At 62.8% G+C, this 55,490-nt stretch carries 54 protein-coding genes, 1 tRNA gene and 1 pseudogene (1 of these 56 running past the window's edge); 35 read left to right on the top strand and 21 right to left on the bottom strand.

What is annotated here, in order from left to right; all coding sequences use genetic code 11:
* Positions 1–830: the end of a sodium-translocating pyrophosphatase gene (locus R3D65_RS15185; RefSeq protein ID WP_371276106.1), read on the top strand. 1,309 nt of this gene lie to the left of the window's left edge; only the last 830 of its 2,139 coding nucleotides appear in the window; its start codon lies beyond the left edge, outside the window; it ends in the stop codon at positions 828–830.
* A gap of 112 nt (positions 831–942) precedes the next feature.
* On the opposite strand, the gene R3D65_RS15180 is transcribed toward R3D65_RS15185, so the two are convergent.
* On the bottom strand, positions 943–1,407 hold the full coding sequence (locus tag R3D65_RS15180) for an outer membrane protein assembly factor BamE (protein ID WP_371276469.1): 465 nt from the start codon (positions 1,405–1,407) through the stop codon (positions 943–945).
* A gap of 182 nt (positions 1,408–1,589) precedes the next feature.
* Between R3D65_RS15180 and R3D65_RS15175 the strand changes: the two genes are divergently transcribed.
* From R3D65_RS15175 to R3D65_RS15145, 7 genes are all read left to right on the top strand, one after another.
* Positions 1,590–2,144 (top strand): ubiquinol-cytochrome C chaperone family protein, encoded by a 555-nt coding sequence (locus tag R3D65_RS15175; protein WP_371276105.1) that lies wholly within the window; start codon positions 1,590–1,592, stop codon positions 2,142–2,144.
* Positions 2,141–2,695, top strand: coding sequence for a DUF177 domain-containing protein (locus R3D65_RS15170; RefSeq protein WP_371276104.1), 555 nt, complete (start codon positions 2,141–2,143; stop codon positions 2,693–2,695). The genes R3D65_RS15175 and R3D65_RS15170 overlap by 4 nt, the downstream gene beginning before the upstream one ends.
* Positions 2,696–2,813: 118 nt before the next feature.
* On the top strand, positions 2,814–3,875 hold the full coding sequence (gene plsX, locus R3D65_RS15165) for a phosphate acyltransferase PlsX (protein ID WP_371276103.1): 1,062 nt from the start codon (positions 2,814–2,816) through the stop codon (positions 3,873–3,875).
* Positions 3,872–4,843, top strand: a complete 972-nt coding sequence (locus R3D65_RS15160) for a beta-ketoacyl-ACP synthase III (RefSeq protein ID WP_371276102.1) — start codon at positions 3,872–3,874, stop codon at positions 4,841–4,843. The genes plsX and R3D65_RS15160 overlap by 4 nt, the downstream gene beginning before the upstream one ends.
* A gap of 120 nt (positions 4,844–4,963) precedes the next feature.
* Positions 4,964–5,281 (top strand): integration host factor subunit alpha, encoded by a 318-nt coding sequence (locus R3D65_RS15155; protein WP_371276101.1) that lies wholly within the window; start codon positions 4,964–4,966, stop codon positions 5,279–5,281.
* A 104-nt stretch (positions 5,282–5,385) separates the two neighbouring features.
* Positions 5,386–5,931, top strand: a complete 546-nt coding sequence (locus tag R3D65_RS15150; protein WP_371276100.1) for a MerR family transcriptional regulator — start codon at positions 5,386–5,388, stop codon at positions 5,929–5,931.
* Positions 5,932–5,978: 47 nt separating this feature from the next.
* Positions 5,979–6,272 carry a DUF1330 domain-containing protein gene (locus R3D65_RS15145; RefSeq protein ID WP_371276099.1) on the top strand — a complete coding sequence of 98 codons (294 nt, stop codon included), beginning with the start codon at positions 5,979–5,981 and terminating at the stop codon, positions 6,270–6,272.
* Positions 6,273–6,352: 80 nt separating this feature from the next.
* Here R3D65_RS15145 and R3D65_RS15140 read toward each other — a convergent pair.
* The 5 genes from R3D65_RS15140 to R3D65_RS15120 form a co-directional block, all read right to left on the bottom strand.
* Positions 6,353–6,429 (bottom strand) — tRNA-Pro (locus R3D65_RS15140).
* Between the two features lie 65 nt (positions 6,430–6,494).
* On the bottom strand, positions 6,495–7,763 hold the full coding sequence (locus R3D65_RS15135) for an O-antigen ligase family protein (protein WP_371276098.1): 1,269 nt from the start codon (positions 7,761–7,763) through the stop codon (positions 6,495–6,497).
* Positions 7,760–9,304, bottom strand: coding sequence for an undecaprenyl-phosphate glucose phosphotransferase (locus tag R3D65_RS15130; RefSeq protein ID WP_371276468.1), 1,545 nt, complete (start codon positions 9,302–9,304; stop codon positions 7,760–7,762). The genes R3D65_RS15135 and R3D65_RS15130 overlap by 4 nt, the downstream gene beginning before the upstream one ends.
* Positions 9,305–9,365: 61 nt before the next feature.
* On the bottom strand, positions 9,366–10,517 hold the full coding sequence (locus R3D65_RS15125) for a glycosyltransferase family 4 protein (protein ID WP_371276097.1): 1,152 nt from the start codon (positions 10,515–10,517) through the stop codon (positions 9,366–9,368).
* A gap of 21 nt (positions 10,518–10,538) precedes the next feature.
* Positions 10,539–11,105, bottom strand: a complete 567-nt coding sequence (locus R3D65_RS15120; RefSeq protein WP_371276096.1) for a polysaccharide biosynthesis/export family protein — start codon at positions 11,103–11,105, stop codon at positions 10,539–10,541.
* A 213-nt stretch (positions 11,106–11,318) separates the two neighbouring features.
* Between R3D65_RS15120 and R3D65_RS15115 the strand changes: the two genes are divergently transcribed.
* Positions 11,319–13,547 (top strand): exopolysaccharide transport family protein, encoded by a 2,229-nt coding sequence (locus R3D65_RS15115; protein WP_371276095.1) that lies wholly within the window; start codon positions 11,319–11,321, stop codon positions 13,545–13,547.
* 59 nt (positions 13,548–13,606) lie between these two features.
* Here R3D65_RS15115 and R3D65_RS15110 read toward each other — a convergent pair whose 3' ends face one another.
* A complete protein-coding gene (locus R3D65_RS15110) occupies positions 13,607–14,785 on the bottom strand; it encodes a GNAT family N-acetyltransferase (protein WP_371276094.1) in 1,179 nt (392 codons plus the stop codon).
* A gap of 80 nt (positions 14,786–14,865) precedes the next feature.
* On the opposite strand from R3D65_RS15110, the gene R3D65_RS15105 reads away from it, so the two are divergent.
* Positions 14,866–15,924 (top strand): polysaccharide deacetylase family protein, encoded by a 1,059-nt coding sequence (locus R3D65_RS15105; RefSeq protein WP_371276093.1) that lies wholly within the window; start codon positions 14,866–14,868, stop codon positions 15,922–15,924.
* A 4-nt stretch (positions 15,925–15,928) separates the two neighbouring features.
* On the opposite strand, the gene R3D65_RS15100 is transcribed toward R3D65_RS15105, so the two are convergent.
* Positions 15,929–16,141, bottom strand: coding sequence for a DUF2842 domain-containing protein (locus R3D65_RS15100; RefSeq protein WP_371276092.1), 213 nt, complete (start codon positions 16,139–16,141; stop codon positions 15,929–15,931).
* A 167-nt stretch (positions 16,142–16,308) separates the two neighbouring features.
* Between R3D65_RS15100 and R3D65_RS15095 the strand changes: the two genes are divergently transcribed.
* The gene (locus tag R3D65_RS15095) at positions 16,309–17,415 is read left to right on the top strand and encodes a COX15/CtaA family protein (RefSeq protein ID WP_371276091.1); all 1,107 of its coding nucleotides are present in this window, start codon (positions 16,309–16,311) and stop codon (positions 17,413–17,415) included.
* 72 nt (positions 17,416–17,487) lie between these two features.
* Here the strand turns inward: R3D65_RS15095 and argC are convergent, their stop codons facing one another.
* Together argC and speB are read right to left on the bottom strand one after the other, a co-directional pair.
* Complete coding sequence (gene argC, locus R3D65_RS15090; protein WP_371276090.1) at positions 17,488–18,417, bottom strand: N-acetyl-gamma-glutamyl-phosphate reductase; 930 nt, start codon at positions 18,415–18,417, stop codon at positions 17,488–17,490.
* A gap of 47 nt (positions 18,418–18,464) precedes the next feature.
* On the bottom strand, positions 18,465–19,415 hold the full coding sequence (gene speB / locus R3D65_RS15085; protein ID WP_371276089.1) for an agmatinase: 951 nt from the start codon (positions 19,413–19,415) through the stop codon (positions 18,465–18,467).
* Positions 19,416–19,584: 169 nt separating this feature from the next.
* Here speB and R3D65_RS15080 point away from each other — a divergent pair, with 169 nt between their 5' ends.
* Positions 19,585–20,718 (top strand): acyltransferase family protein, encoded by a 1,134-nt coding sequence (locus tag R3D65_RS15080; protein ID WP_371276088.1) that lies wholly within the window; start codon positions 19,585–19,587, stop codon positions 20,716–20,718.
* Positions 20,719–20,775: 57 nt separating this feature from the next.
* On the opposite strand, the gene rpsI is transcribed toward R3D65_RS15080, so the two are convergent.
* From rpsI to R3D65_RS15060, 4 genes are all read right to left on the bottom strand, one after another.
* Entirely contained in the window at positions 20,776–21,258 is a 483-nt protein-coding gene (gene rpsI / locus R3D65_RS15075) for a 30S ribosomal protein S9 (RefSeq protein ID WP_371276087.1), read from the bottom strand.
* A 5-nt stretch (positions 21,259–21,263) separates the two neighbouring features.
* Positions 21,264–21,725 carry a 50S ribosomal protein L13 gene (gene rplM / locus R3D65_RS15070; protein ID WP_371276086.1) on the bottom strand — a complete coding sequence of 154 codons (462 nt, stop codon included), beginning with the start codon at positions 21,723–21,725 and terminating at the stop codon, positions 21,264–21,266.
* A 217-nt stretch (positions 21,726–21,942) separates the two neighbouring features.
* Positions 21,943–22,398, bottom strand: coding sequence for a PaaI family thioesterase (locus tag R3D65_RS15065; protein WP_371276085.1), 456 nt, complete (start codon positions 22,396–22,398; stop codon positions 21,943–21,945).
* A gap of 56 nt (positions 22,399–22,454) precedes the next feature.
* Positions 22,455–23,321 carry a crotonase/enoyl-CoA hydratase family protein gene (locus tag R3D65_RS15060; protein ID WP_371276084.1) on the bottom strand — a complete coding sequence of 289 codons (867 nt, stop codon included), beginning with the start codon at positions 23,319–23,321 and terminating at the stop codon, positions 22,455–22,457.
* A gap of 150 nt (positions 23,322–23,471) precedes the next feature.
* Here R3D65_RS15060 and R3D65_RS15055 point away from each other — a divergent pair, with 150 nt between their 5' ends.
* The 9 genes from R3D65_RS15055 to R3D65_RS15015 all read left to right on the top strand — a co-directional run bounded on the left by R3D65_RS15055 (position 23,472) and on the right by R3D65_RS15015 (position 29,692).
* The gene (locus R3D65_RS15055; RefSeq protein WP_371276083.1) at positions 23,472–24,059 is read left to right on the top strand and encodes a hypothetical protein; all 588 of its coding nucleotides are present in this window, start codon (positions 23,472–23,474) and stop codon (positions 24,057–24,059) included.
* A gap of 28 nt (positions 24,060–24,087) precedes the next feature.
* A complete protein-coding gene (locus R3D65_RS15050) occupies positions 24,088–24,912 on the top strand; it encodes an enoyl-CoA hydratase (protein ID WP_371276082.1) in 825 nt (274 codons plus the stop codon).
* A complete protein-coding gene (locus tag R3D65_RS15045; RefSeq protein ID WP_371276081.1) occupies positions 24,909–25,142 on the top strand; it encodes a methionyl-tRNA formyltransferase in 234 nt (77 codons plus the stop codon). Before R3D65_RS15050 ends, R3D65_RS15045 begins: the two co-directional genes overlap by 4 nt.
* Positions 25,142–25,573, top strand: a complete 432-nt coding sequence (locus R3D65_RS15040) for a VOC family protein (protein ID WP_371276080.1) — start codon at positions 25,142–25,144, stop codon at positions 25,571–25,573. Before R3D65_RS15045 ends, R3D65_RS15040 begins: the two co-directional genes overlap by 1 nt.
* Positions 25,574–25,638: 65 nt before the next feature.
* Entirely contained in the window at positions 25,639–26,160 is a 522-nt protein-coding gene (locus tag R3D65_RS15035) for a CoA-binding protein (protein WP_371276079.1), read from the top strand.
* Positions 26,160–26,768, top strand: a complete 609-nt coding sequence (locus R3D65_RS15030; protein WP_371276078.1) for a LysE family translocator — start codon at positions 26,160–26,162, stop codon at positions 26,766–26,768. Before R3D65_RS15035 ends, R3D65_RS15030 begins: the two co-directional genes overlap by 1 nt.
* A gap of 529 nt (positions 26,769–27,297) precedes the next feature.
* A complete protein-coding gene (locus R3D65_RS15025; RefSeq protein ID WP_371276077.1) occupies positions 27,298–28,581 on the top strand; it encodes an O-acetylhomoserine aminocarboxypropyltransferase in 1,284 nt (427 codons plus the stop codon).
* Between the two features lie 30 nt (positions 28,582–28,611).
* The gene (locus R3D65_RS15020; RefSeq protein ID WP_371276076.1) at positions 28,612–29,316 is read left to right on the top strand and encodes an SDR family oxidoreductase; all 705 of its coding nucleotides are present in this window, start codon (positions 28,612–28,614) and stop codon (positions 29,314–29,316) included.
* 31 nt (positions 29,317–29,347) lie between these two features.
* Positions 29,348–29,692, top strand: a complete 345-nt coding sequence (locus tag R3D65_RS15015; RefSeq protein WP_371276075.1) for a cupin domain-containing protein — start codon at positions 29,348–29,350, stop codon at positions 29,690–29,692.
* A gap of 300 nt (positions 29,693–29,992) precedes the next feature.
* Here the strand turns inward: R3D65_RS15015 and R3D65_RS15010 are convergent, their stop codons facing one another.
* Entirely contained in the window at positions 29,993–31,216 is a 1,224-nt protein-coding gene (locus R3D65_RS15010; RefSeq protein ID WP_371276074.1) for a cytochrome P450, read from the bottom strand.
* Positions 31,217–31,272: 56 nt separating this feature from the next.
* Complete coding sequence (locus R3D65_RS15005) at positions 31,273–31,782, bottom strand: hypothetical protein (RefSeq protein WP_371276073.1); 510 nt, start codon at positions 31,780–31,782, stop codon at positions 31,273–31,275.
* Between the two features lie 467 nt (positions 31,783–32,249).
* Between R3D65_RS15005 and R3D65_RS15000 the strand changes: the two genes are divergently transcribed.
* The 6 genes from R3D65_RS15000 (at position 32,250) to R3D65_RS14975 (ending at position 40,025) form a co-directional block, all read left to right on the top strand.
* Positions 32,250–32,879, top strand: coding sequence for an ATP-dependent Clp protease proteolytic subunit (locus R3D65_RS15000; RefSeq protein WP_371276071.1), 630 nt, complete (start codon positions 32,250–32,252; stop codon positions 32,877–32,879).
* Positions 32,880–33,145: 266 nt separating this feature from the next.
* Positions 33,146–34,420, top strand: a complete 1,275-nt coding sequence (gene clpX, locus R3D65_RS14995) for an ATP-dependent Clp protease ATP-binding subunit ClpX (protein ID WP_371276070.1) — start codon at positions 33,146–33,148, stop codon at positions 34,418–34,420.
* Positions 34,421–34,714: 294 nt separating this feature from the next.
* Positions 34,715–37,138 (top strand): endopeptidase La, encoded by a 2,424-nt coding sequence (gene lon, locus R3D65_RS14990; RefSeq protein ID WP_371276069.1) that lies wholly within the window; start codon positions 34,715–34,717, stop codon positions 37,136–37,138.
* Between the two features lie 194 nt (positions 37,139–37,332).
* Positions 37,333–37,605: a DNA-binding protein HupB gene (gene hupB, locus R3D65_RS14985; RefSeq protein ID WP_371276467.1), complete on the top strand. Its 273-nt coding sequence runs from the start codon at positions 37,333–37,335 to the stop codon at positions 37,603–37,605.
* Positions 37,606–37,745: 140 nt separating this feature from the next.
* Entirely contained in the window at positions 37,746–39,458 is a 1,713-nt protein-coding gene (gene ade, locus R3D65_RS14980; RefSeq protein ID WP_371276068.1) for an adenine deaminase, read from the top strand.
* Positions 39,459–39,485: 27 nt separating this feature from the next.
* Positions 39,486–40,025, top strand: a complete 540-nt coding sequence (locus R3D65_RS14975) for a GNAT family N-acetyltransferase (protein ID WP_371276067.1) — start codon at positions 39,486–39,488, stop codon at positions 40,023–40,025.
* Between the two features lie 109 nt (positions 40,026–40,134).
* Here R3D65_RS14975 and R3D65_RS14970 read toward each other — a convergent pair whose 3' ends face one another.
* Complete coding sequence (locus R3D65_RS14970) at positions 40,135–40,893, bottom strand: hypothetical protein (protein ID WP_371276066.1); 759 nt, start codon at positions 40,891–40,893, stop codon at positions 40,135–40,137.
* A 438-nt stretch (positions 40,894–41,331) separates the two neighbouring features.
* Positions 41,332–43,056, bottom strand: a complete 1,725-nt coding sequence (locus R3D65_RS14965) for a hypothetical protein (RefSeq protein WP_371276065.1) — start codon at positions 43,054–43,056, stop codon at positions 41,332–41,334.
* Positions 43,057–43,333: 277 nt separating this feature from the next.
* On the opposite strand from R3D65_RS14965, the gene R3D65_RS14960 reads away from it, so the two are divergent.
* The 3 genes from R3D65_RS14960 to R3D65_RS14950 all read left to right on the top strand — a co-directional run bounded on the left by R3D65_RS14960 (position 43,334) and on the right by R3D65_RS14950 (position 46,599).
* Positions 43,334–44,695: a sensor histidine kinase gene (locus R3D65_RS14960; protein ID WP_371276064.1), complete on the top strand. Its 1,362-nt coding sequence runs from the start codon at positions 43,334–43,336 to the stop codon at positions 44,693–44,695.
* Positions 44,688–45,383: a response regulator transcription factor gene (locus R3D65_RS14955; protein WP_371276063.1), complete on the top strand. Its 696-nt coding sequence runs from the start codon at positions 44,688–44,690 to the stop codon at positions 45,381–45,383. Before R3D65_RS14960 ends, R3D65_RS14955 begins: the two co-directional genes overlap by 8 nt.
* A 118-nt stretch (positions 45,384–45,501) precedes the next feature.
* On the top strand, positions 45,502–46,599 hold the full coding sequence (locus tag R3D65_RS14950) for an acyltransferase family protein (protein WP_371276062.1): 1,098 nt from the start codon (positions 45,502–45,504) through the stop codon (positions 46,597–46,599).
* A gap of 19 nt (positions 46,600–46,618) precedes the next feature.
* Here R3D65_RS14950 and R3D65_RS14945 read toward each other — a convergent pair whose 3' ends face one another.
* Positions 46,619–47,053 (bottom strand): chemotaxis protein CheW, encoded by a 435-nt coding sequence (locus R3D65_RS14945; RefSeq protein WP_371276061.1) that lies wholly within the window; start codon positions 47,051–47,053, stop codon positions 46,619–46,621.
* A gap of 54 nt (positions 47,054–47,107) precedes the next feature.
* Positions 47,108–49,057, bottom strand: coding sequence for a methyl-accepting chemotaxis protein (locus R3D65_RS14940; RefSeq protein WP_371276060.1), 1,950 nt, complete (start codon positions 49,055–49,057; stop codon positions 47,108–47,110).
* Between the two features lie 437 nt (positions 49,058–49,494).
* On the opposite strand from R3D65_RS14940, the gene R3D65_RS14935 reads away from it, so the two are divergent.
* The 3 genes and pseudogenes from R3D65_RS14935 (at position 49,495) to R3D65_RS14925 (ending at position 52,308) form a co-directional block, all read left to right on the top strand.
* Positions 49,495–50,151 carry a hypothetical protein gene (locus tag R3D65_RS14935; RefSeq protein ID WP_371276059.1) on the top strand — a complete coding sequence of 219 codons (657 nt, stop codon included), beginning with the start codon at positions 49,495–49,497 and terminating at the stop codon, positions 50,149–50,151.
* A 201-nt stretch (positions 50,152–50,352) separates the two neighbouring features.
* Positions 50,353–50,544 (top strand): annotated as a pseudogene (locus R3D65_RS14930) (integrin alpha); the annotation flags it as partial.
* 186 nt (positions 50,545–50,730) lie between these two features.
* On the top strand, positions 50,731–52,308 hold the full coding sequence (locus R3D65_RS14925) for an FG-GAP-like repeat-containing protein (RefSeq protein ID WP_371276058.1): 1,578 nt from the start codon (positions 50,731–50,733) through the stop codon (positions 52,306–52,308).
* Here the strand turns inward: R3D65_RS14925 and R3D65_RS14920 are convergent.
* Entirely contained in the window at positions 52,280–52,441 is a 162-nt protein-coding gene (locus tag R3D65_RS14920) for a hypothetical protein (RefSeq protein WP_371276057.1), read from the bottom strand. The genes R3D65_RS14925 and R3D65_RS14920 overlap by 29 nt on opposite strands.
* Between R3D65_RS14920 and R3D65_RS14915 the strand changes: the two genes are divergently transcribed.
* Positions 52,440–53,594, top strand: coding sequence for a DUF4214 domain-containing protein (locus tag R3D65_RS14915; RefSeq protein ID WP_371276056.1), 1,155 nt, complete (start codon positions 52,440–52,442; stop codon positions 53,592–53,594). The two genes, R3D65_RS14920 and R3D65_RS14915, sit on opposite strands and share 2 nt — an antisense overlap.
* Positions 53,595–53,770: 176 nt before the next feature.
* Positions 53,771–55,490 (top strand): AAA family ATPase (locus tag R3D65_RS14910; RefSeq protein WP_371276055.1); only part of this gene is annotated, 1,720 nt, incomplete at its 3' end.

Raw genomic sequence — 55,490 nt, 5'->3', positions numbered from 1 at the left:
ACAATGCCGGCGGCATCGCCGAAATGTCAGACCTGCCGCCGGAGGTTCGCCAGACCACCGACGCGCTGGATGCCGTCGGCAATACCACCAAGGCCGTTACCAAGGGCTACGCCATCGGCTCGGCCGGTCTCGGCGCGCTGGTGCTCTTCGCGGCCTATTCCTACGACCTGCAGTTCTTCACGCAGAATGCGGAACAGTATCCGTACTTCGCCGATATCGGCCAGGTCTCGTTCGAACTGTCCAATCCCTATGTCGTTGCCGGCCTGATCTTCGGCGGTCTCATCCCCTACCTGTTCGGCGGCATTGCCATGACGGCGGTGGGCCGCGCCGGCGGTGCGGTTGTCGAGGAAGTGCGCAGGCAGTTCCGCGAGAAGCCGGGCATCATGGAAGGCAAGGAAAAACCGGATTACGGCCGTGCCGTCGACATGCTCACCCGTGCGGCGATCAAGGAAATGATCATCCCGTCGCTGCTTCCGGTGCTGGCGCCGCTGGTGGTCTATTTCGGCGTGCTGCTGATCTCCGGTTCCAAGGCATCCGCCTTCGCCGCGCTCGGTGCCTCGCTGCTCGGCGTGATCGTCAACGGCCTGTTCGTCGCCATCTCCATGACCTCGGGCGGCGGCGCCTGGGACAATGCCAAGAAGTCCTTCGAGGACGGCTTTGTCGACAAGGATGGCGTCAAGCACGTCAAGGGTTCGGAAGCCCACAAGGCCTCCGTCACCGGCGACACGGTGGGCGATCCCTACAAGGACACCGCCGGTCCGGCCGTCAACCCAGCCATCAAGATCACCAACATCATGGCCCTGCTTCTGCTCGCCGTCCTGGCGCACTGAACAGGCCTATCCGGTTGAAAAACGAAACCCCGCGGAGCGATCCGCGGGGTTTCTTCATTTGCGAAACGGAAACAGACCGCGGCAATGTGGTTCGCCGCAGGAAATCCGCCGGTCAGGTTCCCGGCAGGCGGGCTGGGGCCCGGCCAAGCCCGGTCAGCATCTGGCCGATGAACGAGGTCTCGCGGCTGGCGACCGGCGTCGTCCGTGACATGAAGTCGAACACCTTGCCGTCCTGCAGGCCGTAATTGGCGATACTCGCCACGCGTCCGTCCTCACCGAAGAAGATGGTGAGGATGCGCTGATCCACAAGGCGCGGCTTCATGAAGGCAACCGGGCGCTGGCGCTTCTGCGAAATGTAGTAGAACACCTCGTTCTCGAAGGTCGAGGTGGTCGAGGGCGTGCCCAGTGCCAGCAGCACCTGCTCGCGCGACGATCCCACCGGCACCAGTTCGAGCGCCTGCTCATCCATCACGTAACCCTGTGTCAGGGTCTCGGAAGGCGAAAGGGTCTGGCTTGCATTGCAGCCCGCCAGGACGGCCAGCGAAGCCACGCCTGCGGCCACCAGGGCCGCGCGCATGGGCGGAAGGGTCTTGAATTCACAGGAACGCAACGCAATCTCCTTCGTTGGGCCCGCAAGGTGAAATCTGGCGGACGGGGCGCTTCACTTGCTTGCGCCCGTGTCGAAACTCGGTAAACCAGCTTGCGCGCCGATGCAACCGGCCCGCTCGGCCAGACCGGGCCAATCAGGAGAGCAAGCCCATGTTCGCAAGCCTGTTCAGCCGCAAGGCCAGGGCCAATCACGATCTGACGGACGGCCTTTACGGGCAAATCGTGGCAGCCGCGCGGCAGCCGCGATTTTATGCGCAATGGGATGTGCCCGACACGCCGCTAGGCCGGTTCGAGATGATCGGCCTGCACATGTTTCTGTTCCTGCGGCGGGTGCGCGGGCGCGGAGAAACGCTCGATGCGGTGGCGCAGGACGTCACCGACATCTTCTTCAAGGAGGTTGACCACTCGCTGCGCGAGCTGGGCATCGGCGACACTTCGGTTCCCAAGCGCATGAAGAAGCTGGCCCGGATGTATTTCGGCCGTCTCGATGCCTATGAGAAAGCGCTCGGCGAGGGCGATGCCGCGGCGCTGGCAATGGCGCTTCAGCGCAACGTCCGCCCCGAGGCAGCCGAATGGCCGCAGGCAGGCGAACTGGCCCGCTACGTCCTGGCCGCCGAAGCGGCGCTGGCCGCCGAAAGCGATGAAACCCTATTGTCCGGACAGGTGATTTTTCCCGATCCCGCTCAACTGGAGGCGAACCGATGATTTCCACTGGTCCCAGAAGCCCCGTTTCCTTCGCCGTCCATGTCGCGCGCCTTCCCGAAAAGGGCCTGCCGGTTTCCTTTGCCGCCGATGAGGAAAGCCGCGCCGCCCTGGCACGGGATCACGACCTGGAGGAAGTCCGCGCCTTTTCCTTCGATCTTCTGGTGACGCGATGGAAGAAGGATGGCGTGAAGGTGACCGGCAAGGTGACGGCCGATATCGTGCAGCTTTGCGTGGTGACGCTGGAGCCGCTGGAAAACCGGGTGGAAGCCAAAATCGAGGCGCTTTTCGTTCCTGAAGGGTCGAGCCTTGCCCGACCGTACGACCCATCCGGCGAAATCCTCGTCGATGCCGAGGGCGAGGATGCGCCGGAACCGTTTTCCGGTGATTCGGTGGATGTCGGTGCGGTGGCCGAAGAGCATTTCGAACTGGCCATCGATCCCTATCCGCGCAAGCCCGATGCCCGGCTGCCCAGGGACGTGGAGCCGCAACCGGAAGACAAGCCAAACCCCTTTGCCAGGTTGGCCGCCCTCAAGGATGGGGGCAAGCAATGAATTCCGCCGAGGTCTAAAAAGCACCTGTGCCCATTGTGCGGGCGCCCAAAACCGCTATTTTCGCCGGACTTGCAAGACCGGCCCGCGAGAGGCCGGATCGTGACGGGAAAGAGAACGCGTGATTCGCATTTCAATCGATGCCATGGGCGGCGATTTCGGGCCGTCGGTCGTTCTGCCCGGGCTGGAGCATGTGCTTGAGCGCCGCAGCGACGTGACCTTTTTGCTGTTCGGCCGGGAGGAGGCGATCCGCCCGGTGCTGGACGGGCTTGAGCGCCTGAAGAAGAACGCCGAGGTCTTTCACTGCGAAGTCTCGGTTGCCATGGACGACAAGCCAAGCCAGGCGCTGCGCAACGGCCGCTGGAAATCGTCCATGTGGCGCGCCATCGAGGCGGTCAAGAAGGGCGAGGCGGATGTCTGTGTCTCCGCCGGCAATACCGGCGCCCTGATGGCCATGTCCAAGTTCTGCCTGCGCACCATGGCCAATATCGAGAGGCCGGCCATCGCCGCCATCTGGCCGACCGCGCGCTCCGAAAGCGTGGTGCTGGATGTCGGTGCCACGATTGGCGCCGACGCCCAGCAATTGACCGATTTCGCCATTCTCGGCGCCGCCATGGCGCGGGCGCTCTTCGGCGTCGAGCGCCCCACGGTGGGCCTGCTCAATGTCGGGGTGGAGGAGATCAAGGGGCAGGAGGAAGTGCGCGAGGCCGGGCGCATGCTGCGCGACGCCGGCCTGCCCTCCATGTCCTACCATGGCTTCGTGGAAGGCGACGATATCGGCAAGGGGACGACGGATGTCGTGGTCACCGAGGGCTTTTCCGGCAATATCGCGCTCAAGACCGCCGAGGGCACGGCCAAGCAGATTGCCGGCTATCTGCGCGCGGCCATGCAGCGCACCTTCATGGCCCGCCTCGGCTATGTCCTGGCGCGCGGCGCCTTTTCCTACCTGCGCGAGAAGATGGATGTGCGCAAGGCCAATGGCGGCGTGTTCCTCGGCCTGAACGGCATTGTCGTCAAGAGCCATGGCGGAACCGATGCGGAAGGTTTTGCCGCTGCCGTCGAACTCGGCTACGACATGGTCCGAAACCGGCTGATCGAACAGATCGGGCGAGATCTGGAGCGGTTCCATGCCGGTGCTGCCATCAAAGCGGGCCAGACGGCCGCGACAGGGGAAAGTGAATGATTCGCTCGGTGATTCTTGGCGCGGGCTCTGCCTTGCCGCGCCGCGTCATGGCCAATACCGATTTCGAGAACATCGTCGAAACCTCGGATGAGTGGATCGTGCAGCGCACCGGCATTCGCCGGCGCCATATCGCTTCCGAGGATGAGACCACGGCCTCGCTGGGTGAGGCGGCCGCCCGCGCCGCGCTGGAGGCCGCCGGCCTGGAGCCCGGCGACATCGACCTCATCGTGCTGGCAACCTCGACCCCGAATCACACCTTTCCCGCCACGTCGGTGGAAATCCAGGAACGCCTCGGCATTCGCCATGGCTATGCCTTCGACTTGCAGGCGGTGTGCTCCGGCTTCGTCTACGCCATCAGCACTGCCGACCTGCATCTGCGCGGCGGCATGGCCAGGCGCGCGCTCGTCATCGGCTCGGAAACCTTCTCGCGCATTCTCGACTGGAACGACCGCACGACCTGTGTGCTTTTCGGCGATGGCGCCGGCGCCGTCGTGCTGGAAGCCAATGAAGGCACCGGTACGATTGCCGACCGCGGCATTCTGGCCGCGTCGCTGCGCTCCGACGGCTGCCACAAGGACAAGCTCTATGTCGATGGCGGCGTCTCGACCACGGGCACGATCGGTCATCTGCGCATGCAGGGCAGGGAAGTGTTCAAGCACGCCGTGGGCATGATCACCGACGTGATCGAGGATGTCTTCGGCCAGGCCGGTATCACCGCTGCGGACATCGACTGGTTCGTGCCGCATCAGGCCAACAAGCGCATCATCGATGCTTCGGCAAGGAAGCTCGGCATAGCCGAGGAAAAGACGGTCATCACCGTCGACCATCATGGCAATACATCGGCGGCCTCGGTGCCGCTGGCACTGACCGAAGCCATCGGCGACGGCCGCATCAGGCAAGGTGACCTTGTGCTTCTGGAAGCCATGGGCGGGGGCTTCACCTGGGGCGCGGTCCTGGTGCGGATGTAGGCGAAAACGCTTTTGCTGCTTGCATTTGCGAGCCAATCAAATGGCAATGCACCTTGACCTCGGCTGCAAGTCGTGAGTAGGTTTCAGGCTATCAGGGAGAGGACGGGCTGGAAGCGGCGCATGAGCGGGAAAACAATTACTCGCGCTGATCTGGCGGAGGCAGTCTACCGGAAGGTGGGATTGTCCCGCACGGAATCGGCCCAATTGGTTGAGATGGTCCTTGACGAGATCTGCGACGCCATCGTGCGTGGTGAGACCGTGAAGCTTTCGTCATTTGCCACGTTTCAGGTGCGTTCGAAGAACGAACGCATCGGGCGCAATCCCAAGACCGGCGAGGAAGTGCCCATCCTTCCGCGCAAGGTCATGACGTTCAAGGCTTCCAACGTCCTCAAGAGCAAGATCATCCAGGCTCACAAGCTGGCGCGCGGCAAGGAGTGAGCCGCATGCGCCCTGCGCGTGCTTGCATCGGGCTTCCGACAGGGGTCTGATGGAAAAGCATGATTCGTTGGCGGCGCCTGCCGCCCAGGGGGAGAGCCGACGCGATGGAAAAGAGCCCGGACGCCTTCAGGACCATTTCGGAAGTGGCCGAGGAACTCGACCTTCCGCAGCACGTCCTGCGCTTTTGGGAAACCCGGTTCAACCAGATCAGGCCGATGAAGCGCGGCGGCGGCCGGCGCTATTACCGGCCGCAGGATGTGGAACTGATCAAGGGCATCCGCCATCTGCTCTACGATCAGGGCTACACGATCAAGGGTGTGCAGCGGCTCATCAAGGAAAACGGCGTCCCGTTCGTGGTGGCGCTCGGCACGGGAGACGTGTCCGCCATCGAGGCGATCGCCCAGAAGAAGCAGGCGGAGCTGGAGGCTCACAAGCCTCATCCCGCGCCCGAAGGCCCGGTTGACGAGGACAAGCTTGTCGGTCAGGCGCGGCCCAAGCAGCCCCGCCGCTTTTTCGGAATGGGCCGGCCGGACGACGAAGGGCCGGTCGAAGCCGGCGCCGGCAAGCTTTCCAAGGACAATCGCGCCCTTCTGCAGGAAGCGTTGTTCGATCTGCTGGAGTGCAAGCGCCTTCTGGATCAGGTCCGTTGAGGCCGCCGGAAGGCTGACAGGAAGCCCGGAACGGGGAGGACGAACCCATGGCAGCCTTCATCATCGCCGATGTGGATATCCGCGACGCGGAAGCCTACAAGGAGTATCTTCCCAAGGCCAGGGCGCTGGCCGAGAAGCATGGCGGACGCTACCGCGCCCGCGGCGGCGAACTGGATGTGGTGGACAGCGAATTGTGGACACCGACACGCCTTGTCATCATCGAGTTTCCCGACATGCAAAGCGCCCAGGCCTTCGCCCGCTCCGACGATTACGCGCCGGTGGCGGCGATCCGCCATGCCAATTCGAAAAGCACGGTGGTGATTGTCGACGGCATCGACTGAAGCGCCTGCGCCGATGCCTTCGTGGCCAGGGTGATCCTGGCCTCCGGCTTGCATTGGTTTCAAAAGACGTCCCGGAAAAATGGTCGGAGCGGCGGGATTCGAACCCACGACCCCTTGACCCCCAGTCAAGTGCGCTACCGGGCTGCGCTACGCTCCGACGGTTGGCCTTCTAGCTGGCAACGCGCCCGCTGGCAACCGGAATAATCACGCGGGCAGCGCATTTCACGTCTGGCCGGATGCCAGGGCCGGATGCGTGCGGCCTGCCGCACGGGCCGTTTGAACCCTGTGTTCCAGTGCAATGACGCCCCAGACCATGCCGAGCAGAATGTAGAAGTGGCGCCAATGGTCGATGTCGATCACGGTGCCGAGCAGGATGTGGCCGAGAAAGGCGACATAGGCGGTCATGAAGAAGGGCTGCCACGGACGAGGCCGGAACAGGATGCGCAGACCCGCGCCAAGGGTCCAGACGACGAGCAGGAAGAACGAGCAGAAGCCCAGCCAGCCATAGTCCATCAGGGCCTTGAGCCAGATGTTGTGCGTGTCCTCGCCGAAAATCAGGCCGAAATTGAGCGGGCCGATGCCGAGCGGCTTCTCCGTCGCCATGATGAAGCCGATGATATGGCGCGCAAACCGGCCGAGCCGCGCGCCGTCATAGTCCTGTACCAGGCGGGCTCGTGTTTCGAAGAGCGCCGCGACTGAAGGGATCTGGAGAGCGATCAGGATCGCCACGACCAGCAGCAGGACCGCCACGGCGGCCATGATGGCGATCCGCAGCCGGAAACGCGTGGACCGGTTCTGGATGACCATCAGGCCGACCAGCAGCACGATGCCGAGACCGTAGAGGCCCCACGCCCCGCGCGAGAAGGAAAGGAAGACGCCGAGCGTGATGAGCAGCAGCGGAACGGCGACGCGCGCCATGTCGTGCAGCCGTCCGGATATGAGCCGGTAGACGAGATAGAAGGCGGGCGCCGCCAGATAGGGCCCGAACACGTTCGGATCCTCGAAGGCCCCGGCCGCGCGGGTATAGCGCGTGAAGATTTCAGCACCGGGAAAGAGATGGAAATAGCCGAGAATGCCCAGCAGCGAGGTTGCCGCCGCGCCGGTCGCCCAGGCGATGAAGATCGGCTTGAAATAGTGCGGCCGGCGCTCCAGCACCGCGGCAAAGAAGATCGCCGTAAAGCCGAGGAAGAGGGAGACGGCGAGGTAAAGCGGCGTATCCCTGAGTTCCGCCATGGTCAGCATCGACAGGAACCCGCCAATGTTGAACGTGATCAGCAGGATGACCAGCGGCATGATGCTGCGCGAGAACGTGAAGGCGCCGGCGAGCGCCCAGATCGGCATCAGCGCTGCCATGTAGAGCTCGTAGGGTGCCGGTTCCCGGATCACGAAACCGGCAAGCATCGGGGCGATGGCCACCGAGAACGTGGCGGCCATGCCGGCGAGCCTGGCATGGACAACGGCCCGGGGTATGTCCTGTGCGACCGCGCTCAATAGGCGTTTTCCGTTTTCAGAAGCCGGATCGGTGTGAGGAAAAGGATCTTGAGATCGAACAGCAGCGACCAGTTCTCGATATAGTAGAGATCGAACTCGGTGCGCCGCTGGATCTTCTCGTCATTGTCCACCTCGCCGCGCCATCCGTTGATCTGCGCCCAGCCGGTCACGCCGGGCTTGACGCGGTGGCGGGCGAAATAGCCATCCACGACTTCGTTGAACAACAGGTTGTGCGCCTGAGCGGCAACCGCATGCGGGCGCGGCCCCACCAGCGAGAGCGATCCGAAGAGCGAATTGAAGAATTGCGGCAACTCGTCCAGCGATGTCTTGCGGATGAAGCGGCCGACCCTTGTGACGCGTGGGTCGTTCTTGGTGACGGCCTTTTTCGCGGTCGGGTCGCACATGTCGGCATACATCGAGCGGAACTTGTAGACCTCGATGATCTCGTTGTTGAAACCGTGCCGCTTCTGCCTGAACAGGACCGGCCCCTTGCTTTCCAGCTTGATGGCGATGGCCACCGCCGCCATGATCGGCGCGAAGGCGATGACCGCGAAGGCGGAAAAGACGATGTCGAAGATCCGCTTGGCGACCGAATCCCAATCGGTGATCGGCTTGTCGAAAATGTCGAGCATCGGCACGTTGCCGACATAGGAATAAGAGCGCGGGCGGAATTGCAGCATGTTCGTATGGGCCGACAGGCGAATATCGACCGGCAGCACCCACAGCTTCTTCAGCATGGTCAGCACCCGCCGCTCGGCTGTCAGCGGCAGCGCCACGATCATCATGTCGATGCGGGCGATGCGCGCGAATTCCAGCAGGTCGTCGATATTGCCGAGCTTGGGATAGCCGGCAACGATCGGCGGCGAGCGGCTGTCGTCGCGGTCATCGAAAATGCCGCAGATCCGCACGTCGTTGTAGGGCGAGCGCTCGATGGAGCGGATCAGCTTCTCGGCTTCCTTGCCGCCGCCCACGATCACCGCGCGCCGTTCCATGCGCCCGTTGCGCGACCAGCGGATGACGAGACGGGAAATGAACAGACGCAGCACGATGATGCCGCCGAGACCCGTCAGGGCCCAGCCGGCAAACCAGACGCGCGAGAAATCGGCCGAGTTCTTCAGGAAAACCGATGCCAGCGCCATCAGGGCGAAGGCCCCGGCATAGGCGATGACGGAGCGCCCGAAGCGCAGGAAGGGCCGCCGCAGCCGAGTGATGCGATAGCCTTCGGCGAACTCGAACGCCATAACGGTGAGGATCGAGCCGAAGAATATGGTCGGCGAATAGACTGCCGCGCTTGCCGGCGAAATCCCGACATAGTGGAAGAAGACCACGAAGCCCGCGATACTCATGACGGAGAATTCCAGCAGGCGCACAATGCCGCTGATCATGCCCGGAGACAGGGAATCGTCGCGATATTGCGCCGCCACCGTCTTGGCCATCGCATTGAGCGCACGTTTCTTTTCCGCCTGCTCCTCGTCCGGCTGCGCCTTGAACGCACGCACCGTCTCGGGTGAAAACGTGTCTTTCGGATCGATCTTGTTCATCATGGTCCCGCAAACCCGGCAAGGCCTTCAATTCGACGGGCCGCAGGTTAACAGGCGGGTGCTAAGAAACCCTTGCGCCGGACGAAAGGATGTCCCGGTAGACCGCGATCACCTGTCGGGCCATCGTCTGCGCTGAAAAGCGGGCCTTGAGACTGTCGAGGCCGGGCATGGCGGCGTGGAAACCCGCCTCGTCGTCCAGCGCGGCCTGCATGACATCCGCCAGCTTGTCCGCATCCGGCACGGTGAGGGCTGGCGAGCCCGAACCGAGGATTTCCGGAATGCCGCCGACCCGGCTGGCGATCATGATCTTGCCGGCGGCCAGCGTTTCCAGAACGGTGTAGGGCAGGGCCTCGGCCCGCGAGGACAGGACCATGATGCGCCCGAGGCGGAAGGCCTCGCGCGCCGGCATCGGCATGTGAAACCGGATCCGGTCCTGTGCCCCGGCGGCCCGCACGCGCTCCACCAGCATCGTCCGGTCCTCGCCGTCACCGACAATGACGGCCGTGGCGGGCGAACCATCCACCCGTTTTACCTTCAGGACCGCGTCCAGGAACAGGTCCGGCCCCTTGAGCAGCCGCAACATGCCCATGAAGAGAAAGTCCGCGGCATCGGGGGCGGCCGTCACGGGCTCGAACTCCTCGGGCGTCAGCCCGTTGTAGATCAGTTCCGATCGGCAATGTGGCGTGCCGACCTTGGTCAGGAAGGTTTGCCGCTCATGCTCCGACACGAACAGGATGCAGTCGCTGACGCGCGAAAGCTGCTTTTCCAGCGCGAAGAAGAACCGCCCGGTATTCGTGTCCGGGTCGTAGTGCAGGCTTCCGCCATGCGGTGAATAGAGGCGGGCCACGCGAGACCTTGAAACCCGCAGAAGTGAGCCGAAAACGCGGGCGTAGACGCCGCCCTTGGCGCCGTGCCCGTGCAGCACGTCCGGCTTCAATCCGTTGATAAGCTTGTATGTCCTGGCGGCGGCGGTGATGTCGCCAAGCCCGATATGGCGTTGCATCGCGGTTCGCTGCACGCCCAGCGCCAATTCCGGCTCCAGTGCTTCGAGCATGCGGTTTTCGAATTCGCCGCCCGTCGTTGAATCGCAGATGATGCCGACCCTGTGGCCTTCTGCCTGTTGTGCGTGCGCCAGATCGCGGACATGCCGGAAAATGCCGCCCACCGGAGAGCGAAAGCAGTGGACGATGTTCAGCGGCCGCATGTCGGTCATGAAACGGTTCCGGCCCCGCCGTCAGAAGAAGCGTTCGCGCACATAGACGGTATCGCCGGGCAGCAGCGGGTCGGACAGCATGACGCGCCCGGTCATCACCTTGCCGTTGATGGTTCGCGTGACATCGACACTGCCCTGGCTGGCGCGCGCCGAAAAGCCGCCGGCCAGCGCCACGGCCTTTTGCACGGTCAGGCCCGGCACATAGGAATATTGCCCGGCCGCGCCCACTTCGCCCATCACGAAGATGGGCCGGTAGCGATCGACCTCGACCGATACGTCGGGATCGCGGATGAAGCCCTGCCGCAGCGCCTGTGCCAGCGCGATTTCCAGTTCCGCCACCGTATGGCCGCGGGCCGGAACCTGCCCGATGAGCGGGAAGGCGATATGGCCCGACTGGTCGATGGAGTAGGTGTTGGTCAGTCCGTCCTGTTCGAACACGGTCACGCGGACGCGGTCGCCCGCATCCAGCCTGTAGGGCTGGTAGAGCGCCTTGTGAAAGGCTGGCGGCGTCGGCTTGTAGGCCGAGCATCCGGCCATGCCGGCGAGGGCCAGGGAAACGGCTGTAATGGTGAATACGCGACGGTTCATCAACGCTGACCTTTGTGAATCGGCAGGTTCGCCCGGACACGCACCTGCATTCGTCAACGTCGTTTATCTGTTGTTAGGGTTAATAGCCGGTAAAGCTGCCGCGACTTCATCGGGACGCGGCGCGGAAACACAAATGCGGAAAGCTTCGGGAATTAACTACAGCTAAACCAAACCTGTTTACCATGATCGCCATGTAGTATTCGGAGTAGAAGCATGTCAGGCGTGAATGGAACGGCTCAGGATGTGGATATCGACTTCCCGGCGCTCATGGCGGGCCTGTGGCGCAGGAAGCTGTTGATCCTTGCTGTCGCCATCCTGGCCATGGTTGGCGCCTACGGCATTTCGCTCATGCTCAGCCCCAAATACATGGCCGAGACCCGCATTCTCATTGAAACGCGCGAATCCGTCTATACCCGTCCGAACATCGAAAACGGCAGGAACGATGCACTGGACCAGGAAAGCGTCCAGTCACAGGTTGAACTGATCGCCTCAACCGCCCTTCTTTCCGACGTCGCGCGCGATCTGGGTCTGGCCAGCCGCGATGAATTCAGCGGCAGCGGTTCGCTTTCCATTCCCTTCATTTCCCAGCCTTCGCGCGGAACCATCGATGAGCGCGTTCTGAAGAACATGCGCGAACGGCTCAAGGTCTATCGCACCGAAGGCACGCGCGTCATCGTCATCCAGTTCTCTTCCAGGGATCCGGAACTGGCCGCCGGTGTGCCCAATGCCATTGCCGATGCCTATATGGAGCTTCAACGCAAGGCGCGTCTTGAGACGGACACCACCGCGACCGAATGGCTGGCGCCCGAGATCGCGGAACTGCGCGACCGCGTGAAACAGGCCGAGAGCCGGGTGGCGGAATACCGTGCGGCCAATGACATTCCGGTTGGCCAGAACAACGCGGCGCTGGCCACGCAGCAATTGTCCGAGATTTCCACGGAACTGTCGCGGGTGCGCGCCGGCCGCGCGGCGGCCGAAGCCCGTGCCCGGTCGATCGAGCAGGCACTCGCCTCGGGCGGTGCCATCGAGGCAATCCCGGAAGTGCAGACATCCGGCCTGATCCAGCGCCTGGTCGAAAAGAAGGTCGATCTGCGCGCCGAGATCGCCGATCTGGCCACCACGCTCCTCGACAATCATCCGCGCATCAAGTCGCTGCGCTCGCAACTCGGCCAGCTCGATTCCCAGATACGCGCCGAGGCCGACAAGGTTCTGGCCGGCTTGAGGACGGAAGCCGAGACCGCCCGGCTGCGCGAGAGCGAACTGGCCGCTGACGTCAACCGCCTCAAGGCGGAATCGGCGCGCGTGTCGGAAGGCGAGGTGGAACTGCGCGCCCTGGAGCGCGAAGCCGCCGCCCAGCGCGACCTGCTTGAATCCTATCTGGTGCGTTTCCGCGAAGCCAAGTCGCGCAAGGAAGCCGCCTACAGCCCGGTCAATGCGCGCATCTTCTCCCGCGCCATCGTGCCCGGCGATCCCTATTTCCCGAAGAAGGTGCCCATCGTCGGGGCGGCCTTTGCCGGCACGCTCCTGCTGATGACCGTCTTCACGCTGCTGGCGGAACTCTTCTCCGGACGCGCCATGCGCGCGGTCTCGGGAACGCCCGTGCCGGCAACGGAAATCGCCATGCCCGCCGTGGCGCGGCAACCGGACGAGGAAAAACCAGCGCCGGCCACGAAGCCCGCACCGGCCGCAAGTCAGGCCGGCGCGAATGATGCGGCACCCGCCCTGTCGGCCACTGCGGCGACCGCCGCAGCCGCGCACGCCGCCGAAAAGGCGCTTTCCGCAGCCGACATGCGCGCCACGGCCGCCGCGGCCCGGCAAGCCCGCAAGGCAGCGGCGGAAAAAGCCGCTCATCCCGGCATGAACGGCGAGGACCTGGCCGTCCGGCTGGTGGAAACCGGTGCCGCGCGCGCCGTTTTCGTCTCGCCGGAAGGAGAGGCGGCAGCGGCCTCGGCCATCATGACCGCCCGTGCGCTGGCCGATTCGGGCCTGCGCATCATCCTGCTGGACCTCACCGCCGACAGCGCCGCCTCCCGTCCCATGCTCGAACGCAACGCCCGTCCGGGCATCACCGACCTGTTGACCGGAAGCGCGTCCTTTTCCGAGATCATCCACGGCGACCATTTCTCGGATTGCCATGTGATTCCGACCGGAACCGGCGATCCGGACCGGGTCGCCCGCTCCATCGAGCGCCTGCCGATCATCCTGGATGCCCTCGGCCAGGTCTACGACATGATTGTCATGGAATGCGGCCCTGCCGATGCCGAAGGCGTGGCGCGGGTCTGCAATGCCACCGCGGAAGTCGTGCTCAGCGTCATCGATCCGCAGGCGCCGGAAGTCATCGCCGCCGTCGACGACCTGGTATCGGCAGGCCACGAGAACCTGCTGGTCGGACGGGCAGACATCGAGAGCCTGCCGCCCCGCACCGGCCGCAGCGCGGCCTGAGCGCCTCCGCCCCGCCACGGGCGCTGGCGGGTGCATGCGCGGGGCCCTGCCGACAGGCTTCAGCTTTCGTTCGTGGCAGCCCGCAGCTTGCGCAGCGACTTGTAGGCGGCCCAGAGCGGCGGCGTGTTCTTGATCTGGCGTTTCAGCGAAGTGGTGCCGTTGCGCATCGCGGCCATGATCCTGCCCCGTGCATTGAGCGCAATGAGCGTGTCGCGCTGGACCGTCTCGATATCGCACCAAAGGCGTTTGTAGGGCTCGTCACCGACGGAAAAATCGTAGATCAGGAAGCCCCGTTCGCAGGCCCAGCGAATGCATTCGAAAAACAGGTAGTCGCCTGGGCTCGTGTTCTCCGCCCGGTCGGGGCGGAAAGCCGAGAATTCGCAGATCATCCGTTTCCCGCACAGGCTGGAACCCGTGATGGCGCGGATGCTGCCACCGACCTCGAGTGCATGGAGAACGAATGCGGTCTCGTCCTGCGCCGCTTCCTCCGCATACAAACGGTGAAAGAAGGCCCTGACGTCGGCATCGGCAAAGACATCGTCAATCCCCAGGGCGGCGAACCGCTGCGCCTTGAGCTCGAAAAACGTGTCGAGCAGGCGCCGCGCGGTTTCCCTGTCCGTGGCGGTTTGAACGGCGATGTCGCCCTGTTCACGGAATTTACGTTCGTTCGTGCGGTGCTTCTTGCGCTTGCGCTTGCCGGAGTGGCGCTGCAACGTCTCGTCGAATCCGCCGGACAGGTCCACGGCCAGTGCGACATTCGGGCTTGCTCCGGAGGCGGGAAGCACCAGGGGGTTTGCGCGGCCGGCCATGTCCGGCTGAAGCCGGGGCAGGGCGGCGAGCGCGATGTCGGGCCGCGCCTGCGAAAGCGCGCCGGCCAGCATGCGCGTCAGGTCTTCGGGGGCGGGAAATTCCGCATCCCGCACCAGCGCGGGAAAGCATCCGTTGGCATGGCGTCCGCCCACCGGCGTCGCGACACGGCCAAGTCCCTCGTCAACCACTTCCAGGGGCAGGCGCATGATCTCCCTGTCGCCGTTCGAGAGCGACAGGAAGATGATGTCGCCGTTCACGTGGGCGGCCCAGCCAGCCACCCAGGCCGGATGCTGGGCAGGTCCGCAAAGGGCTTGCCGGCAGAAGGCGGCATGGCGCCGGTGCGCCACCGGCCCCGCCTCCACCCGCATGCCGAAACCCGGCTTCACGCCGGCAGGCGCATGAGCGACGCCAAGCGCAACATCAACCATCCTTCAATCCTTCGGTGCTATCCAGACCGGACAACCTGCCTGCAACCATGCCCATCTGGGTACCCGAAAAAGGTGAAGGAATGATCGACAGGGGCGAGGTGATCCGCAAGGTGATCCTCAACAGCGTCAGATGGACAGGCCTGTCGCGCGTTTATCGCGCCATGAAGCCCTGTGCCGGCGCGATCCTGATGTTGCATCGGGTAACCTCGGCGTCCACATCGCCCCTTGGCTTCAACCGTCACCTTTCCATAGCGCCGGATTTCCTCGACCGGCTGATTGGTGGGCTGAAGGCGGACGGATACCGCTTCGTGACCATGGACGAGATGGCCGCGCGCCTGAAGCGAGGCGATCTGGAAGGCTGCCCGCTGGCGCTGACGGCCGACGATGCCTATCGCGACAATCTCACCGAGGCGCTGCCGGTGCTGGAGCGTCACGGAGCACCCGTCACGGTCTATGCCGCGCCGGCCCAGATCAGCCGCCGCGTGGCGCTCTGGTGGATGGTCCTGGAGCAGATCATCGCCCGGCGCGACGGCTTCTATGCTCCGGTTGGCGGCGAAGCGGTGCATTTCGACTGTTCGACCACTTCCGCCAAACGCCGCACGTTCATCGAACTGGAAAACTGGCTGACCAGTGATGTGGCCGAAGAGGACCAGGACAGCCTGATCCGCGATCTGGCCGCCGCCTCCGGTCTCGATGCCATGAAGCCGGGTGATGACGTGTTGATGAACTGGCGCGAGTTGCGCCGCTTTGCCGCTCATCCCCTGGTCACCATCGGCGCCCATACGGTTCACCACTACAATCTGCGGCGTCTCGATGCGGAAGCGGCGTTTTCCGAATTGCTCGACGCCGCCGACATTCTTGAGAACGAGCTTGGCACCCGCCCGCGCCACATGGCCTTTCCCTACGGCTATCAGGCGGCAGTGGGGCCAAGGGAGGCGGACCTTGCGCGTAAGGCCGGTTTCATCACGGCCGTGACCACGCGTCACGGGCTGCTGGAGGCTGGCCACCGGGCGCATTTGCAGGCCCTGCCGCGCATCTCGGTCAACGGGCGTTACCAGTCGGTGCCCTATATCCGCACGATGCTGACCGGGATCACCACGCCGCTGGCCAATCGCGGCAAGCGGCTGGTGACGGTCTGACGGTTCAGCGCTTGCGCGGCGGCCTGTTCATCCAGCTGATGATGAACATGGCGGGCACCACCCAGAGCATTCCGGTGAACAGGAAATAGGCGAGATGAACCAGCGGGCCGGATTCGCCCAGCCGCGCCACGGCCACCGTCGTCGCCACCAGCGCATAGATGATGACCAGCAGGACGAGCAGAACGGTGCCGACGAGTTTCTTCAGGCGGACGGGCATGGCATGTCTTCCGGCGATTGTCTCGGCTGTTCTCTATTGGAAACCACCGGCAAAGGAAACCGCCTGTCTGGCGTGACAGCCTGTCGCGTGTTCCGGCCACTTGAAAGCCTGCCGGCTTTGGGTCAGTTAGGGGCGGCATTTCATGTGACAGGGGTATTGATACGCCGATGACCGACGCAGCCGTGGCCGTTTCTCCTTCGCAGCGCCCGTATGAAACCATGGACCGGCAGGCGCGCAACCGCGTGGCGGTGCGCCGCTGGCTTTACATCGTTCTCCTGTGGCTGCTGGCGCTCGTGGTCGTTGGCGGCGCCACGCGCCTCACCGATTCCGGCCTGTCCATCACCGAGTGGAAGCCCATTCACGGCATCATTCCGCCCCTGTCGGAAGCCGAATGGCAGGAAGAACTGGCGAAATACCGCCAGATTCCCGAATATCAGCAGATCAACAAGGGCATGAGCCTGGAAGAGTTCAAGTTCATTTTCTGGTGGGAATGGAGCCATCGTTTCCTTGCCCGCATGGTCGGCTTCCTGTTCGCGGTGCCGCTCGCCTTCTTCTGGCTGACAGGACGGCTTGAGCAACGCCTCAAGCCCCGGCTTCTGGGCCTGCTGGCGCTGGGCGGGCTGCAAGGCGCCGTTGGCTGGTGGATGGTGGCATCGGGTCTCACCGAACGCACGGATGTGTCGCAATACCGCCTGGCCATTCATCTGACGCTGGCCTCCACCATCTTTGCCGCCATCATGTATGTGGCCCGGGGGCTGGCTGTCCACAGCGGCGACCGGGTGTCCGCCGCCACGCGGACGGGTGCTGGCTGGATGGTGCTGTTCGTGCTGGTCCAGATCTATCTGGGCGCGCTGGTTGCCGGCCTCGATGCCGGCTTTGCCTACAACACCTGGCCGCTCATGGACGGCGCGCTGGTGCCGGGCGGCCTCTGGCTGCAGGAGCCATGGTGGATCAATGCCTTCGAGAACCCGAAGACCGTGCAGTTCATCCATCGCCTCGGCGCCTATGTCGTTCTGGCGGCTGCCCTCGTTCACATGTTGCGCACGATGAAGCGCGATGGCGCAACCACGCATGCGCGCCGTGCTGCCCTGCTTGCCGGGCTGGTGGTGCTCCAGGCGGTTTTCGGCATCGTCACGCTTCTCATGCAGGTGCCCCTGTTCTGGGGGCTGGTCCATCAGGCAACGGCGCTGACCGTGCTGGGCTTCGCGGTGGCGCATTGGCGCGGCACGATCGGCAGCTATGCGCCCGAGACGAAGATCGTCGTCCGGCATTGACGGCAGCTCGCCCGGCCCTGCTGCCGGACCCGGTCAGGAACCTGCCTGCGGGCCTGCCTTGACGGGGCCGCCTCAGGCGCCGATCATCAGGTTCATGTTCTGGACCGCCGCGCCCGAGGCGCCCTTGCCGAGATTGTCAAGCGAGGCGATGAGGTTGACCTGTCCCATGCCCTCGGTGCCGAGCACGTAGATCTTCAGCCGGTCGGTTCCGCGCATTTCCTCCGCATCGATGCGCGGCCTGGCCGTTGCTTCAGCCGGAGCAACCACCTCGACGACATCCTGCCCTGCGTAATGGGCCGCCAGCGCTCCGTGGATGTCGGCCATGGAAGGATTTCCCGTCATCAGGTCGCAGAACAGCGGAACGTTGACCAGCATGCCCTGCGCGAACCGGCCGACCGAAGGCGTGAAGACCGGCCGGCGCGTGATGCCGCTGCGGGCCATGATCTCGGGCACATGCTTGTGGCCAAGCGTCAGCGCATAGGCAAAGTGGTTGGCCGTGATGGCGTCCGGGTTGGAAGCATCCTCCATCTGGGCGATCATCTGCTTGCCGCCGCCGCTATAGCCGGACACGGCATTGATGGTCACCGGATAGTCGGACGGCACCAGGCCGGCCGCCACCAGAGGGGCGAGAATGGCGATGGCTCCGGTGGAATAGCAGCCCGGATTGGAGACGAACTGCGCCGCCGCGATACGTTCAGCCTGCCCCCTGGCCATTTCGGCGAAACCGAACACCCAGTCCGGATGGGTGCGGTGCGCTGTGGAGGCGTCGATGAAGCGCGTGCCGGCATCGGCGGCGAGCGCCACCGCCTGGCGTGCCGCATCGTCGGGCAGGCAGAGGATCGCGATGTCGGCATCGCGCAGCATGGTCTCGCGCATGGCCTCGTTGCGCCGCTCTTCGATCGGGATCGACATGAGCGTGATGTCGGAGCGTCCGGCCAGCCGCTCGCGGATTTGCAGGCCGGTGGTGCCGTGTTCGCCGTCGATGAAGATTTTCGCGCTCATGTCTTCTGCCTTGGGTGCTTGCGGGGGGAAGCGGATTTTCGCGCTGTTTACTTCGCGCCGCGCCGCTCGGCAAGCAGGCCGAGATAATGCATGGCAATGGAAGCACCCGCGATTGCCGTGATGTCGGCATGATCATAGGCCGGCGCGACCTCCACCACGTCCGCTCCCACGATCTCGATATTCTTCATGTGGCGCAGCACCGATAGCATCTTGGCCGAAGAGGGACCGCCGGCCACAGGCGTGCCGGTGCCGGGCGCAAACGCCGGATCGAGGCAGTCGATGTCGAAGGTGACATAGACGTTCTTGCCCCCTGTGCGCCGGTAGATGCGCTCGGCAATCGCCGCAGCGCTCATCTCCTCGACCTCGTAACCATGGATGATCTCGATGCCGCAATCCTCCGGCGCATGGGTGCGGATCCCCACCTGAATGGAGCGGGACGGGTCGATGACGCCATCGCGCACCGCGCGCCCGACAAAGGAACCGTGGTCGATGCGCTTGCCGTCATCGTCCCAGGTGTCCTGGTGCGCGTCGAACTGCACCAGCGCCAGCGGGCCATGTTTGGCGGCATGGGCCTTGAGCAATGGCCAGGTGACGAAGTGATCGCCCCCCAGCGACAGAAGAAAAGCGCCCGATTTCAGGATTTTCGACGCTTCGCGTTCGATGGTGGTCGGCGTTTTCTGGTGATTGCCATAGTCGAGCAGGCAGTCGCCATGGTCGATCACCGCCATGGCCTCGAAAAGGTCGCGGTGGAAGGGGTACTGCGGATCGTTGTCGAAAATGGCCGAGGCGCGCCGGATCGCCTGCGGGCCGAAACGCGCACCGGGCCGGTTGGAGACCGCGGCATCGAAGGGAATGCCCCAGACGACAGCGTCCGCGCCCTTGACCGATTTCGAATAGGGCCGGCGCATGAAGGACAGCGCCCCGGCATAGGTGGGGTCGCTGGCCGCACCCAGGCGGCGGCGCGCGGTGAAGGCATGGTCGATCGATTTTGAAGGCATGAACGGCTCCCGGATTTCCTGACCGGACAATGCCCGATCCCGCCCGCGGCTGAAAGGGGGCCACAGCTCGCGCCAACAAGGAATAGTTTTTGCTAATGAAGTAAAAAGTAAATGTAATCGTGCGAGTATGTCCTGCTCCGGCACGGGTGGGGCGCTAGCGAGGGCGTGAATGGGACAGCAAGGGGTGGCTGCGGCCATTTCGGAACAGGCAACCGCACTTGCCGGTGGCAGCCAGGCTGGGGCTAAGCCGGCGCGCCGGCCGGCCATGCTGGATTCCATCCAGTATCTGCGCGCCATCGCGGCCTGGCTGGTGGTGGTCTACCATGTTCATGCATCGGTGGCGGCCGAGGCGCGCGAGCCGGTCACCTGGGCGCTTGGTGCAGTCGGCGTCGACATATTCTTCGTCCTCTCCGGATTTCTGATGGCCATGGTCGTTGATCGTGACGAACGCATAGACTGGCGCTTTCTCGCGCGCCGCTACATGCGCATAGCGCCCCTCTGCTACGCGATGACGATCCTGCTGTTCATCATGGCCATTGCCTGGCCGGCCCTGCTGAACACGGTGACGGCCGATTGGCAGCACCTGTTGACATCGCTGCTGTTCCTGCCAAGCGGCGGCATCAATGGCGGCAACCAGCCCATACTGATGCTCGGCTGGACGCTGAACTACGAAATGGCCTTCTATCTGCTGGTCTTCGTCTTCGTGCGCTGGATCGGGGACAGGCATCTGATCGGCCTGGTCCTGTTTCTCGCCGCCGTGGTCATGGCGGGGCAATGGGCCGGCCCGCAGAACATGGTCCTGTGCTTCTACACCGATTCCATCATCCTGGAATTCGCGCTCGGCATCCTGGTCTACAATTGCACGTTCCGTGACAGGGGCATGCCCCATCCAGGCTGGATCTACTGGGCCGCGTTGGCGGCCGGTATTCTTCTGCTCATGCTGGGTGAGGAGGGGGAGCCGCGCATGTGGCGCTTCCTGCTGTGGGGCGTGCCTGCGGCCCTTATCGTGGCCGGCGGTGTTCATGTCTTCAATGCGCGCATCGGCTGGCTGCGCAAGCTGGGTGACTGGTCCTACTCAACCTATCTGGTGCATGTCTATGTCATTCAGGCGCTGGTGAAGGTGCTGCTGCCGCTTGCCGGCCTGCCGGTGACGCAGCCGCTCGCCCTTTTCCTGGCCGTCGCGCCCATCATCGTGCTGGCCAGCTTCGTCATGTATCGCAGGCTGGAAATGCCGGTCATGGGCTGGCTTGGCAGGCGCATGGCGGCCGGACGGTGCAGGCGCGAAGCCGGGGCGTCCGGATAAGGGAAAGCCCGGCGCGATGGCGGGGCTCTCGCAAAAGCAGGAAGGTTCGCCGGCGCGTCAGCGCTTGGAGAACTGGAAGGACCGGCGGGCCTTGGCCTTGCCGTACTTCTTGCGCTCGACCACGCGGCTGTCGCGGGTCAGGAAGCCACCCTTCTTCAGAACGCCGCGCAGTTCCGGCTCATAATGGGTCAGGGCCTTGGAAATGCCGTGGCGCACAGCGCCGGCCTGGCCGGACAGACCGCCGCCCTTGACGGTGGCGATGATGTCGTACTGGCCGTCGCGGTTGGCGGCGACGATCGGCTGGCGCAGCACCATCTGCAGGACCGGACGGGCGAAATATTCCTCGTAGGTCTTGTCATTGACGGTGATCTTGCCGGAGCCGGGCTTCACCCAGACGCGGGCGATGGCATCCTTGCGCTTGCCGGTGGCATAGGCGCGGCCATGGGCGTCGAGCTTCTGGACGTGAACCGGGGCCGATGCCTCCTCGGTCACCATGCCGGTGGCTTCACCCAGGTCTTCAAGGGAATTCAGGTCGGCCATGGAAATCAGCCCTTCGTGTTCTTGGAAGACAAGGCGGCCACGTCAAGGGCGACGGGCTGCTGTGCCTCGTGGGGATGGTTGGAACCGGCATAGACGCGCAGGTTCTTCATCTGGCGGCGGCCAAGCGGGCCACGCGGGATCATGCGCTCGACGGCCTTCTCGATGACCCGCTCCGGGAAGCGGCCTTCGATGATCTGGCGTGCGGTGCGCTCCTTGATTCCGCCCGGATGGCCGGTGTGCCAGTAGTACATCTTGTCGGTGTACTTCTTGCCCGTCAGCTTCACCTTCTCGGCATTGACGATGATGACGTTGTCGCCGTCATCGACATGCGGGGTGAAGGTGGGCTTGTGCTTGCCGCGCAGGCGGTTGGCGACGATGGAGGCGAGGCGGCCGAGAACGAGCCCTTCGGCGTCGATCAGGATCCACTTCTTTTCCACTTCCGCCGGCTTCTGCGAAAAGGTTTTCATCGTGGTGTCTCTCAACTGGTCCGCCAGGGGAGCAGGGCCCGTTCCGGCGGCGATTCTTGTTGCTTGCGTTCGGGCGCCATGCGCCAAAACAAACGGCGGCCCGGACCCCGGACCGCAGTTGGCGCGCTTATAGGCGAGCGCTGAGCAGCCGTCAAGCACCTTGGATGCTGCGCATCCCGTGCGAGCTCTTGAAAATCAACAACTTGACGATGAGGTATTATTTTACCGCATGTTGTGCGCGCTTTGGCGGAATGGAATAGGTGCCCGTGGCATGGGCAACCATGTGCCCGGCCGACACCATCTCGATATCGAAGACCAGCAGGCTGCGGCCCATTTTCAGGATGCGGCAAAGCCCGTCCACCGGCCCGGGCTCGGCCTTGCGCATGAAGTTGATATTGAGATTGGTGGTCACCGCCAGCGCCTCGCGCCCCACATGGGAAAGCACGCAGGCATAGCCGCCGATATCGGCCAGCGTGAACAGCGACGGGCCGGAGACCGTGTTGCCCGGCCGCAGGTGGCGATGGTCGGCATTCAGCCTGACGCGGGCGCTGCCGGGGCCGATCTCGGTCACCTCGTAAGCGTTGTACGTGTCATTGAGTTGCGGATAGACCTCCTTGAGGAAGGCGTTGAGTTCGTCGGCGTCCATCAGGGGCGCGAGGGAGTGCTTGGTCATGGTCCTGTGGTCTTGCGGTTGGCGAAAGCATGCGGGGCCGGTCGACAGCGGGCGGATCAGCCGCCGCGTGGATTGACCGGGCGGTTTTCGGTCCAGTCGAACGTGCCGAGGTCGCGCTCGCGCACGGCCTGTTTCCAGCCCTGGGATTCGGCACGGGCCTTGAAGTTCAGGCCTTCCGGGGAATGGCGGGTGATGCCGTCGAACACCGTGGCGAACATCTGTGTCTGTTTCAGCCCCATCGCCTCGATGGCCTGGTTGACGACGAGTTTCTGCATCATCAGCTGGTTGACCGGCACGGTTGCCATGCGTTCGGCCAGCCGTTCCACTTCCCCGTCGAGGTCGCCGGCCGGAACGGCCTTGAGCACGAGGCCGAGCTTTTCCGCTTCCGTTCCCTTGATCCGGTCGCCGGTGAAGAGCATGCGCTTGGCCCGCTCCGGCCCCAGCCGGTAAACCCACATGGCCGTCGTCGGGCAGCCCCAGACGCGCACCGGCATGTAGCCGATCTCCGCATCCTCCGCCATCACGATCATGTCGGAACACAGCGCGATGTCGGAACCGCCCGCCACGGCGAAACCGTGTACCTTGCAGATCACCGGGCGGTACGACCGCCAAAGGCTCATGAACAGTTCGGTGTTGCGCATCATGAAGGCATAGTCCTTCATCGGATCCCAGGGCATTTCCTGGGTCACCGCATTGCCATCCCCTGCTGCCGCTTCCGCATAATAGGTCAGGTCATAGCCCGCGCAGAAGGCCCGCCCGGCGCCCGAGAGCACGATCACATGCACGCCTGGATCGCCATTGGCTTCCTCCACGCAGGCAGCCAGCTCCCGCGGCACATCGTCGTCGATGGCGTTCAGCACATCCGGACGGTTGAGCGTGATGCGCCCGATCCTGCCATCTTTCTCGTAAAGGACCTTGGCCATGTTTCCTCCCTCGGCAATGCGGCTTGTCGGCTTACCTTGACGTATTGGTAACACGAATTTCCTGCTTTCCAAGCAGCCGGGCAGCCGATAAATCCTGACACCGGCAGGGAGGCGCAGCGATGTGTGGCTGCAAGAGGGGAGAGGGAAATCATGCGTTCACTCAGGAGCGGCATTGCCGCGGCCGTCATGCTGGCGCTGGCGGCGGGTTCAACCGTGCCGGCGGTGCAGGCACAAGGCGTGGATGCCACGACGGAAACCGATGCGGCCACGGTGCTGGCGCAGGTGCCGTTGACCGGGGACGTGGTGGTCCGGTTTCTGGAAAGCTGGCAGGATGTCGCCGCCCTGTTCACCGAACTCGACGAGCAATATGAACCGGGCGACCCCGATGTCGTGATGGACGAACTGGTCTACCTCGCAGAGAATGCACAAGCCGTCGCCCGGATCGAGGACCGGGTGCGCGCCGCCGGCTGGCCGGGCTTCCAGGACTGGTTCCTGACCGCCTGGTCCATCATGCTGGCACGCCAATGGATCATCGATCCGCCCGATTCCGATGACATGGATGCGGCGGAAGCGGAAATCCGGGTCATGCAGGATGTGACCGAGGAGGTTCGCGCCGAGCTTCTGGCCAGTCTGGCCGATGCGCGCAACCAGATCGACAGCCTCCGCCCGTCGAAGGCCAATCTGGCGGCGGTGCGCATGCACCTTGAAAGACTGGATCGAGTGCTCGCCAGCCAGTAGGGTGGAGACAACGCAAGGGAGGACGACGATGACCGCGCATCCGGATCAGGCCACCATGGAAACTCCGCAGGGTATCCGTACACACCGCGCCGGCAAGGTGCTGACCATCGAGCTGGACAATCCGCCGGCCCATTCGCTGTCATCCGCGGTGATCGCGAAACTTCATGCCACGCTGGACGACGCACGCCTCGACCGCAGCGTGAATGTCATCGTGCTGGCATCCTCGGGCAAGATTTTCTGCGCCGGCCACGACCTGAAGGAAATGAAGGCCCACCGCGCCAATGACGGCGATGGCGGGCGGCTGTTCCTTGAGCGCCTGTTTAACGCCTGCTCGGCCATGATGAAGGCTGTCGTGCGCCATCCCAAGCCGATCATCGCCAGGGTGGATGGCATTGCCACCGCTGCCGGCTGCCAGCTCGTCGCCTCCTGCGACCTGGCCATTGCCTCCGACCGGTCGACCTTCTGCACGCCGGGCGTCAATCTCGGCGGTTTCTGCTCCACACCCATGGTGGCGCTCTCGCGCAATGTCGGGCGCAAGCACGCCATGGAAATGCTGCTGACCGGCGAGATGATCGACGCCCAGACGGCACGCGACTTCGGTCTGGTCAATCGTGTCGTGCCGGCTGACTATCTCGATCAGGTGGTGGAGAAATACGCCGCCGCCATCGCGTCGAAGTCGCCGGTGGCCATCGCGCGCGGCAAGCAGGCATTCTACGAACAGGCCGACATGCGCCTGTCCGAAGCCTATGACTATGCCAACAAGGTCATGGTTGACGGATTCATGACGCATGATTCCGACGAGGGCCTCGCCGCATTCTTCGAGAAACGCGAAGCCGAGTGGAAGGGGGAATGATGGCCCTCATTAAAGAATTCGTTCAAAAAACGCGCGATCGACTAGCAATCCACCCGACAGAGGTGTCGGCTCATATTTATGTGCAGGAGGTCGATGGTCGGAAGTTGGTCCAAATCGATACGCATGGTGCTGCTGATCGGCAAATTCCAGGCAAGGTGTCACAAACGCTTCAATTGGATGAGCCTGCGGCCAAAGAATTGCTCACCATATTGATGAGGCATTTTGATTAATGACCCTTCCGCCGCGCATCACCATGGTCACGCTGGGTGTGGCTGATGTCGCCGCCGCGACCGCCTTCTACGAGCGGCTCGGCTTTGTGAAGTCGTCCGCCTCCAATGACAGCGTCACCTTCTTTCGCCTCGACGGCACGGTGCTCGGCCTGTTCGGCCGTACCGATCTGGCCGCGGACGCCCAAGTAGAGGACAGCCGCCCGGGCTTTTCCGGTGTCACCATGGCGCAGAATTTCGCCAGCGAGGCGGAAGTCGATGACGCCTTTGCCCATGCGCTTGCCTGCGGCGCCACGCCGGCAAAGGCCCCGGAAAAGGTCTTCTGGGGCGGATATTCCGGCTATTTCGCCGATCCCGACGGCCATCTCTGGGAACTGGCCTTCAATCCTTTCGCACCCAATGACGAGAGCGGCTTCATGCAATTGCCGGCGTGAAGCCCGCGCTTGACCTGATCGCCTGCACGGTGCAGGTGTTGCGGGTTTCCAGCGGAAGGGCCCCGATGAACCACGACCATTATGATGACGCCTATATCGCCGGCATTCTGAACGAGGTGAAGACGGTTGCCATCGTCGGCGCCTCGGCGAACGAGGTGCGCCCGTCCTTCTTCGTGCTGAAATACCTCATCGACAAGGGCTATACGGTCCATGCCATCAATCCGGGTCACGCGGGAAAGTCGATAGACCGGGCCATGACTTATGCATCGCTTGCCGACCTGCCCGAACCCGCCGACATGATCGACGTGTTTCGCGCCTCCGCCGCCGTGCCGGGCATTACCGACGAGATCCTGGCGCTGCCGTGGCGTCCGAAGGTGGTCTGGATGCAATTGACCGTGCGTGATGACGAAAGCGCTGCGCAGCTGGAAGCCGAAGGTATCAAGGTGGTGATGAACCGCTGCCCGAAGATCGAATACGCCCGCCTGGCCCGCGAGATCGGCTGGAATGGCGTCAATTCGGGCCAGATTTCCTCACGCCGCCCGGTTCTGCGCGAAGGATTCCAGAGTTTCGGCATTCGCAAGGGCTGATGGCCGGCATGGGAGCCTTCGTACTTGCGGTCTTTTTTCTGCTGATCACGCCGGGCCCCGGCGTGCTGTCGGCGGCCGGTGTCGGTGCGGGCTACGGATTCCGCCCGGGCCTTGCCTATGTCTCGGGCCTGTTCACCGGCAACATGGTCGTCGCCCTGGCCGTGATCTCCGGCATGGCGGCGGTGCTGGAACTTTATCCGGCACTTCGTTTCGCCCTGTTCGCCGTCTCGACCACCTACCTGCTTTATCTTGCCGCGAAGATCGCCTTTGCCGGCTCGCGTATCGCCTTCATCCATTCCGAGCGCCCGCCGGGCTTTCTCGGTGGCTTCCTGCTGCAATTCGTCAATCCGAAGGCCTATGTCGTCAACACGGCGCTGTTCACCGGGTTTCCGTTCATGCCGGAAAGCCTGATGGCCGAGACGGCGATCAAGCTTCTGCTGCTCAACGCGTTCTGGATTCCGGTGCATCTGCTGTGGCTGTCGGCCGGTGTCTGGCTGCACCGTCTCGATCTGGCGCCAAGGACCCACCGTGTCATCAATTTCGCCATGGCCGCCGCCATGCTGCTGGTCGTGGGCATTGCCGCACTGGCGCGGCCATCCGTGGGCTGAAAAGGCGGCAGCGGCGGCGACAGGGCAAACAAAAAGCGGGGCTGTTTCAAACCCCGCTTCCGCTGTCCGGATTTGAGTTCCGGACGCCGATCTGCGCTGACTGCCAGTACATCCGTGACTTGCCGCAGCAGATCGTCAGACCAGTATCGGCCTGTCTGGTTAACGAAGTATGAACGCCTGGCTGTCTTTTCAAGAGGCCGGCTCGAAAAAGCAAAAAAGCGGGGCTGAACCCCGCTTCCCCGCCAGCCCGTATCCGTCGGGCCGGGTGCCGGCGCCCGCCGCCAGTTCATCCGTGGCTGGCTGCATCCGACAGTCCGCTTCCTATACACGTCATGTGACAGCCATGTGAACATGCGCCGGTTTGCGGCATCACGGCATGGAATGGAGAAGAATATTCTGCTTTCCGGCCCTTCGGTGAAACAGGTTTGCCTGCCGTCATGCGCCAGGCTGCACGATCGGCTTTGATTTTCGCTGCGCTCTGTCCGATAAGGTGGCGACGCATTTTTTTACGCACCTTTCGGGAGGGATCATGTCTCAGCGTACACCAGGTTTCGAAACCCTTGCCGTCCATGCCGGCGCCGCGCCGGACCCGGCCACGGGCGCCCGCGCCACGCCGATCTACCAGACCACGTCCTATGTCTTCAACGATGCGGACCATGCCGCCTCGCTGTTTGGCCTCAAGGCGTTCGGCAACATCTATACCCGCATCATGAATCCCACCCAGGCGGTGCTGGAAGAGCGTGTGGCGGCCCTTGAAGGCGGCACCGCGGCGCTTGCCACCGCGTCGGGCCATGCAGCCCAGCTTCTGGTCTTTCACACCATCATGCAGCCCGGCGAGAACTTCGTCGCCGCGCGCCGCCTTTATGGCGGATCGATCAACCAGTTCGGCCATTCCTTCAAGAATTTCGGCTGGGACGTGCGCTGGGCCGATGCCACCGACCCGGCCGATGTCGAGAAGCAGATCGACGACAAGACGAAAGCCGTCTTCATCGAGAGCCTTGCCAATCCGGGTGGAACCTTCACGGACATCGCCGCCATCGCCGAAGTGGCCCACAGGCACGGCCTGCCGCTCATCGTCGACAACACCATGGCCACGCCCTACCTCGTGCGCCCGCTGGAGCATGGCGCCGACATCGTGGTGCATTCGCTGACCAAATTCATGGGCGGTCACGGCAATTCGATGGGCGGCGTCATCGTTGACGGCGGCACGTTCGACTGGTCGGCGTCGGGCAAATACCCCATGCTGTCCGGCCCGCGGCCGGAATATGGTGGCATGGTGCTGCACGAAACCTTCGGCAATTTCGCCTTCGCCATCGCCTGCCGCGTGCTCGGCCTGCGGGATTTCGGCCCGACCATCTCGCCGTTCAACGCGTTCCAGATCCTCACCGGCATTGAGACGCTGCCGCTGCGCATGGATCGCCACTGCGAGAACGCGCTGAAGGTCGCCACCTGGCTGACGAAGCAGGACAAGGTGGCCTGGGTCTCCTATCCCGGCCTTGCCGACGACCCGAACCATGGCCTTCAGAAGAAGTACTCGCCCAAGGGCGCAGGCGCTGTCTTCACCTTCGGCCTGAAGGACGGCTACGAGGCGGGCATCCGTTTTGTCGAAGGCCTCGACATGCTCTCTCACCTGGCCAATATCGGCGACACCCGCTCGCTCGTCATCCATCCGGCATCCACCACGCACCGCCAGCTCTCCGAGGAGCAGCGGGCCGCGGCCGGCGCCGGCAATGACGTCATCCGCCTGTCCATCGGCATCGAAAGTGCCGACGACATCATCGCCGACATCGAGCAGGCGCTCGCCAAGGCTTGATCTTTGGCACTGGCGCGCCACGTCGCTCGCATGGACAGTTTCCCTGCGGGCGGCCTGGCCGCCGTCATCGGATCGTCGGGCGCCATCGGCGGCGCCCTTGCTGACCGCCTGGAGAAATCCGGGCGGTTTTTGCGTGTTGTGCGTCTTGGCCGGACAACCGTGCCGCCCATCGACATGACCGATGAGACAACCATCGTGGCCGCTGCCGGACAGCTCGCGGCATCGCCGATCCCGCTTCGTCTCGTGCTGGATGCAACCGGTTTTCTGCATGACGCGGATTTCATGCCGGAAAAGGCGCTGCGCCAGATCGATCCGGAGCACATGGCCCGCGCCTTCGCGGTCAATGCCATCGGGCCGGCGCTGCTGATGAAGCATGTTCTGCCGCGTCTTCCACGCGAAGGGAAGTCGGTCTTTGCCACGCTGTCGGCGCGTGTCGGTTCCATTTCCGACAACCGTCTGGGCGGCTGGTACGCCTACAGGGCATCGAAGGCGGCGCTGAACCAGCTTGTCCGCACCGCCGCGATCGAACTGGCACGGAAAAATCCCCAGGCGGTCTGCGTCGCGCTGCATCCCGGGACGGTGGACAGCGCGCTGTCAGCGCCCTTTGCAAGGACCGGGCTGGAGGTGCGCGCGCCGGAAACGGCCGCTGCCGACCTTCTGTCCGTCATCGATGGCTTGACGCCGGCACAATCAGGCGGTCTCTATGATCATCACGGCAAGGCAGTTCCCTTCTAGCCTGACCGCAACGACCGCCCGGAGCCCTGCCATGACCGAAACCCGCCTTCTTCGTCTTGCGCCAACTCCGGAACCCGAGATCTCCCGCCCCGATCCTGAAAAGGTGCTGGCCGGTGATCCCGTTCACACCACCTGGAACCTTGAGGAACGCGACGGGCTCTATTGCGGCATCTGGCAATCGACACCGGGCAAATGGCGCATTGCCTATGACGAATGGGAATATTGCCGAATCCTCGAAGGCGTCTCGGTGATCGTTGAGGACGGCGGCCAGGCCGTCCGTGTAACGGCGGGCGACAGCTTCATCCTGCGCCCGGGCTTCAAGGGCACGTGGGAAGTGCTTGAAACCACGCGCAAGGACTACGTCATACGCCTGTGATCCTGTCGCGCTCCTGAAGTGATGCATCAATAGGTTGTTAAAACTTGTCAACAACTGCAATCATAAATTGAATATTGCTGCCTAATCCATTGTTTTTGTTGTGCCGGGCGATCTTTGGTAACAGATGCAATTAAAAATCGAAATTGCGGACATCGTTCATGCCTGAACAAGACGCTCATATGTTGGTTCAACACCTTGATGGAACGCATGAATGTGCGCAAACATTGCATGAAGAAATGCAACCATAGAGGGAAGTGAAGCCCGTAAAGGCATGCACAGATTAAGCAATCAAGGCAAGGCTCAGCCGATCACCAGCCGCTCCAGGCCGTGGAAATGGTAGACGTCGCGATAGCGGGGCGCGTCGGCGATCCGCAGGTCGGGATGCCTGTGAAACAGGACTGTCAGGCTCTCCTGCATTTCCAGCCGCGCCAGCGGCGCGCCGACGCAGAAATGGATGCCGGCGCCGAAGCTGACGGTCTTCTGGTCCGCCCGTCCCGGTTCGAAACGGTCCGGGCAGGCGAAGGCCGCGGGATCGCGATTGGCCGCGCCAAGCATCAGGCCCACCTGTTCGCCCGGTTGCAGGGTTGCCGGCCCCAGGTCCACCGGCTCATAGGCGTATCGCGTGAACAGGTGCAGCGGCGCGTCGTATCGCAGGCATTCCTCGACGGTTCGAGCCGCCTGGTCCGGTGTCGCGAAGAAGCGGCGGGGATCGCCCCCCTGCGCGGCAATGGCGTGGATCGCGTTGCCGGTCTGGTGGACGGTTGCTTCATGGCCGGCATTGAGCAGCAGGATCACCGACGTGACGAGTTCGTCGTCGCTCAGCCGGTCACCGTGGTCGCGGGCGGCGATGAGAACCGACAGCAGGTCGTCGCCGTCCCCGGCGCGCCGCCCGGCAATGAGGTCGCGCAGACAGGCTGAGAATTCGCTTGCCGCCGCATTGGCGGCCTCCTCGTCAGCGCGTGTGCGTCCATGCATGTACATCGCCACCAGTGCATGGGACCAGGCGACCAGTTGCGGCCCCATGTCGCGCGGCACGCCCAGCATGTCTGCGATGACGGTGACCGGAACAGGCGTGGCGAAACGCGCGATCAGGTCGTCGCCGGGCCCCAGTTCGGCGGCCAGGTCCTCCGCCAGGGCGCGGATGCCGGGGCGCAGCCGCTCCACCTGCCGCGAAACGAAGGCCTTGTTCACCAGGGCCCGCAGCCGCGTGTGGACGGGCGGTTCCCTTTCCAGCAGCGAATGACGCTCCAACGCGTCGAAGTCCGTGAGATGCGCCCGTTCCGGCCCGCAGGTGAGCGGCGGCCCCCAACGGTTTTCCCGCCCCAGCCGGCGATCGCGCAGCAGCGCATTGACCTGGGCGTGCCCGGCCACGCACCACAATCCGTATTTCTCCCAGAAGAAGACCGGGGCATCGGCATGGAGCCGGCGGTAGGCGGCATAGGGGTCCTGCACGAAGGCATCGTCGTGCGGATCGAGACGGAGACGGTTCCCGTCAAGGCGGAAGGAGGAGGGAAGGGCGCTCATCGCCTTTGTCTAGCCGTTTCCGGTCTGTCTGAAAACGGATACGCCTTGCGAAAGGATCAATGCACGGTCGTGACCGGTTTGCCCGACCTCGCTTTCGCCATGATGAAGCCGATGACGGTCTCGCGGCAGACAGGCGAGAGCCATTGCCCGCAGGCTTTCAGCCGCAGCGCACAGTCGCCGGCCGCGCCGGCAAGGGGGGCCGCGAGGCGGGGGCATGCAAGCGCCGTGGCGCAAAGAAAAGCGGTGTCCTCCATGCCGTATTGAAGTGCGGAGACGAGTGCGAGCACAAGACCTTCATCATGGCAGGCCGGAGCGGCCGCGCCGTCAGTCACATTGTCGTGAAATGCCAATGGGCACGAGGCGCAATGCCCGAGCGCATGAATGAAGCCCGCCAAACCGTCGGCAATCAGGGGGCGGTCATCTTCGGAAAATGCGCGGGCATGGATGGTCATGAAATCCGCCAGGTCGTCCGGCGTGATCGTCATGCCCTTGATCATCCAGAGTCGATAGCCCGCCAGCACCATCCGGTCTGCCGGAAAGCCCCAGGCGTCCGCCACCCGGCTCACCGGCCGCGCCTTCCCATGCGGATGCGCTGCGGTGCCGGAACGCAAGCGTCACGCTGCCACGGCTTCACACGTTCGCGCAGGCGGGGAAAGGCGCACGGGCCCATGGCAACCTCCGGAGAGAACGCAAGGGCCTCGCGGCCCTCCAGTGGGGGAACGTGCGGACGATACGAGGGCGATAAACACGAGTAAAGAAGTATAGTTTAAAATCCTTCCAGACTGGCGCTTCCCTTCCCCGCGGGGCCTTCCCCGGCGACGCTTCGTTCACGGTAAATTAGCTCTGGCAACGGTTTCGCCGGACAAAATGCCTTGGCAGTTGCCTCTCCAGCCTGTATTCGCCGCCTGACTTTCCGCCCGCCCTTGCGCGGCGGCGGACCAAGCCCTTATTTAGGGCCGAGAAGAATTGACATTGATTCATGGCCCCGGGACGTCCGCCCGCCGGGCCCAGCCCGACAAAGGAAGTGATCGCGATGAGGGACCCCGTCGAAACCGCCATGAACCTCGTGCCGATGGTCGTCGAGCAGACCAATCGCGGCGAGCGTGCCTATGACATCTTCTCGCGCCTTCTCAAGGAGCGGATCATCTTCATCACCGGCCCCATCGAGGACGGCATGGCCACCCTCGTCTGCGCCCAGCTTCTGTTCCTTGAAGCCGAGAATCCGAAGAAGGAAATCGCGCTCTACATCAATTCGCCGGGCGGCGTGGTGACATCCGGCATGGCCATCTATGACACCATGCAGTTCATCAAGCCGGCCGTCTCCACGCTGTGCATCGGCCAGGCGGCCTCCATGGGCTCGCTCCTGCTGTGCGCCGGCCACAAGGACATGCGCTTTGCCACGCCGAACGCGCGCATCATGGTGCACCAGCCCTCCGGCGGTTTCTCCGGTCAGGCCTCCGACATCGAGCGCCACGCGCAGGACATCATCAAGCTGAAGCGGCGCCTGAACGAGGTCTACGTCACCCATACGGGCAACGACTACGAGACGGTCGAAAAGACGCTCGACCGCGACCATTTCATGACCGCCGACGAGGCGAAGGGCTGGGGCCTGATCGACCGGGTCATCAGCAGCCGTGATGCCGTGGAAGGCGCCGGTGAGTGATTTTCGTTCCGGTTCGGCGCGCTGCCTTGACAGAGAAGGTCGCGCCGGACTTTTGCGGATTGTGGCATTTGCCACCAAACCGCCTACGTTAAGTATATGTTGAAACCATGGGCATTAGGCTCCATGGTTGGTTTTCGGGTCATTGCCGGCTTCCGGATTTTGTGTTTGGCTCGTAGAATTGGTGATTCCGGATCGTGGTCTTGCCGTTCCGGTTTGTTTACGGAATGGGCGGTCTGTTTGACGGAACGCTCGGAAGGACAGGTGATATGAGCAAAGTCAGCGGCAACGGTGGCGATTCGAAGAACACGCTTTACTGTTCGTTCTGCGGCAAGAGCCAGCACGAGGTGCGCAAGCTGATCGCCGGGCCAACGGTGTTCATCTGCGACGAGTGCGTCGAGTTGTGCATGGACATCATCCGCGAGGAAAACAAATCCTCGATGGTGAAGTCGTCCGAGGGTGTGCCGACTCCCCAGGAAATTCTCGATGTGCTTGACGATTACGTCATCGGCCAGGGCCATGCCAAGCGTGTGCTTTCCGTGGCGGTGCACAATCACTACAAGCGGCTGGCCCATGCCCAGAAGAACCAGGATGTCGAACTGGCCAAGTCCAACATCCTGCTGATCGGCCCGACCGGTTGCGGCAAGACGCTGCTGGCACAGACGCTGGCCCGCATCATCGACGTGCCGTTCACCATGGCCGACGCCACCACGCTCACCGAGGCAGGTTATGTGGGCGAGGATGTCGAGAACATTATCCTCAAGCTGCTTCAGTCTGCCGACTACAATGTCGAGCGGGCCCAGCGCGGCATCGTCTATATCGACGAGATCGACAAGATTTCGCGCAAGTCCGACAACCCGTCCATCACCCGCGACGTTTCGGGCGAGGGCGTGCAGCAGGCCCTGCTCAAGATCATGGAGGGCACCGTGGCTTCCGTGCCGCCGCAGGGCGGGCGCAAGCATCCGCAGCAGGAATTCCTGCAGGTTGACACCTCCAACATCCTTTTCATCTGTGGCGGCGCATTTGCCGGCCTGGACAAGATCATCTCTGACCGTGGCCGCAAGACCTCCATCGGTTTCGGCGCCAGTGTCGAAAACCCTGAGGACCGCCGTACCGGTGAGCTGTTTCGCCTGGTGGAGCCGGAGGATCTGCTGAAATTCGGCCTCATTCCCGAATTCGTCGGCCGTCTGCCCGTTCTGGCCACGCTGGAAGACCTCGATGAGGATGCGCTGATCCAGATTCTGTCGGAGCCGAAAAACGCGCTCGTCAAGCAGTATCAGCGCCTTTTCGAGATGGAGAACGTGGAACTGACCTTCCATGAGGATGCGCTGCGGGCCATCGCCCGCAAGGCGATCGACCGCAAGACGGGCGCGCGCGGCCTGCGCTCCATCATGGAGTCCATCCTGCTTGACACCATGTTCGAGCTTCCGTCGCTGGAAGGCGTGCAGGAAGTGGTCATTTCCGATGAGGTCGTGGCCGGCAATGCCCGCCCGCTCTACATCTATGCCGAGCGCGAGGAAGCCAAGGGCAAGTCCTCGGCCTGACGGCGGGTCCGTTGGCCGGAAACCGAAGGCGGGCCGGTGGTCCGCCTTTTTCTTGCCCGCCGCCGGCATGGCTGCGGGAATCGTGCGGCGGCGGATTGGCGCATGAATGTCGCCGGAGTAGAATGGGAATCACGTATATGTGCCTTGCCTTGAAAACAGGGCGCGCGTTCTCCACCTAAGCCTCAAGGACCGGTTTGCCGGTCGGGATGGACGCAGGAAGCCCGCTGCCGCAGGATAAAGGGGCGGCTTGAAGCGTTGCAGCAAGGCCCGCAAGGAGCCAGGAAGGAAAAGAACATGTCGGAACTGACGCACACCGGGGGTGTCGAGGCTGTAGACGGCCGCTACGCCGTCCTGCCGCTGCGCGATATCGTGGTTTTTCCCCACATGATCGTGCCGCTTTTCGTGGGGCGCGAGAAGTCGATCCGTGCGCTTGAGGATGTGATGGGCGGTGACAAGCAGATCCTGCTTGCCACGCAGAAGGATGCGTCCGTGGACGATCCGGGCCCCGACGGCATTTATGATGTCGGCACGCTGGCCACGGTACTCCAGCTACTGAAGCTGCCCGACGGCACCGTGAAGGTGCTGGTGGAGGGCAGTGCCCGCGCCAGGGTCATCGCCTTTACCGGCCGCGAGGATTTCCACGAGGCCGATATAGAGCTTCTCGACGAGCCGGAAGAGGAACAGATCGAGCTCGAGGCGTTGGCACGCTCGGTTGTCGCCGACTTCGAGAACTATGTGAAGCTCAACAAGAAGATCTCGCCGGAGGTCGTTGGCGCGGCTTCGCAGATCGAGGATTTTTCCAAGCTTGCCGATACGGTGGCGTCGCATCTGGCCATCAAGATCAACGAAAAGCAGGAAATGCTCGGCACGCTCTCCATCAGGCAGCGTCTTGAAAAGGCGATGGGTTACATGGAAGCGGAGATCTCCGTGCTTCAGGTCGAGAAGCGCATTCGCAGCCGCGTCAAGCGCCAGATGGAGAAGACGCAGCGCGAATACTATCTCAATGAGCAGATGAAGGCGATCCAGAAGGAACTCGGCGAGGGCGAGGACGGCCGCGACGAGGCATCCGAACTGGAAGAGCGGATCAACAAGGCCAAGCTGTCGAAGGAAGCGCGCGAGAAGGCGCAGGCCGAGCTGAAGAAGCTGCGCGCCATGTCGCCCATGTCGGCGGAAGCCACCGTCGTGCGCAATTACCTCGATACGCTCCTGTCATTGCCCTGGGGCAAGAAGTCCAAGGTCAAGAAGGACCTGAACTTCGCCCAGAAGGTGTTGGACGAGGACCATTTCGGCCTCGACAAGGTGAAGGACCGCATCGTCGAATATCTCGCCGTGCAGTCGCGCCAGAACAAGCTGAAAGGCCCGATCCTGTGCCTCGTCGGCCCCCCCGGCGTCGGCAAGACCTCGCTGGCCAAGTCGATTGCCCGCGCGACGGGGCGCGAATATATCCGCATGGCGCTCGGCGGCGTGCGGGACGAGGCCGAGATTCGCGGCCACCGGCGCACCTATATCGGCTCCATGCCCGGCAAGGTCATGCAGTCGATGAAGAAGGCCGGCAAGGCCAATCCGCTTTTCCTGCTCGACGAGATCGACAAGATGGGCATGGATTTCCGTGGCGATCCGTCTTCGGCCCTGCTGGAAGTGCTGGACCCGGAACAGAATTCCCACTTCATGGACCATTACCTGGAAGTGGAGTACGACCTGTCGCCGGTCATGTTCATCACCACGGCCAATACGCTGAACATTCCGGGCCCGCTGATGGACCGTATGGAGATCATTCGCATCGCCGGTTACACCGAGGATGAGAAGGTGGAGATCGCCAAGCGCCACCTGCTGCCCAAGGCGGTGCGCGACCATGCGCTCCAGCCAAAGGAATTTTCGGTGAGCGATGACGCGATCCGCTCGATCATCCGCACCTACACCCGCGAGGCCGGTGTCCGTAACCTTGAGCGTGAGCTGATGACGCTCGCTCGCAAGGCGGTGACGACCATTCTCAAGGACAAGGTGAAGTCGGTGGAGGTGACCGAGGCCAATATCCACGATTATCTCGGCGTGCCGCGCTTCCGCTTCGGCCAGGCCGAGGGCGAGGATCAGCTTGGCGTCGTGACCGGACTGGCCTGGACCGAGGTCGGTGGCGAATTGCTCACCATCGAAGGTGTCATGATGCCCGGAAAGGGCAAGATGACGGTCACCGGCAACCTGCGCGATGTGATGAAGGAATCGATTTCGGCGGCGGCCTCCTATGTCCGCTCGCGCGCCATCGATTTCGGCATCGAGCCGCCGCTCTTCGACAAGCGCGACATTCACGTCCACGTGCCGGAAGGCGCGACGCCGAAGGACGGCCCGTCGGCAGGCATTGCCATGATGACGGCCATCGTCTCCGTGCTGACTGGCATTCCGGTGCGCAAGGACGTCGCCATGACGGGCGAGATCACGCTGCGCGGGCGCGTCCTGCCGATCGGCGGATTGAAGGAAAAGCTTCTGGCAGCCCATCGCGGCGGCATCAAGAAGGTGCTGATCCCCGAAGACAATGCCAAGGATCTTCCCGACATCCCCGACAATGTGAAAGAGGGTCTGGAGATCGTGCCGGTCAGCCGTGCCGGCGAAGTGCTGGAACATGCGCTGGTGCGCATGCCCGAGGCCATCGAATGGGTCGAGCCGGTGGATGCGCCGCCCTCCAAGCCCGAGGAACCGGGCGAGGCGGTCGGCGTGGCCCACTGACGGCCGGATAACCGTAAATGTTGAAAAGCCGGGTTTTGAACCCGGCTTTTCCTTTGAAAACCCCAGAAAACCGGGGATTTGCGGCACTGCTTATACGTTTTCGGCTTGTTTGCCCGCCACATCTGCCTAAGGTCCTGCGCAGCCGGTTGAGTCGTATTCCCGGTAGAGGACCACTAACGACAAAGGGACTTTCAATGAACAAGAACGAACTTGTTGCCGCGGTTGCGGAAAAAGCGGGTCTGTCCAAGGCTGACGCGCAGTCGGCAACCGATGCGGTTTTCGATGCCATCACCGAAGAAATGGCGAAGGGCGGCGATGTCCGTCTGGTCGGCTTCGGCAATTTCTCCGTTTCCCGTCGCGAGGCGACCACCGGCCGCAACCCGCAGACCGGCAAGGCCGTCGAGATTCCGGCCCGCAACGTGCCGAAGTTCTCCGCCGGCAAGGGCCTGAAGGACGCTGTCAACTGATTTGCCGTTGACGACTGGTTTCCTTGAAAACCCGGCTCCTCGCGGCGCCGGGTTTTTTCATGGATCGGCAAGAGCTGCCATTGCATGGGCTGCCGGATTTGGCTCCAATGGCGGAGGATGACGAGCGGAAGGTGGTAGAGATGGCAGAAGGTGATCTGGCCAGGCGTATCCGGCAGGGGCAGGGCGCCGAGAAAGCGGACCTGGTTCTCAAGGGCGGGCGCCTGTTCGACCTTGTCTCCGGTGCGCTTCTGGAGGGAGACATCGCCATTTGCGGCGATACCATCGTGGGCACCTGTGCGGCCTTTGCCGGTGAGCGCGAGATCGACATTTCCGGCCGCATTGTCGTGCCGGGCTTCATCGATACCCATCTCCATGTCGAAAGTTCGCTGGTCACGCCATTCGAGTTCGACCGCTGCGTGCTGCCGCGCGGTGTAACCACGGCCATCTGCGATCCGCACGAGATTGCCAATGTCGCCGGCATCGAGGGCATCCGCTTTTTCCTCGACTGCGCCACGCGCGTGGCCATGGACCTGCGTGTGCAACTGTCGAGCTGTGTTCCGTCCACCGACATGGAGACCGCCGGCGCGCGGCTCGAGGCCGCGGATCTGGTGCCCTTCATGGACCATCCCAAGGTCATCGGCCTGGCGGAATTCATGAACTATCCGGGCGTGCTCGCCTGCGATCCGTCCTGCATGGCCAAGCTGGAGGCTTTCGACGGCCGCCACAAGGACGGCCACGCCCCCCTGCTGCGCGGGATGGCGCTCAACGGTTACCTTGCCGCCGGTATCCGCACTGATCATGAGACCACGGCAGCGGCGGAGGCGCTGGAAAAGCTGTCAAAGGGCATGCACATCCTCATCCGCGAAGGCTCGGTCTCGAAGGATCTCGACGCGCTCATGCCAATCATCACCGAGCGCAACTCGCCCTTCATCGCGCTGTGCACCGACGACCGCAATCCGCTCGACATCGCCGAACACGGGCATCTGGACTACATGATCCGCCACGCCATCGCCTGTGGCGCGCCACCGCTGGCGGTCTATCGCGCGGCCTCGATTTCCGCCGCCCGTGCCTTCCGCCTGCATGATCGCGGTCTGGTCGCACCGGGCTGGCGGGCCGATCTGGTGGTGCTGGACAGCCTGGAAGGCTGCAACGCGCAGATGGTCCTCTCGGCGGGCCGCCTCGTCAATGATGCCCTGTTTGCCGCGCGCGGCCATGTCGAACCGGTCGCCCGCGCATCGGTCAAGGCGCGGCACATCGGCGCCGATGACCTGGTCCATCGCGCCAATGCGGCCGAAACCCATGTCATCGGCATCGAACCGGGCAAGATCATCACCCAGCACCTGCATGAGGAAATCGTGCCTGAAGCAGGTGTGAAGCGCGCCGACCCGGCACGCGATCTCGCCAAGATCGCCGTGATCGAACGGCACGGCCGCAACGGCAACCGGGCAACCGGTTTCGTGCGCGGCTTCGGCCTGAAACACGGCGCCATCGGCTCCACGGTCTGTCACGATCATCACAATATCGCGGTGGTGGGAACGAATGACGAGGACATGGCCCTGGCGGCCAACCGGCTGGGCGAAATCGAGGGTGGTTTCGTCGTGACCCGCGCGGGCGCGGTTGTGGCCGAAGTGGCGCTACCGGTGGCAGGCCTGATGAGCCTCGAACCCTTTGAAACGGTCCGCGACCAGCTTGTCGTCCTGCGCGAAGCCGCCCGCGATCTGGGCGTGACGCTGGAAGAGCCTTTCCTGCAATTGGCCTTCCTCGCCCTGCCGGTGATCCCGCATCTCAAGATCACCGACCGGGGCATGGTCGATGTGGACCGATTCGAGCTGATTGCATCGCCCGGTTTATAGCAACACGCCCGGCTCAGGGAGACGGACATGGAATTCCTGAATGGTACCGAAGGGCGGCAGCAGGCGATCATCGACCTGTTTGCGGCCACCTTCACCGCCTCCGAGGGCCGGGAAGAAGGCGCATTGATCGGCGAACTGGTCCGCAACCTTCTTGAAACCACGCCAGACGATGACATCCACGTCTTCACGGCCAGCGAAAATGGTGCATTGGCAGGCGCGGCCATCTTTACCCGCCTGACCTATCCACAGGACGCTCGCACCGTCTTCATCCTGTCGCCCATGGCCGTGGCGACGGCCCGGCAGGGGGAGGGAATTGGCCAGGCGCTCATTGGCCATGCGCTGTCGGCCTTGCGTGAGAGGGGCGTCGATGTCGCCATGACCTATGGCGATCCCGCCTTCTACGGCAAGGTCGGTTTCGAGCCGGTGAGCGAAGACCGGGCCCGGGCACCCCTGCCGCTCAGCCAGCCCATCGGCTGGATCGGCCAGTCCCTGAGCGGCGGCCCGCTCACTCCGCTGAAAGGCCCTGGCACCTGCGTCGCCGCGTTGAACGATCCGGCCCTCTGGTAGGCGTAGACAAGAGAAGACGGGCCCGCTTCTCATCGCAAGACTGCGGTTTCGGTCCCGGGCAAATCCGGATGCGAACCCGGTGCCCCGGCAGCATCAGGCGACTGAGCGCTCAGGACGGACAGGTGAAGTTGAAACCATAGAGCGCCTCACCGCCGCGCTCCTCATGGCGCATGAACGACACGGACACGCGACCGAGGTCATCCTCGATCATGAGCGACTGGCCCGTTCCCATGCCAGATTTGATGACATTTTCACCGGTAGGCGAAGTCAGGCCGACCCTCGGATTTCTCGTTCTGGGATCTCCCGAATGCCCGATCGCCAGCGTGTAGCGCTGCTTGCAGATCGTGGCGCCGTCATTCATCTTCAGCGTGACATCGGAATTGGGCGACATGCCCGAAACGTCGATATCGTGCGCTTTCTGCCGGGCGGCCACAAGGAACAGGTCTCGGCGCAGGCTGGCCACGTCCGACAGGTCGGGCCTGATGCCGTTTATGCCTTCCAGCAACTCGTTCATCTTGGCCTGAAGAACACCCGCATCCTTCATGTCGCCGGCCTGGATGGACTGAATGAGGCCCGTGATCTCGTTCACCCTGGCTTCGATGCCAGCACTTTTTGCAAGCAGGTTGTCGCTGAGGATTTCGGTTTCGCTTTTCAGCATGTCCGGCTTGTAGGCGTCATAAACCAGCGACACGATCTGGTCGGCAAGAAATATCGCGACAAATGCCACCGAACCGATCAGCAGCGAAAGAACCGGCGCCTTCTTCAGGTCGTCATAAGCGTTCCTGATGTGATTGAGACGCTCGTTGACGAGGGCGTAGAAACCGCCCTTTCTTCCAGCGTTTTTTTCGATGGCCGGCGTCTCGTTCATCGCTTTGTTGTCCCGTATTTCAGCTATCCGGTTTCGCGCAGATGCCGATCTGTCGGGAAGTCCGTTCGCTTTGCAAATCAGTGACCGGATATTCTGGACGCTTTCCTGAAGCCTGACCCGCGGATCATGCGGATGGCGATTGACCATTGGCTTGACGATGGCAGGGCGTGGACGCCCTTGCCGATGATCCGGGTTTCCGGCAACGCCACTTTCACGGTCCATCGCAACAGGGAACAGGTCCGCGTGCCACCGAAAAACACGAACGAAGCGTCAGGGCCGCGGGCCGCATCCTTTGCAAGTGTGGCTGATGCCAGCCGAACGTAACTGCCATGATCGGCAGGAGCCCGGCGATACCCTGCATCGAGTGCCCCCAGGAAGGAGCGTTCTTGGGAAAATGGGCGTAATCATCGCATCATCCTGTCATTGGGCCTGCTGGCTCTATGGACTGCAGGACGGCCAGGCACAATGAGGCCGGCGGTATTGCGCCTGCGGGCCGGATTGCCGCGCTCTCTGCCGAGAACGCGGCATCCGGCCCGGCACCCTGCCTGTCCCGAACCCGGGAGCGCCCGGTAGGCACCGCGCGCCATTCGCAATCACCCGCCGGTTCCCACAATCCCCGTGACAGCGGCATTCACGCCGCTGGTGATCGTGCCGGTGTTCACCGCCCCCAGAGCGGTCGTGTTGATGTTGCCGACCGATCCGTTGACGGCGATCAGGGCGTTGTCGACGTTCCCCATGATGACAGAGGTATTGTGCGCGACGTTCAGCATCATAGTGCCGGTGTCCGCCGACCACGGTCAGCGTCGACCGGACGGCGCTGGTTGTCGCTGTCGCCGCATCATCGACCGCCGAGTTCACGCCGACCGTGATGTCGCCGGTGTTGACCGCGCCGAGCGCGGTCGTGGCGATGTTGCCGAAATCGAGTGTCGGCAGGGTGTATTCCAGCGCGTTGGCGCCGGCCATGGCCGTCTGCGTGATCTCGTTCACGCCCGTGACGATGTTGGTGATCGAGCCGTCGATCAGCGTGGAGACGTCGCGCTGCCACCAGTCCTCGTACAGTGAGTTCAACTGCCTGGTAAAGTCGGTGGTGACGATCTCTTCCCAGCCGTAGTCCAGATAGACCGTGTCCTCGGGGGCGGTGTCGGAGAAGACGAAAGCCGGGTTGCCCTCACCGTCGAGGGTCAGTTTCAGCGTGGTGAACTCGGGGATCGGAATCCGGCCAGAGGGCGTCTTCCATGTGCCAAAATAGTCTGTTGTATAGTCCCACGGCGTCGTCGCCTCCGCGCCGCCAACGGAGTCGAACCTGTACTCCTGGCCGTCGATGGTCACAGCAATAGCGATCTCAGAGACAGTTCTAATAAACCCAGTTGGCCCATCGTCATACAACTCGATGCTTCCATCCGGATTCAGCCGAAAGTAGAATGGGTACCCAACCGATCCGTCGTATGGAGCAGTGAAATACGTGCCCAAGTCCCGTGCCGTGAATGTATACTCGGTCGTTGTGCCTTCAAAATAAGCGCTCGTAAGGAATGTGGGTACTCGGTTACCGACGGGATCGTAGAGCTCCCACACCCGGATTGTCCCGATTGGCACGTCAAGGATGTTGACTGTAGTCCCGTCCGCCAGCGTGATCTCGCCGTCGCCCTGAAGGTTCTCGAACAGCGAGAAGTCGATGGGCGCGGACATCGGCGTGACCACATCCTCCTGATAGTCCTCATAGGCGATTTCGGTCCGGTCGGTGGAATACCACTGCCGGTCCAGCACGCTTTCGGCGATGTTCGCATAGATCCCGTTCACCGGGGCCATCGCGCCCGGAGAGGACAGGTTTATCTGCTCGACCGCATGGAGAACCCGCTCCAGAACCGATGTGCCGCCTTGCAAGGGCGTCACCGTCCCGATCCCGTCATAGACCGTGGACTGGTCGTTGATCGTGAAGTTCGGATCGGTGGTATAGGACTGCGCGAGCGCGAGTGACGGGATCAAGGCAAAGGCAAGCGCTAGGGGGGAGCGGCATGACGGGATGCGCGGTGTTTTTACGGGGTCGGTCGGCATGTCAACGCACATAAAGAGTAAACATCGGAGAAAATGGATCTGCCAGGGAAGCTGCAATCGGAACCAGTTCGCGGCGGCGCATTCGTCAACTCCATTCGTTTCGCAATCCATGCGTCGCCGCATGCCGCGAGTCAATGGTTATGAATATTTTTCAATTTAATTTCAGTGACTTAGTGGAAAAAATGCAACCCGCGGGCGCATTTCTCAAGAACCCTCAAGAAACCTCAACAAGCCTCGCTCCGGCTCGCGTTTCTTTGCCCGGTCTCGCATGGCTGGCCGAACCGGTCGGCGCCGGATCGCAAGGCGAGGGTCGCCTATTCGCACATTCGTCGCGGTGCCCCTAGCTGTCTTCCGTTCAAAATTTTCAGCGGGCGGGCGGAAGGCGCGAATGCAGGTAATCTACGATCAGGTCGCCATCTATCTGAGCATGACGTTTCTGGTTCCCGGCGCTGTGTTCGCCGTTCTTGGCCGCACGATACCCGGCAAGCCCGCGCTGGATATCTGGGCATTGGCCTTTCTCAGCCTGTTCGCCTCCACGGTGCTGACCGCGATACGAGGGTCCGATCCGTCCGCCCTGATGCTGATCCTTCCGAATCTTCTGGTGGGGCTGGGCTATGTCGGCGGAATTGCCGGCCTGCGCTCCATCAAGGGGTTGCGGGTCGTGACGCCGGCCATGACCGCCTTGCTGGCCGTCTATCTTCTCCTTCTCACATTCACCGTGGCGTCGGGCGGGTCATGGTCGACCAGGGTTGCGGTCATCAGTTCGGGCATTGCCGGATTTTCGTTTCTGCTTGCCTGTGCAGCGCTCAGGCGGTTTGGCGGCGCCAGCCGCATGAGCGACCTGATCATCGTCACGGCCATGGCGATCAACGCCCTCATCGCCGGCCTGCGCGCAGCTGTCGCCGTTGCCCCGGCCCTGGTGCCGGCCTTGCCGGGACCGCTGGTCGAATCGCTGTTCTTCTTCTGGTCGATTGCCGCAGCCGTCAGTCTCGGCATCGCCTTCTATCTCCAGTTCCATGCCGTTGCCGACACCGAGACCCGGCAGAGGGTGCGGGAAATGGCGCGGCTGCAGGAAAGCCTTGAGCGCAGCCTCTCCGAACAGGCCGGCATGAAGCAGATCCTGATTCACGAGCTGCGCCGCCCGATCAACCTGATTGCCTCCACGCTGGATGTGATGGACACGGGTGACGAGCGCAGGATGGGCGCGGCACAGATCCTGCGCCTCAAGCGCCTCACCCATGGTGCAGGCGCCGTTCTGGATGAAATCGCCGACCTGGTGGAGTTGAGCGACCTGATCGACTATCCCGACCGGCGGCGTCTCCCGATCGGCACGCTGGCCGAGGATATCGGGCTGAAATGGTCGGTCCCGGTCTCCTGCACTGCCGGCCTGGCCGGCCGGATGGCGTCGATCGATCCGCTGTTGTTCGACGCCGCCGTTGGCAATCTCATAGCCAATGCCCAGCATCACGGCACCGCTTGCTGCGTCGGGTTCTCCAGCGAAAACGGCCATCTTCTGGTCGATGTGACGGATGACGGACCGGGCATCCCGGCGGAGCAGTGGTCACGCGTCTGGGAGAAGTTCACGCAGGTCGGCGACGTGTCGTCGTCGCCATCGGGCCGCGTGGGCGTCGGCCTCTATCTGGCGCGGGGCATTGCCCGTGCCCATGGCGGCGAGGCCATGGTGGTTTCCCGTGTGCCGAGCGTGATTCGTCTCACCTTCAGCCTGGAAGCGGCCGGCCGCCATGGATGAGCGCGGAACCATTCTGCTCATCGATGACGATGCAGCCTTTTGCGAGAACGTCGCCCGGTTTTTCGCCGATCGCGGACAAGCCTGCCAAGGCCTGTCAAATCCGCAACTGATCCTGGCACAGGATCTCTCCAGGGTCGCGCTGGTTCTCCTCGACATCGACATGCCCGGCCTTGACGGCCTGACCCTGTTGCCGCTTCTCAAGGCGCGCCAGGATATCCCGGTCATCATGGTATCCGGCATCAGCGATCTTGACGCGAGGCTTGCCGCACTCAAGGCGGGCGCGGACTTCTTCTTCACCAAGCCGGTGGCGCTGGACGAACTGTTTCTGGTTTGCGTGCGCCGGTTGATGCAGAAGCCACCGGCCTTGCAAATGGCCCCGGCGCCCTGGTCGCTGCATGTGCGAACACGGCAATTGACCAGTCCCCAGGGAACCAGCATCGGGCTGACCATGACCGAGTGCCGCCTGCTCGAAAGCCTGTTCGCCAGCGCTCCGGCGGAAATCGGCCGGCTCGCACTGATCGAGATCATGACGGGCGAAAGGACAGAGGATTCCCGTAGCCTGCGGTCGCTGGAAGTCATCCTGTCGCGCCTGCGGACGCGATTCCGTCATGGCGGGGAAACACTGCCCATCAAGGCGGAGCGCAATGTCGGATACGTATTTCTGGGGACCGCGCGTATTCTTGATTGAGCCACCGCCGGCGGTGGCCTCGATAGCCTGGCAATACCGCCGGCTCTCCAGCCTGATTTGCGGATAATGCTGTTCGTCGGGAAACGTCCGGGATCTCATCAAGCCAACCGGGATTGCCATGACCATTCGCTTCAAGAGCCTGGATGCGCTGCGCTTCATCCTCGCGCTTTATGTCGTTGTCGGTCATTTGGCCGATTGGCCTTTCATGACGCGCAATGGCGGCCTCGCGGTCGATTTCTTTTTCGTCCTGTCCGGCTTCGTCCTGGCTCAGTCGATCGTCACGGCTCGCCATGGCTGGAGCGAGTTTTTCGCAAGGCGGCTTGCCCGTCTGTGGCCGTTGAATCTTGTAACCATGCTTGCTGTTGTCGCCATGACCGGCATCACCGAGCAGATGCAGATTTTCACGAATTTTCTGCTTCTTCAGAATTCCGGAATTCTCGATGAACTCGTGTTGAATTGGCCGTCATGGTCGATCTCTTCCGAATTTGTCATCGGCATCTTCATACTCTGGCCGGTTGCCTACTACCGGCTGCCTATCGTGGCGTTGATGGCTGCGACCTTTGGGACCGTCGTGTTGATGCAGCAGCCTGTTCCTGTCGATCACATGCATGTCCAGCCCTATGGCCCGTTCTCGCTCGGATTGATCCGCTGCATGGTCGGATGCCTGATCGGTTATCTCGCATACGAGACCTTCATCCGCTATGCCGGATGCGTTTCCGTGCCGCGGGTTTTTGCAACCGTCATACATCTTGCGCTGCTGCTGTCCGTCGTCCTTCTCCTGAGTGCAAGCCTTGCGAACGGAGGCAAGGGACTTGTCATCCTCCTGTTTCCGGTCGTGATCCTGGCCTTTGCGCTCCTGCGGTCCGATGTCGGTGACTTCCTTTCAAGGCCGGGATTTGCCTTTCTCGGAACACTCAGTTTCGGTCTTTACATGTGGCATGGCCCGATCATCATCATGATGCGCCAGTCCGGCATGCTGGACCAGCCTGCAATGATCCGGCAACGGCTCTATGCCGGCGACTTCGCAGATGTCCCGCTGATGATTGCGTGCTTACTGCTTTCCGTGGGCCTGGCTTACGTTTCGTTGAGGCTGTTCGAAAGACCGGGCAACCGGTTGGTCATGGCGCTCTGGAACTGGCCGCGCGCGGCCGGCAAAACGGCCGGCGCGCAGGACAGCATGCCGGTGGTGGCGGCCAAGGGCGCGGACCTGCCATAGGCATTGATGAACCGGCTGCTCAGGCAGCCAGGACATCCTTCCCGCCTGTCAGTGCCGGCAGGTCGAGATGTGTCACAAGGTGGGTATCGAGCACGAGGATCGCCGACAGGCAGGCATGCTCGCTCTCCGGCCCGATCCGTGGAACGGGCTGGATGTTCTCGTCGCTGACCGAGATCATGTCGGAGACGTCGTCAACGAGCAGTCCCACCATTTTCCCGTCGTTCTCGGCCACGATGACGGCGCTTCCCGCGGCGCAGCCGGACATTTCCAGGCCGAGGCATCGGCCGACATCGAGCACGGGAATCACCTGTCCCCGCAATTCGACAATGCCCAGCACATGGGCCGGCGCATGCGCCAGCGGCGAGATGTCCATGCGCCCGCGAATTTCGCGGACGTTCTCGACGTTCACGCTGAACTGTTGCTGCCCGATCCGAAAGGCGATGACTGTAAGCATGGCGGCTTTCTCCTGCATTGCTGGCTGGCCGGCAGCCGGTTGACGCGGGCGCGGTCAGACCTCTGTCCACGCATCCTGGCGGACCGCCAGGTTTCCTGTGGCGCGAGGCGCGGGCCTGTGCTGGCGCGGCTCGCCTGCACTTGCCGCATGCCCGCTTCGCACCGGCGTGTTCCCGGCGAGACGGAACTGGCCCAGCATCCGCGCCAGGGATTCGACTTCACCAGCCAGGCTGTGGCCGGCTGCGGTGGCTTGCTCCGCCATGGATGCATTCTGCTGCGTGTTGTTGTCGATGTCGGAGATCGCCCGGTTGATCTCCTTGAGCGACGTGGCCTGCTCCTTGACGGCGCTGACGATCGAGGACACGTTCACATCGACGTTGCGGACTTCGGCGACGATCGTCTCCAGCGTGCGGCCGGTTTCGCCGACAAGTTCTGCCCCGGTCGACACCAATGCGTTTGAATTCGCGATCAGGGTCTTGATTTCCCTGGCCTGCGCGGCTGAACGCTGCGCCAGTTCCCGCACTTCCTGTGCCACGACCGAAAAGCCCTTGCCAGCCTCGCCGGCGCGCGCTGCTTCCACGCTGGCATTCAACGCCAGCAGGTTGGTCTGGAACGCCACCTCGTCGATGATGGCGATGATGTTGGCGATATTGTGCGAGGCCTCCTCGATGTCGGCCATGGCCGCCACCGCCTGGCGAACGACGTTGCCGGCGCGTTCCGCGGCTTCCCCGGTATGTCGCACGGTCCTGCCGGCCTCGTCGGCATTGCCGGCGGTCAGGGAGATCGACTTGGTCACCTCTTCGACTGCTGCGGCCGTCTGTTCGACCGCCGATGCCTGGCGCTCGGTACGTTGGGCGAGATTGTCGGATGCCGTCAGCAATTCGCCCGAGGCGCCGCGGATGATGTCGCCATTGCTGGAAATGGCCTGCATCGCCGATTGCAGCTTTCCGACCGAGTGGTTGAAGTCCTGGCGCAGCGTTTCGAAATCGGGGTGGAATTGCACGTCGATGGTGCAGGTCAGGTCGCCTTCGGCCAGCGTACGCAGGGCCTGGCCGAGCTTTTCAATGGCCTCTGCGCTCGCCTTCGCCTGTGCCACGATCCGTGCATCGGCCTCCTGGCGAATGCGCGCGTTTTCCTCGCGCTCCGCCGCGATCTGGCGCTGGCGGTCCAGATTGTCCTGGGCGGCGTTCTTGAAGACCTGGACGGACCGGGCCAGCCTGCCGATCTCGTCGCTCCGGTCGCGATAGGGGACATCGCCCTCATCCTCACCGGCGGCAAGCCGGCTCGTATAGGTGGAAATCCTGTCGAGCGGACGAATGACCCGCTTGAACATGCCGGCGATCAAGGCCGCCAGAATGATCGCGGCGGCGATCACCACGGTCAATTCGAGCATGAGAATCCAGCCCATTTCCTCAGCGACGCCGGCTTCGATGGAACCCTGTGCGCTGACGGCCGCCTCGACGATTTTCGCCACGACGGCGCGGTGGGCCTCGAAAGCGGTGGTAATGCGGCCGAGCGATGCCTTGATCGCCGCTTCATCGCGCGCCCCCTGTTTCAACAGCAGCGGAAAAAGTGTGGTCTCCGCCTCCCGCCAGAACGCATCCAGTGCCAGCGGCGAGTCGTTGAGCACCAGGCGCTTGATTTCCGCGCCCACATCCGATGTCCGCCAGTGCCCGAGCCGTTCGAGATATTCGGTCTTGTGCGCGTTGAACTCTTCCAGCTCGCGCGCCGCAGCCGAGGGATCGATGACGGCCGCGAGGACATGCAGATAGGCCTCGATGACGTATGAGGGCGGGGGCAGGACGTCGGCAACGAGATCTTTCTGCTCGATGATCCGGTTGTAATTGTCACTTCCGATCTGACCTCGCACCTCGGCATAGCGGGCAACGCCGACGAGCACGGATGCGGCCAGGAGGATCACGATGGAGGCAAGGATAGCGCTTGTGCGAATGGTCAGAACCCGTCCGATGGTCTGTCCGCCACGGATGCTTTCATTCTTCAACATCTGAAAAACCGTTGCATCCGCCAATCATCAGGACACCAGCCGGTCTGTCGGCGCCGGAAATGGCATCATGCCCGCGACGGATGCAGTCGCGACCGGTGAGAAATCGGTAGCAAGAAGTCGTAAAGTAAAAGTTATAAATTATAAAGGAATAGCTTTTCTTGCCCGCAGGTCACTTTCGCGAGCAGGAAGGAAAGGGCGGGTACAGGAAGGAGCGTTTGATCGCCACTTCGGCGGACACGGGCCATTGAGGCAGCGCCACTGCCATAAAATGGCGCTTGGCCAATACATCAATCACTAATACAATCTTTGAACACGAATAGTCTGCCTTGTCGCAGATCGCCAATAACATGCGAAGCTGAATGACCCTGTCAGAGTAAGCCTCACCAACAGTTCCAGACCATCCCGGTGCGGTTGTTGCAGGCAGTCTGGAGCAGCACATGCCAATTCAGGTGGAACTATCAAGAGAGGAGTTCTCGGAAAACGGCGGTATCAGGCTTGTGGCGGAAATCATCACCGATCCGCCGGAGCCGAACCCCAAGGGAACAAACATTTATTCCTATGAGCTTGTCGACAATCCGGGCGACATGTTTCGGATCAATCAGTTCGACAGGACGATAGAAAAGCAGAACTGGCTGGCATCGAACGAGTTTGACTTCGAGAGCGGCCCCCGAAGTTTCCCGGTCACGGTCCGCGTGACGAACCTCACGACAAACGAGTTTACCGATGGCACGTTCGACCTCGTTCTTACCGACGAGCCGGTGAGCGAGATCTGGGTCGACAGCACCGGATGGATATCCGCGAATGCGGAAGACAACGCCCCGATTGCAACGTTTCATGGCGTTGAGCGCGGCGAAAGCATCTTGCTGGGCACATGGGCTGTCGAGCCGACATCGACGTTCGAGATCCTGTCGTCGACCCACGACATCGCATATTTCGATGGCAATATTCTGCGCGTCAAACCAGACGCGGAACTCGACTCGCTCGCCGGGACAACCGTCTTCCTCACCGTCTCGGGCAAGGACCCAGGCGGGGCGCCGGTGGTCAGGGACGTGTTCCTTGCTGTTCACCCCGCGGTAGCAACCTGGTTGACCTGACAGGCCAGCCCGGGGCGGTGACCCAACTGACAGGGTTCAACGGTAGCCACGGGTTTTCATACGATACCGCATCGATCGGCGACATCGATGGCGACGGTCTCGACGAGATCCTGCTGACATTTCCGAAAGCGCGTTACCTCCAACAACTTCCGGACTGCTTTCGTCCTTTGGGGCACGCAACGGGATCAAAGGCCGGCAAACCTGGACCTCGACGACCTGGACGCGGAAGACGGGTTTTCGATCGTCTTTCCCGGCGGCGCGGATTCCGGCTTCACGACGATTCCCGGCTATGCGGTTTCCGCCGCAGGCGATGTAAACAACGACACCTATCCGGATTTTCTGATCGGCGATCCCTATGCAGACCTTAGCTGGGTCCGCAACGATACCGGACGAGCCTACCTGTTTCTTGGCGGTCCGGATATCGGATCAACCGGAGAAATCGATGTTGACGACTTGCCGCCCGAGCAACTGGTGGTGTTTCGCGGGCCGCAGATCGCCGGCGATCTTGGAGGGCATCTTCAGGCCTTGGGCGATGTCAACAATGACAATTACGACGATTTCGCGATCATCGGCCTTTCCATGGATACCCGCAACGACTTCGAAGGCTGGGATGCCGCCAAGGACGGAACAAGGGACGGGACCGGACGCGTCTACATCGTGTATGGCGGGCCAGAACTGGGCACCAATGGGTTCTTTGACCTTGACGGGTTTGGCCCGGAGGACGGCATCGTCATCAATGGCGAGCAAAGCCTTGATTATCTGGCATACGAACGTTTCAGCACCGCCGATGTCAATGGGGACAACAAGACCGATTTCATAATCCCCTCACCGTTTCACCCGCATGACGGCGTCGGGTTCGGCGACGTTTTCCATGGTGGCAAGACCTATGTCATTTTCGGTGGCCGTGATGCGCCCGATGATGGCGTTGTCCGGCTTTCGGAACTGGATGGGACGCTCGGCTTCGCATTGGAGGCATCCTTTTCCGGCGTGACCGGGTTCTTTGGTGATGCAGTGGTTGGTGTTCCGGACATGAACGGCGATGGCATCGACGAGATCGTCATCACCGAGCCGACAAGGAACTATGTCGACGCCACCGCCCCCAACGGGCAAAGCAGATCATTTCTTGATCCCGATTACGTCGACGGATTCACGAAGACATATATCGTTTTTGGATCACCCGATATCGGCACCGCTGGTCCTCAACCTGGCATGATTGATGTCCGTGCACTCGCGCCAGAAGAATCATTGGAATTGCGCGGAATAGCGGGCAGTGAAGTTCAGGCCGCTGACCTGAATGGCGACGGACTCGGTGATCTCGTCCTTCTTGACCGGAATGCCGGTCTGGTCAGCATCCTGTTGGGGCGGCAAGGCCTGGAAACGCAGTCAGACGGGAATATCCATGCCCTCCCGCCAACTTCCGCGGTCTTCCTGCAGGCGAACGGGACAGGGCTGTCCATTCTCGATTTCGACAACGATGGCCTGTTGGACATTCTGGTCGAGAATGCCGAGGCAGAGGTCGCCGGCACCGCAGGTGCGGGATCGGCCTTCGTCGTCTATGGCGACACCCTCGGATTCGGCGGCCCCGGCCCGGACGACCTGCAATTGAATGGTTCTTCGATTGCAGAAAACGCCATGGGGGATGTTGCGGTTGGCGAGATCAGCGCCTTTTCGGGAGGTTTGCCACTGGCGCCGGTCTCCTTCCAGCTTCTGGACGATGCAGGCAGCCTGTTTGCTCTTGACGGCAACATACTGAAGCTCGTCGATGGGGCTGCCATCGATTATGAAACGGCGACAAGTCATATCGTCCGTATTTCTGCCGTAGGAATTTCGGGTCCCGCCTACGAGGAGGACTTCGTCATCCAGGTGACGAACATGCCGGTTGCGGACATCGCGCTCGCCTCGGGCGGCACGGTGGAGGAAAACGCCGCCGGCGGCACCGTGGTCGCCACGTTCGAGGCTTCGGAAAATCCGGTCGAGCCATCCGCCACCTTCACGCTGATGGACGATGCGAACGGTCTTTTCGTGCTTGATGGCAACACGCTGAAACTCGCGCCCGGCGCGGTGATCGACTACGAGACAGCCACCAGCCACACCGTGCGCATCGCCGCCAGCGACGCCACCGGCCAGCCTACGAGGAAGACTTCGTCATCCGGGTGACGAACATGCCTGTTTCGGACATCGCGCTTGCCTCGGGCGGCACGGTGGAAAACGCCGCCGGCGCGGCACCGTAGTCGCCACGTTCGAGGCTTCCGAAAACCCCGGTCGAGCCATCCGCCACCTTCACGCTCATGGACGATGCGAGCGGCCTCTTCGTGCTTGATGGCAACACGCTGAAACTCGCGCCCGGCGCTGTCATCGACTACGAGACCGCGACCAGCCACACCGTGCGCATCGCCGCCAGCGATGCCACCGGCCCGGCCCATGAAGAAGACTTCACCATCCAGGTCGCCAACATGCCGGTTTCGGATATCGCGCTCGCCTCGGGCGGCACGGTGGAGGAAAACGCAGCTGGCGGCACCATGGTCACCACCTTCGAGGCTTCCGAAAACCTGGTCGAGCCATCCGCTACCTTCACGCTCATGGACGATGCAGATGGCCTGTTCGTGCTCGATGGCGATACACTGAAAGTCGCACCGGGCATCTATACATCGACTACCGAGGCGGCGACCAGCCACACCGTGCGCATCGCCGCAAGCGACGCCACCACCGGCCCGGCATACGAGGAAGACTTCACCATCCAGATCACGGATGTGTCCGGGCAGGTGGTCATGGGCACGCCCGAGCCCGACGACCTGATCGGAACGCCCGAGGACGACACGGTCTATGCGCTGGGCTCCGACGACACGGTGACGGGAACCGGCGGCCCCGACACCGTCGACGGGGCAGGGGGCACCGACACAATCGTCTATGGCGGATCGCGCGCCGACTACATGCAGGACCTGCAGGCCGACGGCTCGATCCTCGTCGCCAAGCCGGACGGCTCCACTGACACGCTGATCTCCATCGAGCGCATCGATCTGCTGGACGGCGACTATGTCTATGACATCGGCTCGGACAATCTGGGTTTCGGCTACCGCATCTACCAGGCGTCTTTCGGGCGCACGCCGGACGAGGGCGGGGTGCGGTTCTGGATCGGCGTGCTTGACGCGCTCGACAACCAGGGCTTCACCGAGCTTGGCAAGCAGCAATATGTGGCCTCGGAGTTCATCGGGTCGGACGAGTTCCAGGGCCTCTACGGCGCCAATCCGACCAATTTCGAATATATCGATGCGATGTATCAGAATGTGCTGTTCCGCCTTCCCGACCAGGAGGGCTACGACTTCTGGGTCGGCGGCATGGAGGCGGGCCTGAGCCGGGAGGACATCCTCATTGCCTTCACCCAGAGCCAGGAGAACATTTCCAACAACATCGCCAATCTCGATGACGGTGTCTGGGTGGTGTGACGCGGGGCGTTGCGTGGAGCGCGGCAGGAGAATCGAACGTATCTTCTGTATCTCGAAATCATCGGAATAGCTGATCGTGTCCCGGCACGTGGTGCTTCTTCCGCGCAACCTTCCCGAATCACGTCCGGATCTGGCGTAACCGCATGTCATGATCTCCGTAAAACGGAGAGAAGAACATGTCCTTCAATCAACACCATGCGCTTGAACTTGTCGCGCGGCTGGCCGACCGCAGCAGTTCGTCCAGCAAGCTCGCCTGCGAACTGCCGCGTTTGATCGAAGTCCTGACCAATGTTGAATGCCCCGACCGGCCGCGAAACGGGCAGACGGATGCCTGGTGGCGGAAGGTCCGCAAGATTGCCGTCAACCTCGTCGGTGGAGAACTGACCGACGAGGAAAGGATCGTTCACCAGAATGCCGCCCGGCTCGGGGAGCATTTCAGCCTTTCGCCGCTGGAAATCCGCATCTTCCTGTTCGTGGCGCTGTACCGGATTTTCGAAAGCTTCGAGACCGTCGTCGATCAGGCGCTGGACACAAGGGAAATCGGCCTTCCGGGCCTGCTGTCGCTCTTTTGCGAAACGCAGGAGACGGAAATCCGCAAGGCTCTCAAGCTGGAGACCCGCCTGACCGCTTCCGGCCTGCTGCAGAAGGAGCGCCGCGGTTTCCAATCCCGCTTTCCCTACGTGATCAGCGAGCGCCTGTGTGCTGCGCTGACGATCGAGGTGGACGATCTCGAGGACCTGGTCGGGATCATGTTTCCGGCGGCGCCCGCGCCGGAAGCCGAATGGCAGGATTTCGAAAGCCTCGGCAGGGATGGCGAATTCGTGCGGACCCTGCTCGGCCAGGCGCTGGCATCCGGGGCGAAGGGCATCAATGTCCTGCTTTATGGCCGGCCCGGCACGGGTAAGACCGAATTCTCGAAAGTCCTGGCAGCCGCATTGAACGCCCGGTTGAGAGCCGTTGGAGAAAGGAACGGCGAGGGGTTCGAACCCTCGCGCCATGACCGGCTGATGGAGTTGAAACTGGCGGGCCGGATGCTCGGTCGCCGCCGGGACACGCTCCTCCTGTTCGATGAGATGGAAGACGTCATGGGCGACAGCCTGCCGATGTTCGACAGCGACAAGCCTTCAAAGGTCCATTCCAATCGCCTCCTCGAAACCAACCCGCTACCGGTCATCTGGACCACGAATTCCGTCGACAACTGCGATCCGGCCTTTCTGCGTCGCATGACCTTTTCCGTCGAGATGCGCACGCCAGGCGGTGCCGTGCGCGGCCGGATATGGCAAAGGCTGAACGATCGCCACCAGGCCGGCATTGAAACCGAAGGGCTGGCGATGATGGCGGCCGCGCACGAGCATCCCCCGGCGCTGGTCTCCGACGCGATGCGGACCGCCCGGCTTTGCGGAGGCGGCACGGAAACCTTCAGCCGTGTGCTCGGTGCATCGGCAAAGCTGGCAAATGGCGGCATCGCGCCCTTGCCCGGTGGCGCCGGAGCGATGAACTGGCAGCCGCAACTGGCGCAGGCGGACATCGATCTGGTGATGATCGAGGCGCGGCTGTCGCGGGTGGATGCGCCGCGGCAGGTGTCGTTCTGCCTCGAAGGGCCGCCCGGAACCGGCAAGAGCGCCTGGGCGCGGCACCTGGCCGGCGTGATCGGTCTGCCGGTTCACGAGAAACGCGCCTCGGACCTGAAGTCACCCTATGTGGGCGAAAGCGAACGGAACATCGCACGTGCATTCGAGGAAGCCCGGCAGGCCGGAGCGCTCCTGATCTTCGATGAAGCCGAGACCTTCCTGGCGGATCGCCGCGGCGCACATCACGCCTGGGAGGTCAGTCTCACCAACGAGATGCTGACCTGGATGGAACGGCATCCATTGCCGTTTGTCTGCACGACGAATT

The sequence above is a fragment of the Zhengella sp. genome (assembly GCF_041397485.1).
Taxonomy (GTDB): domain Bacteria; phylum Pseudomonadota; class Alphaproteobacteria; order Rhizobiales; family Rhizobiaceae; genus Zhengella.
The sequence above is the reverse complement of the archived record's forward strand: the minus strand, read 5'-3'. Positions and strand labels throughout refer to the sequence as shown.

What these genes read in the sequence shown, in the direction of transcription:
- R3D65_RS15130 (WP_371276468.1), bottom strand. Translation starts at nt 9,304, where the DNA reads ATGAACAAGATCGATCCGAAAGACACGTTTTCACCCGAGACGGTGCGT.
- R3D65_RS14940 (WP_371276060.1), bottom strand. Translation starts at nt 49,057, where the DNA reads ATGTTGAAGAATGAAAGCATCCGTGGCGGACAGACCATCGGACGGGTT.
- R3D65_RS15040 (WP_371276080.1), top strand. Translation starts at nt 25,142, where the DNA reads ATGACCCTTCCGCCGCGCATCACCATGGTCACGCTGGGTGTGGCTGAT.
- hupB (WP_371276467.1), top strand. Translation starts at nt 37,333, where the DNA reads ATGAACAAGAACGAACTTGTTGCCGCGGTTGCGGAAAAAGCGGGTCTG.
- R3D65_RS15030 (WP_371276078.1), top strand. Translation starts at nt 26,160, where the DNA reads ATGGCCGGCATGGGAGCCTTCGTACTTGCGGTCTTTTTTCTGCTGATC.
- R3D65_RS15100 (WP_371276092.1), bottom strand. Translation starts at nt 16,141, where the DNA reads ATGCCCGTCCGCCTGAAGAAACTCGTCGGCACCGTTCTGCTCGTCCTG.
- R3D65_RS15115 (WP_371276095.1), top strand. Translation starts at nt 11,319, where the DNA reads ATGTCAGGCGTGAATGGAACGGCTCAGGATGTGGATATCGACTTCCCG.
- R3D65_RS15180 (WP_371276469.1), bottom strand. Translation starts at nt 1,407, where the DNA reads ATGCGCGCGGCCCTGGTGGCCGCAGGCGTGGCTTCGCTGGCCGTCCTG.
- R3D65_RS15025 (WP_371276077.1), top strand. Translation starts at nt 27,298, where the DNA reads ATGTCTCAGCGTACACCAGGTTTCGAAACCCTTGCCGTCCATGCCGGC.
- R3D65_RS15055 (WP_371276083.1), top strand. Translation starts at nt 23,472, where the DNA reads ATGCGTTCACTCAGGAGCGGCATTGCCGCGGCCGTCATGCTGGCGCTG.
- R3D65_RS15155 (WP_371276101.1), top strand. Translation starts at nt 4,964, where the DNA reads ATGAGCGGGAAAACAATTACTCGCGCTGATCTGGCGGAGGCAGTCTAC.
- R3D65_RS15120 (WP_371276096.1), bottom strand. Translation starts at nt 11,105, where the DNA reads ATGAACCGTCGCGTATTCACCATTACAGCCGTTTCCCTGGCCCTCGCC.
- R3D65_RS14915 (WP_371276056.1), top strand. Translation starts at nt 52,440, where the DNA reads ATGGACGATGCGAGCGGCCTCTTCGTGCTTGATGGCAACACGCTGAAA.
- R3D65_RS14950 (WP_371276062.1), top strand. Translation starts at nt 45,502, where the DNA reads ATGACCATTCGCTTCAAGAGCCTGGATGCGCTGCGCTTCATCCTCGCG.
- R3D65_RS15080 (WP_371276088.1), top strand. Translation starts at nt 19,585, where the DNA reads ATGGGACAGCAAGGGGTGGCTGCGGCCATTTCGGAACAGGCAACCGCA.
- clpX (WP_371276070.1), top strand. Translation starts at nt 33,146, where the DNA reads ATGAGCAAAGTCAGCGGCAACGGTGGCGATTCGAAGAACACGCTTTAC.
- R3D65_RS15000 (WP_371276071.1), top strand. Translation starts at nt 32,250, where the DNA reads ATGAGGGACCCCGTCGAAACCGCCATGAACCTCGTGCCGATGGTCGTC.
- R3D65_RS14965 (WP_371276065.1), bottom strand. Translation starts at nt 43,056, where the DNA reads ATGGATTGCGAAACGAATGGAGTTGACGAATGCGCCGCCGCGAACTGG.
- R3D65_RS15020 (WP_371276076.1), top strand. Translation starts at nt 28,612, where the DNA reads ATGGACAGTTTCCCTGCGGGCGGCCTGGCCGCCGTCATCGGATCGTCG.
- R3D65_RS15010 (WP_371276074.1), bottom strand. Translation starts at nt 31,216, where the DNA reads ATGAGCGCCCTTCCCTCCTCCTTCCGCCTTGACGGGAACCGTCTCCGT.
- R3D65_RS15035 (WP_371276079.1), top strand. Translation starts at nt 25,639, where the DNA reads ATGAACCACGACCATTATGATGACGCCTATATCGCCGGCATTCTGAAC.
- ade (WP_371276068.1), top strand. Translation starts at nt 37,746, where the DNA reads ATGGCAGAAGGTGATCTGGCCAGGCGTATCCGGCAGGGGCAGGGCGCC.
- argC (WP_371276090.1), bottom strand. Translation starts at nt 18,417, where the DNA reads ATGAGCGCGAAAATCTTCATCGACGGCGAACACGGCACCACCGGCCTG.
- R3D65_RS15105 (WP_371276093.1), top strand. Translation starts at nt 14,866, where the DNA reads ATGATCGACAGGGGCGAGGTGATCCGCAAGGTGATCCTCAACAGCGTC.
- R3D65_RS15160 (WP_371276102.1), top strand. Translation starts at nt 3,872, where the DNA reads ATGATTCGCTCGGTGATTCTTGGCGCGGGCTCTGCCTTGCCGCGCCGC.
- R3D65_RS15050 (WP_371276082.1), top strand. Translation starts at nt 24,088, where the DNA reads ATGACCGCGCATCCGGATCAGGCCACCATGGAAACTCCGCAGGGTATC.
- R3D65_RS14970 (WP_371276066.1), bottom strand. Translation starts at nt 40,893, where the DNA reads ATGAACGAGACGCCGGCCATCGAAAAAAACGCTGGAAGAAAGGGCGGT.
- lon (WP_371276069.1), top strand. Translation starts at nt 34,715, where the DNA reads ATGTCGGAACTGACGCACACCGGGGGTGTCGAGGCTGTAGACGGCCGC.
- R3D65_RS15065 (WP_371276085.1), bottom strand. Translation starts at nt 22,398, where the DNA reads ATGACCAAGCACTCCCTCGCGCCCCTGATGGACGCCGACGAACTCAAC.
- R3D65_RS14975 (WP_371276067.1), top strand. Translation starts at nt 39,486, where the DNA reads ATGGAATTCCTGAATGGTACCGAAGGGCGGCAGCAGGCGATCATCGAC.
- rplM (WP_371276086.1), bottom strand. Translation starts at nt 21,725, where the DNA reads ATGAAAACCTTTTCGCAGAAGCCGGCGGAAGTGGAAAAGAAGTGGATC.
- R3D65_RS15110 (WP_371276094.1), bottom strand. Translation starts at nt 14,785, where the DNA reads ATGGTTGATGTTGCGCTTGGCGTCGCTCATGCGCCTGCCGGCGTGAAG.
- R3D65_RS15095 (WP_371276091.1), top strand. Translation starts at nt 16,309, where the DNA reads ATGACCGACGCAGCCGTGGCCGTTTCTCCTTCGCAGCGCCCGTATGAA.
- R3D65_RS15060 (WP_371276084.1), bottom strand. Translation starts at nt 23,321, where the DNA reads ATGGCCAAGGTCCTTTACGAGAAAGATGGCAGGATCGGGCGCATCACG.
- speB (WP_371276089.1), bottom strand. Translation starts at nt 19,415, where the DNA reads ATGCCTTCAAAATCGATCGACCATGCCTTCACCGCGCGCCGCCGCCTG.
- R3D65_RS14945 (WP_371276061.1), bottom strand. Translation starts at nt 47,053, where the DNA reads ATGCTTACAGTCATCGCCTTTCGGATCGGGCAGCAACAGTTCAGCGTG.
- R3D65_RS14935 (WP_371276059.1), top strand. Translation starts at nt 49,495, where the DNA reads ATGCCAATTCAGGTGGAACTATCAAGAGAGGAGTTCTCGGAAAACGGC.
- R3D65_RS15045 (WP_371276081.1), top strand. Translation starts at nt 24,909, where the DNA reads ATGATGGCCCTCATTAAAGAATTCGTTCAAAAAACGCGCGATCGACTA.
- R3D65_RS15125 (WP_371276097.1), bottom strand. Translation starts at nt 10,517, where the DNA reads ATGACCGACATGCGGCCGCTGAACATCGTCCACTGCTTTCGCTCTCCG.
- R3D65_RS14920 (WP_371276057.1), bottom strand. Translation starts at nt 52,441, where the DNA reads ATGAGCGTGAAGGTGGCGGATGGCTCGACCGGGGTTTTCGGAAGCCTC.
- R3D65_RS15170 (WP_371276104.1), top strand. Translation starts at nt 2,141, where the DNA reads ATGATTTCCACTGGTCCCAGAAGCCCCGTTTCCTTCGCCGTCCATGTC.
- R3D65_RS15145 (WP_371276099.1), top strand. Translation starts at nt 5,979, where the DNA reads ATGGCAGCCTTCATCATCGCCGATGTGGATATCCGCGACGCGGAAGCC.
- R3D65_RS15150 (WP_371276100.1), top strand. Translation starts at nt 5,386, where the DNA reads ATGGAAAAGAGCCCGGACGCCTTCAGGACCATTTCGGAAGTGGCCGAG.
- R3D65_RS14925 (WP_371276058.1), top strand. Translation starts at nt 50,731, where the DNA reads ATGGATACCCGCAACGACTTCGAAGGCTGGGATGCCGCCAAGGACGGA.
- R3D65_RS14955 (WP_371276063.1), top strand. Translation starts at nt 44,688, where the DNA reads ATGGATGAGCGCGGAACCATTCTGCTCATCGATGACGATGCAGCCTTT.
- rpsI (WP_371276087.1), bottom strand. Translation starts at nt 21,258, where the DNA reads ATGGCCGACCTGAATTCCCTTGAAGACCTGGGTGAAGCCACCGGCATG.
- R3D65_RS15015 (WP_371276075.1), top strand. Translation starts at nt 29,348, where the DNA reads ATGACCGAAACCCGCCTTCTTCGTCTTGCGCCAACTCCGGAACCCGAG.
- R3D65_RS15175 (WP_371276105.1), top strand. Translation starts at nt 1,590, where the DNA reads ATGTTCGCAAGCCTGTTCAGCCGCAAGGCCAGGGCCAATCACGATCTG.
- R3D65_RS14960 (WP_371276064.1), top strand. Translation starts at nt 43,334, where the DNA reads ATGCAGGTAATCTACGATCAGGTCGCCATCTATCTGAGCATGACGTTT.